The organism is Aliidiomarina shirensis (genome assembly GCF_003987345.1).
GTDB lineage: Bacteria > Pseudomonadota > Gammaproteobacteria > Enterobacterales > Alteromonadaceae > Aliidiomarina > Aliidiomarina shirensis.
In genome coordinates, this window is the sequence record NZ_PIPP01000003.1 from 115,343 (window position 1) to 173,013 (window position 57,671).

The following is a 57,671-nucleotide window of genomic DNA, read 5'->3' on the forward strand; positions in this document are numbered from 1 at the left end:
TGGCAGCTTTTCCGCCCAAAATGGCGCCTGCTCTTTTACATTTCGGTACAGCGCGCGCCAGCCCATTTGCTCGTGCATCCAGCGCTCAAGATAAGGTTTCGCTGTTTTCCACAAATCGAGTTGCGGGTACAACTGACGTCCAAGGCCTTCCACATACAGCAAGGTTTTCTGCAGCAATACTAGCTGCGGCTGCACTTCCATCTCAAAACGCCGCGCGGTATTAAATAAGTTCAATAACACATGGGCGAAAGAAATGTCGGCCAGCGGCTTTTCAAAAATCGGTTCGCAAACGGTACGAATTGCCGATTCAAATTCCTCCACATTTACATGGCTAGGCACCCAGCCAGAATCAATGTGTAACTCCGCAACCTTGCGATAATCTCGATTAAAAAAGGCGATGAAATTTGCTGCTAAGTAGCGCTTATCTTCTTTGTTCAGCGTACCCACGATGCCGAAATCAACAGCAAAGTAGCGTGGGGTTTCACCTGAATTAGGATCGACAAAAATATTCCCGGGATGCATATCGGCATGGAAGAAACTATCGCGAAATACCTGAGTGAAGAATACTTCTACGCCCCGCTCCGCCAACACTTTCAAATCGATACCTTGAGCTTCCAGCGTGGCTACATCATTCACGGGAATGCCGTAAATGCGTTCCATTACCATCACATTGGTGCGCGTGAAATCACTGAACACCTCAGGAATATAGAGTAAATCAGAATCGGTAAAGTTACGCCGCAGCTGGATAGCATTGGCCGCTTCGCGATCTAAGCTAAGCTCGTTGTACAACGTTTTTCGATATTCTTTAATGACTTCAACAGGCTTTAACCGCTTGCCATCCGGTAAATAACGAGCGGCAACACCCGCCACCGCTTCCATTAATTCCAAATCAGCATCAATGGTCCGGTTGATACCTGGGCGTAGCACCTTTACGACTACTTCTTGCGGCAAACCGTTATCCGGACGCATCAACGTAGCCGTGTGCACCTGCGCAATCGAAGCGGAAGCTAATGGCGTAACATCAAAATCGGCAAATATTTCCGTGATGGCCTCTATCTCGAGCGCCTTACAAATAAGCGCTTGGGCTTCTTCACCAGGAAAAGGAGGAACGCGATCTTGCAACATGGTTAATTGCAAAATCATATCAGGGTGCAATAGATCTTGCCGGGTTGAGAGCATTTGCCCGAGTTTCACATACACTGGGCCTAGGGCCTCGAGCGCCATTCGAAAACGAACAGCCAACGGTTTATCTTTGTGTTTGTTCCGTAACCAAAACGCACTATGGCGTAGCATCCGCAAATACCACGGCAGCCAACGGCGCGGAATCAATTCATCCACGCCATGTTGGAGCAAGGTACTTATAATCTTATAGAATCGTAATGCCCGCACGTTCGGTTATACCCCTATACTTTCAATGGTTCAGTTTTTGTTATTTAACGCTTCCGAATCCGAAACTCGTTTCTCTAGCCGCGTTAACCGCGCTTCGAGTGCCTTAATATCGTCAGTTAGTATTGCCATTTGCAGCGGGCTTGCCGCTGTATTGAATTCTTGCGTTAAAAACTCACTGGCGCGTTGTCGAATTGCTGCGGGCTCGGGTTTTATTGCGGCTAATTTAGCTACTAACTGGCTCGCCCAATAGCCCGGCACATCCCCAATATACCCCGAAAGCATTTCTTCCCAATCAATGTTCAATTGCTTGAAAACTTGCGCCGCTTGTTGCGCTAAAACCGGATCGCCTACAATTTGTACACGGCCGCTTTGCAACAATTGGGTTGCTTTACCGGCATCACTGAGTTCGGGTAAATCACTTAACGCAGCCGTTACCGCACAATCTATTATTTCGTAATGTGGCCCCATAAGGCTCACGCGATCTTCAAAGAACAGCAATGTAATCGGTTCCGGAAGGCCGTTAACGGTTAACCGAAAGCACTTCCCGGCAAGTGGGCGCATACGTTGTGGCGAGGCCGGATCGGCCGCCAAAGCAAAATTTAAACTGCGTTCAACCGCAGCACGAAACACTTGTAAAGCAGACACTAAAATTTGTACCCACGATGCAAAGCTACAATACCACCCGTAAGGTTGTGATATTCCACTTGTTCAAAGCCAGCTTCTTGCATCATGCCCTTTAAGGTTTCTTGATCAGGGTGCATGCGAATTGATTCAGCTAGGTACTGATAGCTATCTTTATCTTTGGCAATAAACTCACCCATCTTCGGCATAATATGAAATGAATACATATCGTACGCTTTTGAAAGCATTTCTACTTCGGGCTTCGAGAACTCCAATACAAGTAAACGGCCACCTGGCTTCAACACCCGCAACATAGAGCGCAGTGCGGCGTCTTTATCGGTTACGTTGCGCAAGCCAAACGCTATGGTAATCAGATCAAAGGTATTATCATCGAATGGAAGTTTTTCGGCATCGGCTTGCACGTAACTCACATTACCGACAATACCCATATCACGCAGCTTATCGCGGCCAACACGCAGCATAGAATCGTTGATATCAGCAAGCACCACTTCGCCCTCAGGGCCTACCATACGGGCAAATTTAGCGGCTAAATCGCCGGTACCACCGGCTAAATCTAGTACTTTCTGGCCACGGCGCGCACCGCTGCAATCAATGGTGTAGCGTTTCCATAAACGATGGATTCCAAACGACATCACATCGTTCATCAAATCATATTTCCCAGCTACCGAGTGAAATACGCCGGCTACCATATTGGCCTTTTCGCCCTTCGCTACGGTTTTAAAGCCAAAATGTGTGTTGTCGTCTTGGTTTTCCATGATGTTTTCCATGCTCTTGATTACTGCAAAATACTACTGCCGCATACTACTCAGACAATGAGTAGCCTAGTGTAAACGATGGCGGCGATTTGCCCAATGGTCTTTGCCCAATAATAGCGCGTAGATCAACCTAAACTTGAGCGTATCGATCTTTATCCGGAAGCCAGCGCAACATAAGTGCACTGCTTTGCTGCGGATATTCACTAAACAACTGCTGAGCTAACGTTCTAATTTGCGGAAGTAGATCACTATCGCGGGTTAAATCGGCAACTTTCATTTGTACCAACCCAGTTTGTTTCGCACCGAGTAATTCACCCGGACCGCGCAATTCTAAATCCCGTTCCGCTATCACAAAACCATCATTGCTCTCGCGCAATACCGATAAGCGCTCGTTTGCTTGCTTCGATAGTGGTGTTTTATAAAGTAACACGCAATGGCTCGCCACCGAACCTCGGCCCACTCTACCGCGTAATTGATGCAGCTGCGCTAAGCCCAAACGCTCTGGGTTTTCAATGATCATCAAGCTAGCGTTGGGAACATCCACCCCGACCTCAATAACGGTGGTAGCCACGAGTAAATCCAGCTCATGTGCTTTGAATTGCTGCATCACCGCTTCTTTCTCGGCGCTTTTCTGCCGCCCGTGTACCAGCCCCACACGCAAATCAGGCAGTTCTTGTTGCAAATACAGCGCCGTATCTTCCGCCGCTTGGCATTGCAACACATCTGATTCTTCAATTAACGTGCACACCCAATAGACCTGACGACCTTCATTCTTTACCGCATCGTGTAACCGTTGTACCACTTCTGGCCGACGGCTATCGGGAATCGCTACGGTTTGTACCGGTGTTCTCCCGGGTGGAAGTTCATCAATAATCGACGTAGACAAATCCGCATACGCGGTCATGGCCAGCGTGCGCGGAATCGGCGTAGCCGTCATTACTAATTGATGCGGGTGCAATCCTTGTTGCTCGCCTTTTTCGCGTAAGGCTAAGCGCTGATGTACGCCAAAACGATGCTGCTCATCGATAATAACCAGGGCTAAATTATGAAAGTGAACCGCCTCTTGAAAGAGTGCGTGGGTTCCTACCACGAAACGAATATCGCCTTGCGCGAGCGCCGTTAATGTAGTTTCGCGTGCTTTACCTTTCTGTTTGCCAGCAAGCCAGCCTACTTGGATACCCAAGGGCTCTAACCACATCGCAAAGCTCCGTGCGTGTTGTTCTGCGAGAAGCTCAGTGGGTGCCATTAACGCTACTTGGTAACCGGCTTCTAACGGCGAAAGTGCAGCCAACGCGGCTACCAACGTTTTACCTGAACCGACATCGCCTTGCACCAATCGCAGCATGGGCATCGGCGATTGCATATCGGTCTCAATTTCTGCCACTACGCGAGCTTGTGCTGCGGTAGGCGAGAAAGGTAACTGCGCCAGCAATGCTTGTTTCAATTTTTTCGGAGCCGGTAACCCAACTGCTTTCACGGCCTGCGCTTGCTGCCTTGCCTGTAACATACTGAGCTGATGCGCTAGTAGCTCTTCAAGCGCCAAACGCCGTTGAGCGGGGTGCAAGCCTTCCAGTAACTGTTGTTGGTCACTATCCGTAGGTGGTGCATGCAACACCCGAATTGCTTCCTGCAAGTTAGGTAAGCCTTGGCGCAACGATTCCGGTAGCAGCTCCGGCAAACTTTTGGAATTCAAATAGCTCAGTGCCTGCATAGCAAGATTGCGCAAGGTAAGTTGGTGCACGCCCTCGGTGGCCGGATATATCGGCGTAAGGCTTTCATCTACCTGAATTGGTTCGCCTGGCTGCAAGCTTTTATAATCCGGGTGCACCATTTCTGGCCCAGTAGGCCCGGGCCGAATTTCACCATAAAGCTGAACGGTAAGGCCTTTCTCTAACTGCTTTTGCTGGGCCGCGCTAAAACGAAAAAATCGCAGTGTAAGCGTGCCACTGCGATCGTTTACCCGTACTAACAATGCCCGGCGGCGGCCAAAATGCACCCGGTTATCCAACACCTCGGCTACTACAGTAGCGTACTCTCCGGTTCGTAGAGCCGCTATCGGGGTTACCCGCGTGCGATCTTGATAACGCGAAGGCAAATGAAACAGCACATCTTGCACCGTATTCAGGCCTAAGCGCTGCAATTTCTCACCCATTTTCGCCCCCACACCTTTCAGGGTGGTTATCGAAATTTCAGCCAGTGCCGAAAGGTTACTCATAGGCATCGCGCCGCCAATTGGAAGAGGCTTAGGGTTTTAATCCCACTTACGAACAACATCATATAAATCCGTACGGCGATCTTTTAAGTTCGTTACCGAGCCTTCATTATGCAAATACTTCAATTCATCTAAGTTCAAATCAGAGAACATCAACATTTCGGTATTCGGTGTGGTTTCCGACATCACCGCATCGTGTGGGAACGCAAAATCAGAAGGCGAAAATACCGATGATTGTGCATATTGCACATCTAGGCTTTCTACTTCTGGCAAGTTACCCACACTACCGCAAATTACCACATAACACTCGTTCTCTACCGCGCGGGCCTGAGCACAGTGGCGCACACGTAAATATGCGTTACGGGTATCGGTCCAGAACGGTACAAATAGAATCTCAAGGCCTTCATCGGCCATCAAACGGCCCAGCTCCGGAAATTCCACATCGTAACAAATCAAAATACCAACACGGCCGGCGTCGGTTTGGAATACCTGAACTTTATCACCGCCTTCAATAACCCAATCACGCTTTTCATGCGGGGTAATATGAATCTTCCTTTGTTCTTCTACCGAGCCATCGCGGCGGCACAAATAGGTTACGTTATACAGTGAATCGCCTTCACTCAACGGCATTGAACCGGTAACGATATTCACGTTATAGCTCACAGCCATTTGCGACATTTCTTTGCGGAAACGTTCGGTGAAGCCAGCAAGGAACCGGATAGCACTCATTTGCTGGCCTTCTTTTGAAAGCCCCATCAATGGTGCGTTGAAAAACTCAGGGAACAATACGAAATCACTTTTATAACTGGAAACCGCATCCACGAAGTATTCTACTTGTTGCAACAGTTCTTCTACGGATTTCACAGCCCGCATTTGCCATTGCACGGCGCCGATACGAACATTGCGCGAACGCGAATGAATAACGGTTTCCGAAGCCTCATACAGGAAGTTACTCCACTCTAACAACGTGGCGTATCCCTTCGAGCGCTTATCTTCTGGCAAATATTTATAAAGCAGGCGCTTTACTACAAAATCATTCGCAAGCTGAAAGCTCAAAATCGGATCGTATACCTCGCGGCGGCGCACTTTCTCTAGATATTGGCTTGCGGTTATTTCATCGGCGTACTTATGGAAGTTTACAATACGGCCACCGGCCAAAATTGCTTTCAAGTTTTGCTGAATACAGAGTTCTTTGCGGGCATCATACAAACGGCGGCCTAAACGATAGCCACGATAATCGGGGTGAATCAGTACATCAAGGCCATACAGAGCATCGCCTTCTGCTTCATTCAAGATTTTATCGCGCTTGCTCAACAAGTCGTCATATTGGTGCGGGTTGCTGAACTTATCGTAAATAACGCGTACAGTTAGTGCTACGCCAACAATAACGCCATTATCTTCTAGGCAAATTTGGCCTTCAGGGAAATCGCGAATGAGTGCATGAATCGTATGCTCTTCCCAAGCACCACCGATGTCATCGTAAACACGATCCATGAGTGCTTTAAGCTGCGGGTAATCTTCATCACGTAAGTTACGTAGCTGTAAATGTAGATCTTCTGGGCTCATTCGATTTCTCTCTGTTATTTCATTACTGCTGGGCACTACTTCAATTCGTTGTAGCTGTGCCTTCAGTGTACACCGATTCAAGGTTGCACGGAAAACATCTGTATGAATTCTTGCTTGCAAGCTCGGGTTAAGATGTTTATGCTTCTGGACGTCTAAAAATAAAAATTAGGATATTTATGTCATCAACGCCAACCACACCCATTAAACCTCGCGCCGTGGCCCTATTGCCACTTGGATTATTTCTCGCTCTCTTTCTAGGTACTGGAATTTATTTCCATTTCGATGGCGTTGATATGGCGTTCTATCAGCTGGCGAGCCCTGTTGCTATTATGCCAGCGATTATTCTTGCCATTATCTTAAGCAAACAACGCATTAACGATCGCATCGAAACCTTTGTGGCCGGTGTTGGCCACAATAATATCATTACCATGTGTTTGATTTATTTGCTGGCGGGTGCATTTTCTACAGTAGCGGCGGCCACCGGTGGTGTTGATGCGATGGTAGCGCTTGGGTTAAGTATTATCCCAGCATCGTTCATTTTACCCGGTATATTCTTAATAGCGGCGGTGGTTTCAACCGCGATGGGAACCTCCATGGGTACCTTAGCTGCATTAGCACCTGTTGCGCTTGGATTAAGCCAAGCTGCCGGCATTAACCCTGCACTCATGGCCGGTGTGTTGGTAAGTGGTGCTATGTTTGGTGATAACCTTTCATTCATTTCAGATACCACCATTGCCGCTACCCGTACCCAAGGCTGTGAAATGAAGGATAAGTTTAAAGCTAACCTACGCATCGCCGTGCCGGCCGCTATTCTAACTATTATAGTGCTTTCGTTTTTCGATACTGGCAGTGCTCCCATTGATGTGCCAGAAGCAAATTTCTGGTTGGCACTTCCTTACTTTTTCATAATTGCACTGGCAGTAAGCGGCTTAAACGTATTTGTAGTGCTAACACTGGGCATTATTTTAGCCGCTGTATTTGGCTTTGTTGCGGTAGATTATGAGCTCGTAGCCTTTAGCCAAGATGTGTATCTTGGCTTTACCAGCATGCAGGAAATCTTCTTACTATCATTGTTAATTGGTGGTTTATCAGCGTTAATTCGCCAACAAGGTGGTTTAAAGTTCTTATCGAACACAGTTGAGCGCATCACCAGCCGTTTGAGCAAACGCGCAGATCGTTCCGCCTCGTTCGGAATTGTGGGCTTAACCGCATTAACCGACCTTGCCGTAGCCAACAACACAGTTACCATATTGATCTCAGGGGAAGTAAGTAAGCGCCTTGCTAAAGAGGGAAACATTGCACCAAAACAAGCCGCGAGCTATCTCGATATTGCGGCTTGTGTTGTGCAGGGTGTGTTGCCATACGGGGCGCAAGCGCTTCTAATGGGTGCTACCTTTGGTATTTCACCATTAGCCGTAAGTTTAAATACCTTTTACTGCTTTATCTTAGGCGTTGTTGCTATCGCTGCAATCTTCATTATTGGCCCAATCAAAGCTGAGCCTGAAGCGGCGGCCGAACAAGAGCCCGCGGTGTAGTTTTGCCATGCTAATATAATATTTAGCCCACAAAAAACGCCCATCAGGGCGTTTTTTTGTAACGCTTCACATCTATTGTTTAGTTGGTAGTGGGTAATTCCATCACGCCATCAATTTCAATTTGCGAGCCTTTCGGCAAGCCAGATACTTCAATAGCGGCACGCGCCGGGTATGGTGTAGTGAAGTGGCTTGCCATTACCTCATTTACCACAGCGAAATTGCTTAAATCCGTTAGATAAATTTGTACTTTCACCATATCTTGTAACTCACCACCGGCCGCTGCACACACCGCGCTTAGGTTCTTAAATACTTGCTCAGCTTGGGCGCAGAAATCATCCGAAACCATTTCCATGGTTTCTGGAACCAACGGTATTTGGCCAGAAAGATATACCGTAGTGCCTATTTTAATGGCTTGTGAATATGTGCCGATAGCAGCTGGTGCTTTATCGGTAGCAATAATAACTTTCGACATATTATTTCCTTAAACGAGAAACTCGCTGTACATGCGGCATCTTGCGAATTTGCCGCATTACATCAGCAAGATGTTTGCGATCATTAATGGTTAATGCCACATCAATGTAATAAACACTGGAATCAATTTCTTCGGTTTTCAAACCGTGAATATTACAGCCAGTACGAGCAATTTGTTGAGTTAGCTGCGCCAATGCGCCTTGGTGATTTACCACTTCCACACGAATTTCAGAAACAAACTGGGAATCAGGCTTGTTATCCCATTGTACTGGGAAGTAGCGGCCCGGTTCTTCTTCGTGTCCGCGCACGTTCTTACACTCACGGCGGTGAATAACTAAGCCACGCCCCGGGCTTACGTGAGCAATGATATCATCGCCCGGAATTGGCCGGCAGCATTTCGCGAATGATAGCAATAAGCCATCAGCCCCTTTAATGGCTAAACTGCGGCCATGTTCATCATCGCCCGCAGCCGCTTTCAACCGTTGCTCATCACCAATTAGACGGCGAACTACGGCCACGCCCATCAAGTTTCCGAGGCCGATATCGCGCAACAAACTTTGTTTATCTTCACGCTTTAATTCTTGCGCAACACGAACAAACTCCGATTCTTTAATATCGTTCATATTCACGGTACCAAGCGATGCGCGAAGCAAGCGTTCGCCTAAAACCAACGCTTCATCAAATTCTTGGTTCTTCAAATACTGGCGGATCTTCAACCGCGCTTTTCCGGTAACTACAAAGTTCAACCAAGCAATGTTTGGCCGCGAGCCAGGTGCCGTTCGAATCTCAACGGTTTGCCCCGTTTCTAAGGGCTTGCTTAATGAATACGCTTTATGGTTAACGCGTGCGCCGATACAGGTGTTGCCAATATCCGTGTGAACCGCATACGCAAAATCTACCGCGGTGGCACCCTGTGGTAATTCGATAATGCGGCCATCAGGGGTGAATACATATATTTCATCAGGGAATAAATCTGATTTTACATTCTCAATAAATTCAAATGAGTTACCTGCGCTTTGCTGCAGCTCAATAAGGCTCTGCATCCATTTTTGCGCCCGCACTTGAGCGGTGGTGTTGTTATCTTCAATATCTTTATATAACCAATGCGCGGCCACGCCACGATCGGCCATTAAATCCATTTCTTCGGTGCGAATTTGAATTTCTACCGGCACCCCGTGCGGGCCTTTCAACGAGGTATGCAACGATTGATAGCCATTTGATTTTGGAATCGCAATGTAATCTTTGAAGCGGGTTTCAATGGGCTTATACAAATTATGAACCGCACCCAATACGCGATAACAGGTATCTACGGAATCAACGATTACACGGAATGCATAGATATCCATCACTTGCGTGAACTTCAACTCCTTGTTCAACATCTTTTTATAGATGCTGTATAGATGCTTCTCTCGGCCGTATACCCGTGCACGGATCCCCATTTCACCAAGGCGTGATAAAACTTCATCGTGAGTGCGTTCTAGCAACGCTTTGCGATTGCCGCGGGCTTTGCGAACTTGGCTATCGAGTAGGCGCGCGCGCCATGGGTAAAGCGCATGAAAGCCTAAGGTTTCAAGCTCATTTTTAATATTGTGGATACCCAAGCGGTGCGCCAACGGTGCATAAATCTCAAGTGTTTCGCGGCCGATTCGACGGCGCTTATCTGGCCGCAGCGAACCTATAGTGCGCATATTGTGCGTTCTATCCGCCAGCTTAATAAGAATCACACGAATATCTTGCACCATCGCCATAATCATCTTGCGATAGTTTTCGATTTGGTGCTCTTCTTTACTATTAAACTGCAGCTTATCCAGCTTCGATACGCCTTCAACGAGCTCAGCTACCGTAGCGCCGAATTGTTCGGCAAGATCTTCTTGGGTTACTGGGGTATCTTCTATCACATCGTGCAGTAACGCAGCCATAAGGGTTTCATGGTCAAGCCGCATCTCGGCAAGCATACATGCTACTGCAACTGGGTGGGTAATGTAGGGCTCACCGCTTTGGCGTTTTTGCTCACCGTGCGCATCAAAAGCCACAACAAAAGCCTGTTCAAGGCGTGTTACTTGATCAGCAGGTAAATAAGCTTCGGTTAATGTGCGCAAACCTTCAAAAAGATACACTTCAGCGCTCTCACTTCTCTATTTGATACTTTAAGTATTTTTACTTAAATATCCGCCCTTACAATCAGCAGCGATTATTTCTAAGTATTATTGCTAGGTATAACAGAGAGGATAAGGGTAAACAAACAATTTGCCAACGGGGGAAATGCCAACGGGAGCAGATTGCCCCCGTTGAGAAAATCGATTAATCGTTAGAATCACTCGATTTCAATGCAGCCATTGCTGCTACTTCTGCTTCATCTTGTGCGTATTGCGCGTCTTGGTCGTCTTGATCAAGGCGGCCAGCATCAATAAATCCAGCTTCAATTTCGCGAAGTGCAATGATAGTTGGTTTATCGTTCGTGGTTTGCACCATTGGCTCTTTGCCATAGTTAGCAATTTGACGCGCACGACGTGCTGCTACTAGAACCAAATCAAACCGGTTTCCAATGCGTTCTACTGCGTTTTCTACTGTTACCCGTGCCATCTTATTACTCCGCGAAACTCAAATTGATTCTTTGAAAGGGCAAATAGTGTACTGCAAAGTAACGGATCCGCCAAGATCTATTGCTCATTGCATTGTTTTAGTTGGGTTTTTATTCTTCAGCGAGCAGATTATGCAATATTTCACGATGCCGAATTTGCTGCTTCGAGCGGCGCAAACGTTGGCTCATTACAATGTGCTCTAAATTATCCACGGATGTGGCGAAATCGTTGTTCACAATTAAGTAGCTAAATTCAGCGTAATGCGACATTTCGTGCTGTGCTTTCGCCATGCGTTTCGCAATCACTTCATCGCTATCTTGCCCGCGTTCACGCAGGCGACGTTCAAGCTCTTCATTCGAGGGCGGAAGAATGAATATCGTATGTACGCCCGGATATGCTGCTTTTACCTGCCGAGTGCCCTGCCAATCGATATCTAAGAAGACATCAATCCCGCTCGCTAAAGTATCTTCAATTACTGTACGCGAGGTACCGTAATAGTTATCGAACACTTTCGCCCATTCATAAAACTCGTGCTTTTCTACCTGCTGCAGAAATTCAGCTTCGCTTACAAAATGATAGTGCACACCATTAATTTCACCTGGCCGTGGCGCCCGCGTTGTAGTGCTTACCGATACCTGCATAGAGCCTTTTTCATGCCGCTCTAATAAGGCTTTGATCATACTCGATTTTCCGGCACCACTTGGCGCAGCAATTACAAATAGGTTTCCACTAACGTTCGACATAAGCACGCTTTTAAGTGAGTTCAAAGGTGCAACATAAAGTACACCGAATGCCGTTAAAAAACCACTTTTACGTGAAATAGGTGATTGCTACATTTAGGCTTTCTTGATTCCATGCTATAACAAGTACTTCAATACCTTTGTGTATTTATTCTAAGAGGAAATTTGCCATGGAACTCACCCACTGGATTCTAATTGCGGTGCTGGTTATTGCTGTATTTTACGCGATCGGCATTTACAACAAACTCGTTACCCTAAAAAACCGATTTGAAAATGCCTTTGCGCAAATTGATGTGCAATTAAAGCGTCGTTACGATCTTATCCCTAACTTGGTTGAAGTTGCGAAATCTTACTTAAAGCATGAACGTGAAACGCTGGAAGCTGTTGTTCAAGCACGTAACCAAGCTGCTGCTGCATTAGAAGGCGCTTCTGCAAACCCTGGTGATGCGAAAGCGATGGGCAATTTGGCGGGTGCCGAGGGTGCACTTGGTAGCGCTATGGGCCGCCTGAATGTGGTAATGGAAGCTTATCCTGATTTAAAAGCCAACCAGAACATGGCGCAACTTAGCGAAGAACTTACCAGTACGGAAAATAAAGTAGCGTTTTCGCGCCAAGCTTTTAACGATTCGGTGATGGAATACAACACGTACCGCCAATCGTTCCCACCCGTAGTATTTGCTGGTTTAGTGGGGCACGGTGAAGATGCGAGCTTGTTGCAATTTGAAGATCGCGAAGCCATTCAAGAAGCACCGAAAGTTGAATTTTAACTACTGGGAAAATTAAATGTCGGTAATGAATTTCTTTGAGCACCAAGCTATTGCCCGGCGCAACACGCGGTTGCTGGTGATTCTATTCGGGGTGGCGGTTATTTCGTTATTGCTACTTACCGGGCTACTTGTTGCTGCCTTCACCGGTGGCATGAGTGCAATGGACGAAGAAAGTGCTGGTGGTGGAGAGTTCCTATTTCATTGGGATATTATCGTGGCCGTAATGGGCATGACACTCTCTGCCATTAGCCTTGCCGTATTATTTAAGTGGTATATGTTGAAGGGTGGCGGCAAAGTTGTGGCAGAAAGCCTTGGCGGCCGCCGTTTATCACCTGATAGTAACGATGCCACCGAGCGCAAAGTGCTCAACGTGGTTGAAGAAATGGCCATTGCGGCCAATATGCCCGTTCCTCCCGTATATTTAATGGAGCAAGAACAAGGTATCAATGCATTTGCTGCGGGTTATTCACCGCGTGACGCGGTAATCGGTGTTACCCGCGGATGTGTTGAAAACCTGACCCGAGATCAACTTCAGGGCGTTATCGCCCACGAAATTGCGCATATATTGAATGGTGATATGCGGATGAATATTCGTATTATTGCTATTTTGAACGGTATTTTGTTTATCTCCCACGCTGGTTACTTGTTGCTCCGTACTGGCATGTACAGCCGCCGCAACGAGAAAAATCCATTGCCATTTATTGGTATCGGGTTACTTGTTATCGGTGCCCTTGGCGTGTTTTTCGGTAATATTATTAAAGCTGCGGTTAGCCGCCAACGCGAATATTTAGCCGATGCTTCGGCAGTACAGTTTACTCGTAACCCGGATGGTATTGGCGGTGCTTTGGAGCAAATCGGAGCGCTTAGTGCCAACAAAGGCCATGGCAGTAAAGTAGAAAGTAAAAATGCCGATGAAGCTTCACATTTGTTTTTTGGCCAGGCTATTAGCAAAGCCGTTTCGCTATTTGCTACACATCCACCGTTAGCAACGCGTATCAAGCGCGTACGCCCGGATTGGGATGGTAAATTTCGGAGCAATCCCAAAGAACAACTCGCAGAAGAGCTCGCAAACGAAGCGAAGCTCAACGAGAAAGAACGCATGGCGCAGCGTATGGCCGTTTTGGGTTCTGCTTCTGGTGCGCTCGGCGGTGGATTAGCGGCAACATTACCGGAAGGTGCGATTACGGGCGATTACGCTCAGGGTGGGCAAGCGCTCACTGAAGGCATCGTAGCCGCTGCCATTATCGATGAAAGCATGCGTACCGAAGTTCGCCAGCAAGCCGGTGCACAAGCTTTAGTATTCGCAATGGCGTTGAGTGCTGATAACGAAGTTCGCAGCAAACAACTGAATATAATTGCTTCCGAACATGAAAACGAATTACGGCAGCGCACGGAAAACGATTACCAGAAAATTTCTGAGCTACCGCTTGAACAACGTTTGCCTCTTATCGAACTTTCAGTGCCGGCCCTGAAATCACTGGCAAAAGAAGAGGCGTACACAGTACTCGCAACCCTAGATAAGTTGGTAGCAGTGGATGCGCAAGTATCACTTTATGAATGGTGTTTAGTACAAATGCTGCAACGCTATGTGCGTGCCGAATTTGAACCAAATAAGCGCGTTGCCAAAGTTGGCATTCGCAAGCAATCAGATGCTGAGTTCACCCTATCAGTATTGGCATGGTATGGACATGAAAGCGATAGCGAAGCCGAATTAGCATTTGCGGCAGGAGCACGCGGTTTCTCGAAAAACCTGAAACCATTTCGCCAACAGCCTTTCAATTTTGCCGAACTTTCCGAATGTTTAGATCGCATTGATCAATGGTCGGTAAAAGAAAAAGAGCAAATTGTAAAAGCATGGTTAATCTGCGCTAAACACGACGGCGAGATTAATGTGGTTGAGCGAAAACTGCTAACTACGCTTTCAGCCTGTGTTGGTGAGCCACTACCGCCCGAATCTGAGCCGCAATAACTTCTGGATCTTCTTGCATAAAACAATGCCCACCCTCAATTTCACTAACGGATAGATTGGGGTGGGCTGCTTTCCAAGCCGCCATTGATTTGCTTAAGAACGGATAGGTATCTTTGCCAATCCAGACAAATGTAGGCACGGTTACGGCACCCAGATCTCGCCATAGTTTCGCCGCATAGGTGCTAAATATTTCAGCTTCTCGCTCCGGTAAACACTTTAATTTCTGCCCCTCGCTAGTTGTTTCCATAGCGTGCTGAACATAGGCGGATAACGCATCCTCTTGCCAGCCACGAAACATTCCTCGGCCGCGCAAGGCATCCATTGCCGCCTTTTCATCCGGCCAAAGCATGCGCCGGCGCCGCGCTTTCTTTGCTACCGGGTTTAAGCCAATACGGCCAAGAGGCATAGCCCAACGAATCATACTCGGTGGAAAAAGCATCGGGTCGAGTAATACCAATTGTTGAAATAAATTTTTGTCAGCGGAGCTCATCAAGCTGGTTAACGCCCCACCAAAACTATGGCCCATACCGATGTGCGGTACATTCGGATACTCGCTAGCATACTGGCGCCAAGTGAGTGCAGCTAGTTCGCCCGAACGGTTCCAACCTACAAACTTGCCGCCATGCTCACTATCACCGTGGCCCTGGGCATCATGTAAGAAAATATCAAAATGAGGCGCTAACTGTTGCCAAAGCGGCAAATAAGTAAGGCCAGAATAGCTATTGCCGTGAATAAAGTGCAGCACTGGCAAGCCGCGCGCAGGAGTACGGACGCCTTGCAGCAAAAAGCCTTCGGGAGCGTTAAACTGCCAACGCAACCATCCGATACCACCAATTTCAACGTCTTGTTCGTGCTGCATAATTTACCCTAATGACCATTAACCCTACAAAATGCTGGTTGAAAAAAATCGAAATCGGCGCAAGATAACCGTTCACCATACAATTACGCGATACACTTGGCTTTTAGTTCAAATACTAAGATTACAATATTCGCACTTAGAACAGCATATTTGAGGGCCCAGCATGGCGCAATGGATGACCGGTACGGTAGTTGAAAACAAACGTTGGCACGACGATTTGTTCAGCTTACGGGTAGAAATACCCACACCATTTTCATTTACCGCTGGCCAATTTGTTCGGCTCGGTTTACCCGGCACTGAAAAACGCATTCAGCGTGCTTACTCTTTGGTAAACAGCCCAAACGAACCCCTGCTCGATTTCCTTATTACTACGGTCCCCGACGGTGAATTATCGCCGCGGCTCGATTTACTCGGCGTGGGCGATACTTTAGAGGTAAGCGCTCCACCCTCCGGCTTTTTTATTCTTAGTGAGCTTCCCGAGGGCAAAACGCTGTGGTTAATCAGCACGGGCACGGGCATCGGGCCTTATCTTTCCATGTTACACACCGACGAACCGTGGCAGCGTTTTGAGCATGTAGTGCTTGTACATGGCGTTCGCTATGCGCGCGATCTTTGCTATCAAGAGCAAATACAACAATGGCAGCAGCAATACCCAAACCGTTTCCACTATCAGCCCGTGGTAACGCGTGAAACGGTTCCAAACGGTTTGCAACAACGAATACCCGTTCTCATTGCCAACGGTTTACTTGAAAAGGCTGTGGGCGTTACGCTCGATACGCAAGCACAAGTAATGATTTGCGGGAATCCAGCCATGATTGTTGATAGTAAAGCCGCGTTGTTGGAAAAAGGCTTAGATAAAAACCTTCGCCGCAAACCCGGCAATGTTACCGTGGAACAATATTGGAAGTAACGGACTCATCAAAGCCGCTACATCCACCGTTTATTATTGTTCGCCGTTAAGGCCAAGATATCCTGCTGCAAGCGTTCCGCTTGCTCTTTCGGCATGCACGGAATTGAAAGCGTTCCACCCGCCGTATCTATTTTCAACGCGCGCAAATTAAACAGCCGTGAAAATGGATTCGAGCTAATACGGATACGCTGCATTTTCGCCGCAGGTGCCCAACGCTCACTCACACCAATAACGCCGCTTTTAACCGCGATCCAGCCGCCCTGATAATGCCAAGCAAAATTGCGCCACCATAACCAACGCAACAATAAAATCGCTACCGCCACGCCAATTCCAGCCCACGGGTTAAGAATCCAGCCCGCCGCAACACTTGGAATTAACCAGTAACGCGGAATCAATATTTTATGCACGCGATTCCAATGCGCTGTAGGAAGTTGTAAATCGGCACTTACCAATTCACGATTATCACGATTTAGCACTGGTATCGTAAACCGGCCTTCGGCTTTATCATTGATGCCGCCAGCTTGCAAAATACGTAACTGCCAGCGTTGTAAGATACGGGCAATTAAGCCTTGGCGAAACTCGATTAATTGTAATTTTGGAATGCGAAAGCTGCGCGATAAACTGCCAATTAAGCCTGCTTTATAAGCAACCCGATCACCGTTCCGTTGTAAGTGATAGCCGTAATATTGATTGTAAAAAAACAGAACTGCGCCCAACAAAACCAGAATTAAAGCAACAACGCCGAATCCCACTAGGATAACAACGGCTTGCCAAAGCGATGCAAAGCCATCAACAAAACTCTCTAGCCAATCGATAACATACTCAGATACGAATTGGTTCGAGAACAACAACGCGGCCAATACACCCACAACCAGCAATGCATTTTGAATTAAGCCAACCCGAAGAATTTCAGCGCGCGGCAATATCAATTCAAAATCAGCTTGCGCATTCGGATCTAATTGAGCCGCTTCGGCATCGGTATCCGTGGCTTTTAGGGTATTTAGGATGTCTTTTTGTAACCGCTCGGCGAGATCATCATCTAAACCTGCTACTTCAACTTCGGAGCCTTTACTGCCTGCACTTTGCAACTGCAAAATAGCGAGTTTGAAAGGCTTAAACCAAATTGGCCGGCGAATATCCGCTTGCTGAATACGATCGTAATCTAAATTTAACTCTGAACGCTTAAACACCCCTTGGCGCACGCGAATACGCTCGGGCTCTAACACATAGGAAAAGCGCCGATAACGCAAGAAAGTAGCCACAAGCAGCACAACAAATATTACGCCCACCGCTACTGGCCACCAATGTAATAAGTTACGCAGGCCCACGAACACAGCCACTAAACCGGGCAGCGCGTTGTACAAATGTTTTACGGTTAATCGAACACTACTGATAAAGAAAAATATCAGTGAAACCAGTGGCAACCGTTGCCAATCGAGTGCATCTGATTTCATTCAGGCTTTGCCTTAGGTGAATCACTCGCCTGTTCGTTATCATTGGTATCAGAGGCCACTTTAGTTTCCGTTTGCTCAGCCGTTGCTTCGTTTTCGTTCACTTCGCTCTCTGCCGATTCACTCTCTGCAGCGTCTACCGAAGAGGTAATCGACGCATCTTCAAGCACTTCGTCACGAATCTTGGCGATTAAATTGTTGCGGATTTCCTCACTCACGGCCGGTGCCAACCCTGGAATCGTTAAATCAGAGCCCATTCCACCCGCGGTAAAAAGCTTCAAACGTGAAAGCCCAAGCATTCGCTCTACCGGCCCACGCTCGATTTCTAAATGCTGTAAACGATTATGGGTTACCGAGGTTTCTCGGTGCCAAAGTGCACCTAAGCGAAAACGAACAACATCTGTTTCCAGCGCATAACTGGTTACGCGGCAACGCGCCGGAGCCCAAAAAACAAAGAGAATAAACCAAAGAACGAAAATACCCGCCGCAATTGCAATCGGGATCCAAGTTGGCAGTTTATCTATCCAAATCGCAGCCGCGATAGCGGCGATAAAAAAGCAACCCAAAAACACGGTATTGCCGAAGCGCAGCTGGTTTTTATAGCTTGCTTCAACAGGTATCCATTGAATATCACTCATCTTTATTATTGTTCCTAATTATTATTGTTTCTAACCAGGGTAAGGTAGAATTCAGTATATATTACGGGGTTGATCCGGAAACACCAGTAGCCATTTACATTCTCATACAATTTCGTTGTTTGCATCCTGCGAATTTTCTCTAATACTAATCAACCTTCGCAACATTTAAGTTCTTTCACTTAGGAATGATATGTACCGGGTATTGCAAAACACGCTTTTTATAGCTTTACTGATTTGCTTCGCTTACACCCCGAGCCAGGCCGCGTCGGGAAGCTATGCAATGCAACCGAAATCAACTTCGGGAAACGCCACAAATGCCGAAACCCTTGAGTGGGTGATCAATACGGCGCCGCCGTTTCATATTGTATCTGGCCCCCTCAAAGGGCAAGGCATTTGTGATGTGCTCATTGATGTTGTTGATGAAGCCATACCTGAACTAAAAAGCAACCGAACTGTATTTCCGCAAACCCGTATCACTCAACAATTTGATCGCAACCACAACCAATGCTTTCCATGCATGATTCATCGGCCATCATCAAGTTCAGCAACCTATACTGAGCCAACCCATTTTTACTATCCCCACGGAATCATTACTACGCAAGAACATGCGGCATTGATAACAGAAAAATATGGCAATCCAGTGAAGTTAGAAAAGTTAGTGAGCGATAATAGCTTTCAGCTCGGTTATCCTGCTGGCCGCCGCTACCCATCATTGCAGCATATTATTGATGGCGTTTCCGGCACAGAAATCACCCGAGTGGTACATACCGGTGAAAACGCTACCGCAGCCATCTTAGCTATGATTAAATCTGGCCGCATCGATTACACTATTGAATACCAAATTCTACAGAACTTTGATGCCAGCACTTCAGGCACAACCCCGCTTACGTTTTTGCCCATTGCAGAAACCGAAGGTAATTTTGTACTCGGCGCGATTGGTTGCACGAACAATGAATGGGGCCGTAATATGGTAAACGCCATTAACCAGGTGTTACCAGAAGTTCGCGAGAGCCCAGAATTTTTAGAAATACTCGATTTATGGTTTCGAAATAACCCTGAGCCTGAGCCATATCGAGAGCTGCTACGTAGCCGTGTATGGCAAGATACCAATTAGCCCTATCGAAGCAGCTAGTCGAAACAGATAATCGAAAAATAACGAGGCAATTATGATTCAAGAAAACGAGAATATTCCTACCGGCAGCCTAACAAAGAAAGGCGTAATTGGAACTGAGCAATTCGATCCAGCACAAGCGTTCGCAAAAGGCACCCATGTTTTATTTGCGGTACCGGGTGCCTTCACACCCACCTGTTCGGAACAGCATTTACCAGGTTATGTGCGTTTAGCCGATGAATTCGCCAATAAAGGTGTAGATGGAATCTATTGCCTTGCGGCAAATGATGCCTTTGTAATGGCCGCTTGGGCAAAAGACCAGAATATTGGCGATAAAGTAACCATGCTTTCTGATGGTGATGCCAGTTGGGCGCAAAGTATTGGCCTCAGCATGGATACCGGTGCATTTGGCGGTGTTCGTACCCAACGTTTTGCCATGATTATCCGCGATGGCGTGCTAGTAAACCTGTTCGTTGAAGGCCCGAAGGCGTTTGAAGTAAGCTCGGCTGAGCACGTACTCAAACACTTATAAGCCACTACTACGGATAACTCGTTGCTGCACGGCATCTACAAATACCGAAGGCTTTGCCGCAACGAGTGTAAATTGCTTACTTGCTCGCGTAATTCCCGTGTAAACCAACTCGCGCGTTAACACAGGGTTCAATTCATCTGGCAACACCAAAACCGTGTGGGTAAATTCTGAGCCTTGAGATTTATGCACAGTTAGCGCAAATACGGTCTCCACATCACTTAAGCGGCTGGGTAATACCCACTTAATATTGCCATCGGCTTGTTCAAACACCACTCGTAACTTCCCGGTTTCCGGATCTGGCAAGGTAATGCCGATATCGCCATTCATTAAATTCAATGTGTAATTGTTTCGCTGCACCAGAACAGGCCGCCCGGCATACCAAGTTCTCGTTCCCGACACCGCACGAGCAATTAAGCCAGCACTTTGTAACCATTCACTTACCGTATCATTTAGGCCTTGAACGCCCCACATACCTTTCCGCAAGGCCACTAACAATTGAAAACTTCGATGCGTTTTTAATACTTCTTTTGCCCAATTATCCCGCGCACTTAATGTGTTATCGAGCTCCCCGCTTGCTTCTCCCTTGGCTACTACTTGCAAGTAGGTTTGATATCCAGCAATTACTAACTTGCGCAGTTCGGCAAATTCAGTTGGATAAATAGTTCCACTTTGCTCGGGCGCCAGCAAATTCAAATCATCGAACGCGGTAAAGATAGATTCTGCGGTATAAGCAGTATCGCTCCTCGGCGTTTTTGGCAGAGTTCGATATATTTCCCCGGCGTTTACGGCCCGCGCCAAGTTGCCAATACCCGATTCGGCACCAAACCGGTGGCTTTCGCGGAGCATTACCGTAGCCTGATTGTATACCTTCGAAACATCTGGCACGGAGGAATCAGCATAGGCAGATAAATCGTGTGCCGTATAAGTTTGCAGCATGCTTAGGGTTGCGGCGTTATAGTTGCCGGCTTCTGCACCTTTACATAGATCACCAAGTACAGAGCCGGCTTCCACCGACGCAAGCTGATCTTTATCGCCGAGCAGCACCAATTGCGCATGCTCAGGCAACGCATTCATTAGTGCCGCCATCATTTCTAAATCCACCATTGAGGCTTCATCAACCACCACAACATCGGCCGCTAAAGGATGTTGCGCAGAATGCTTAAACGAGCGGCGAAATGGGCGAACACCCAGCATTTTATGCAAGGTGGTAACGTCAGTTGGAATCCCTGTTTGCATAGATGCCGGCAAACGGTCAATCGCGCCAGCAATTGATTCGGTTAACCGCGCCGCAGCCTTGCCGGTAGGTGCCGCGAGCAAAATTCGTAAGTTATCACCGTGTTTTTGCCGCAAAATAGCCAATAACCGAACCACAGTGGTGGTTTTACCCGTTCCGGGGCCGCCCGTAATAATCGCAAATTTGCGTTGTGCGGCCATTGCGCAAGCCAAGGCTTGCCAATCAATACCCGTGGTGCTTTGCTCTCCAAACACCCGTTGAATTAACGCCGGTAAATCGGAATCTGCAGTACGCAACGAACTCGATGCCCCAATTCGTGTGTGTATTGCTTGTGCCACACTATGTTCAGCCTTCCACAAGCGCGCCAGGTAAAGTGCGCCAGAAAAATAAACAAGCGGCTTTTCGATCGGCGCTTCAGGCTGTTCAATACACTGCACCCAAGCACATTGCTGCAATGCGGTATGCAGATCCGTTTCCACCAATACAGCGCGTAGTTCGTTTGGTAGCGCAAAACCCAACACATACTCTGGTGCCTGCACCAGCTCCGATAGCCGCATACAACTGTGCCCACGGCCATATTGGTGGCTTACTAAAGCACACAATAGCCAACACAACGCATTTTCTTCCACCGCGAGCTTGTGTAGAACCCGAGGTAATTCAATATCTATCGGCCTTAATTCCTTGCGCGCCACCGCGCTTGTGAACCACGTTTGTACGCTATGCAAATTCATCATTCCACCGCCTCCGCACGAAACAAGGCATCCAGCTCATGCAGAAGCTGCACATCAGGTTGCAGAACACACTGGCCTAACTCTGGTTCTCGAATAAACCAATACATACCACCACCCAAATATTCCTCGATATTCTCAGCGTAATCTGGAATTCGGGCTTGTAGCAAGCGATGCAGCGCGAATAAATATAAGCTCGCTTGTACATCATAACGCTTCTCAAGCATAGCTTTGACCATGGCGCGTTCGGTATAGGCGGTGCTATCAGCGCCAAGCCAATTTGATTTGTAATCGCACACCCAATAGCGCCCAGCAGTATCTTGATACGTTAAATCGATAAACCCTTTCAGCATGCCGTTCACGTGCTCATCAAGCAGTGCTGGCCGTGCTCTACCCGGCCACAAATAGCGGCTAATTACTCTGTCTAAATCGGCGGCCTTAAGATCATTTACCTCGAGCCAGAACTCCATTTCGGCCACTATCGCAGGCAGCTCTTGCAAGCTTATACCGCTGGTAGCCAACGGCACCGCCGTGAGTTGTTGTAACCATGTTTGCAGTGTTTCGTACTCAGCTTCCCAGCCGCGTTGCATTAGCCTACGGCTTATCAACGCACTCATTTCAGCACTATCTGCATTCATAAATTTCTGGTCCGCGGCTACTTCTAAAATATTATGCAAGAATGTACCCGCGCTGGCCCCTCTTGGAAAACCATGCATGCCCTGTAAATTTTCAGCAACCAGCACAGTAGCCGGCTCGCCTATATCTTGCTCATCATCCTGATATTGCTCTTGTGTTGCCGTATCCGGTGCTTCCGGTACATAAACCGCACCAGTGCGCAGGGCTGAATAGCTTGCTATCCACCAGTGCTCGGTATGTACCGGACCTGGCAAGCGCAACGCAGGTAGGCGTTTACTTTGATGCTCCGGCTTATCGTAAGCCGTAAAATTTGGAACTTGTTCGTGTTGCCATGGTAGTTCTGCCAGCGCAGTTTTTAAATCAGCAGCCGTTGGTCTTACCGGTAAATTCAATAGTGAGCCGAGGCCGCTGCGATGAATTGCACTGTATTTTGCATTCCCTTCTCGATAAGCACCTAATCCAAGCCAGCATGCATACACAGGACGAGTAAGTGCTACATAGAGCAAGCGTATATCTTCTTGCAGGCGCTCATTATCCGCTCTAGCGATAGCTTCTTCATCAGGCTCAAGTTCCACAACGGTACGGCCCGAATTATTGCCTGCTGCGTGATAGCGTACTGAATGCTTGGCCGTTACCGCCTTATGACCACAGATAAATGGCAAAAACACTAAGCTGTATTGCAGGCCTTTGGATTTGTGAATGGTAACCACTTTTATACGATCGGCATCACTTTCTAAACGCTGCACCAGCTCTTCGTTCGGGTTGGCGTCATCTAATTGTTGTGCAAACCAACGCACTAAGCCGGTTTCACCATCGCGCTGGCTGCTCTCTTGTTGCAGCAACTCAGCTAAGTGCAACATATTGGTAAGAGTGCGTTCACCAGAATCATTCTGTAACCAAATCTGCGGCAAATTAAACGCATGCAACCAAGCACGAATCATCGGCAACACGCCTTGAAAACGCCAAATATCCCGAAACTCGCGAACTTGGTCGGTGATCTTTTCCCATGCTTGTTCATCTTCAAGCCATTGGCTTAAAGCGGTATCTTGTTGACCCGAAAGCCGTAACAGCAATGCCGCGCGCAAACGCGTTTCATTTTCCGGCGCGTAAACCGCCTGCAGCCAACTCAGCATAGTGGTGGCTTCTTCGGTGGCAAAGATCGAATCTTTGTCCGACATATAAACCGAGCGCAATGAGCGTGCGTTTAATGCATCACGAATAACTTTTGCTTCGTTTCTATCACGCACCAGTATTGCAATATCCGCTGGTGAAACAGCCGTAGGTTTCTCGTTCTCGCTGGCATCAACAAACTCAGCGGTATCGCTATTCAATAATGCAGCAACTCGATCCGCACATGCACTTGCCATGCGTTGCTGATATTCACCTTTGCGTAAATCTTCCACCGCTTCATCTATCAACCAATAATTCAATGCCGGTGTTTGCTCTCCGTTCTCGTGCAAAGCGCCTTTATTACCCGCGGCGGCAACAGCAAAAAATGGCAATGGATTAGTTCCTTCGTGAGCAAATCCAAACGCGCCTGCATCTTGATGTTCAGCGCGCACAAACAATGCATTTACTGAGGCCACCAAATTCTCGGTTGAACGATAATTTTTCGGAAGGTTGTAATGTTGGCCAGCGGTAAGCTCGCGCGCGTTCAAATACGTATATAAATCCGCACCGCGGAAACTATAAATAGCTTGTTTCGGATCGCCCACTAAAACTAAGCCGTAGTTATTGCTAGTTACTTCAGGATAGATCTTGCGGAAAATACCGAATTGCACTGCATCGGTATCCTGGAATTCATCCACCATTGCCATTGGAAACTGTACACGAATACGTTCGGCTAATGCTTCACCACCCTCACGATGCAAAGCATCATGCAAACGGGTGAGCAAATCATCGAAGCCGAGCTCTGCGCGCTGTTGTTTACGCTTTTTAAACTCTTCTACAAACCAACGCGCTGCATGATGCAATACACCTAAATGCAGTTGCGGACGCGAAGCAAAAAGCGCAGCTAAATCATTAAAGCCGTTAAATAAAGGATGGTTCGGTGGGGTAAATTTCGCTTTCGTACCCGTTGCTAAATTATCCGCTGAATATTTTTCGATAATCTTTTGCGCTTCAGAGTCCAACGCGTCAAAACGCTCGGGGTGCTGTATCCAATTTTCGAACTGCGGACGTTCATTCTCCAGCCATCCCTTTTCTCGAAATTTGTTTTTATTAATTGTGCTTTGATCGAAAGCCTCATCAAGCACCGCCAATGCTTCCGGCTGTATAAGCTCACGCACTATCGCCGCTTGCCGATCTACTTTTTGAAACCAGTTTTGTAACTGTTTAGCAGCCTTTATTGGTTCCAAAGCTGAGGGTAGCGCAACCCCCGCAGCACGAAATTCAAGGCTACCACTTTCAGCGCCCACCCAAGGACGAATAGCTTGGTAGAGAGCTTCCGGTGATTTAGCAATTTCGCCAAGGTGGTGCAATACGCGATTATCCGGCAGCGGATAAAGGAAATAGCGCCAGTAATCGCGTGCGATCTGTAAACTTAACTCGCGTAGATCTTTATTCATGGTTTGTGCGAAGGCAGTTCCGGCATCGAATGCGTGCTCACTCAGCATCCGCTGACACCAACCATGAATGGTAAAGATTGCGGCTTCATCCATCCACTCAGCAGCAAGCTGTAATTGCGCTGCACATTTTGCATAATCACTTGCTGAATAATCGCTTAAAATACTTGCAAGCACGTCGTCAGGTTCGATTTGCCCACGGAATGCTTGGGCCGCATCAACCAAGCGTTGGCGAATACGATCACGGAGTTCTTCTGTGGCTGCCTTGGTGAAAGTAACCACCAGAATCTTCGGCGGTAACAACGCATTACCATTCGCAGGTTCTGTTCCCGCAGTGCCATGACCAAGCACTAACCGCACGTATAGCGCGGCAAGCGTAAACGTTTTCCCAGTGCCCGCACTAGCTTCGATTAAGCGGGTTCCCTGCAATGGGAAGCTTTGTGGGCTCAATGCCGGTGCGGTATCGTTAGGCTGCATTTGGCTCATAACGAAACCTCCGTGCTTTGCGTAATAGGCCCATAAAGTGCTTCTGCCCAATATGGCAAACCGGCTGCTTCAAGCTCAGCAAACGTGGCAAAATAGCGCGCTAACTCAGGCGAGTTTTGTATTTCCCCAGTGATCTTAAATCCGCCCTCATAAACCTGCTCTGCATTTGCACCCTGCAGATACACAAAGGCAGTTTTTAATGCTACGGGTAACGGTTGCTGCAGCCCTTGTTGCCAGTAACTTACTAGGTTTTCTAATTCCTGCAATGCTTGCGCTTGTGGTTTCGCCGGCAACCCAACGCGGCTATCTAAACCATATTGCCATATCGCCAAGGAGTGCCCCGCCGCATTCGCAACGAGTTGTTGTAGCCATGCTTCCACCAGTTGGTGCCATTTAGGTTTGCCTTTATCACGAATGGCGGTAGGCCTTACCAATACTATGGCAAGCTCGCCGTGTTTATCGATAAAGAGCTTATCTAACTCAGCTTCTAAATTATGATTGGCAACAGTTATATGAAGGCGAATGGTTTCATCCGCAGGCCGCCAATCACGTTTGTCATCTTTTACGCGATTCATCACTACTTGTACTTCGCGCGCCAACGTAGCCTGCGTTTGCAAACCGAATGCCGCAAACGGTAATACCCCCTCGGCTTGAATTGCACGCAGTTCTGCTTGAATACTGCTATCGAGGTCATCGGCAACATGAGCTGCGTTTTGCTGCAACAAACGTTGCAGAATACGGCTCTTCAATACATACGATTGCAAACCATCAAGCTGAAACGGCTCATCGTCTTCGAGCACCAGATCATCTTGATAATCTCTAGCGCGAAAGCGTTCAGCAATAAAGTACCGCACTGGGTTACGCAAGAACTGTTGCAGGCCAAGCAAGGATAACGCTGGCAACTCAGGTAACGGTGCGAGCTTGGTATGTTCAGAATGCGAGGTTGTGCCCGTATAGGCGTGCTCCCACTCTTGCGCGTAAGTGCTGAAATCGCCATTAAAATAAGCGTTAGAAAACGGTTGTAGTGGATAATCATGGGTAAGGGCTGCGAGCACATTGCCGCTTTCAACAAGCCAGCCTTGCTCTAGCATATCGCGCAATTGATTGACCAAAACACTGGCGGGCTTTTCCGTGTTATCTCGATCGCTGCGGCCCACCCAGCTTAGATACAAAGCGCTGCGCGCGCTCAATAAAGCTTCGAGAAATAGGTAACGATCATCATCACGGCGTGAACGATCACCTGGTCGATAATTCAAACCCATTAAATCGAAATCATCAGGCCGACGGCTGCGAGGATATTCACCATCGTTTAAACCAAGAATGTAGATATGTTGAAACGGTATAGCACGCATCGGCAGCAACGTAGAAAACGTAATTTTTCCGGCCATAAACTTTTGGCTTAATCCGCTTTGTTCCGCTTCAGCCAGCCATGCATCACGCAGCACGGGTAGGCTCAGAGTACCATCGAATTCGCCAGCTAACACCGCATCACTCAGGCGTTCCAGTGCTTCGTTTAATTGCACATACAAGCGTTCATCGGTATCGTCTTGCACATCAAAGAAAGTGGTGAGCAGATTATCACTGCCGTTGAGTAAACTTTGCCACTCACTAAAGGTGCGTTCCGGCTGCGCTGCTAGTGTTTGCGTCCAATGCTTCAATTGCTGAATAAACTGTAAAATAGGCCCTAAATCAGCCGCGCTCAAACCACCGATTTCTGCATACGGCAAACGCCCCTGCCATTGTTCATGCTCTCCCATGGCATAACCCAACAGCATTCGCTCAACCGCAAAAGCCCAACTAAAGGCATCACCCATGGCTGCAAGATCAAACACTTGCCGATGCTCGCTATCAATCCCCCAACGCGCACCCGCCTCGGTGAGCCATAATCGTAATTGCGGGAGTACCTCTGGCTTCAACTGCAAACGCCGTTGAATCGCTGGCACATCGAGTAAATCAAACACTTCGTTTAAGGTTACACGCTGATCCGGCAATGAAAGCAAATACTCGAGTGCGATAAATAACGGCACACGGCCACGGTTCGCTTGGTCGGCTAAAGAGTAAGGCAAATAGCGTTCATCATCACGGCTGATGCGGCCAAATACCGCGTTTATGTGGGGTGCGTAATCGCCAATGTCCGGTGTCATTATAATCACATCACGCGCGCGCAAAGATGGATTAGCCGCAAACGCCGCTAACAAGTTATCTTGCAGCACTTCCACTTCCCGTTGACGGCTGTGGCAACGGTGAAAACTAATGCTCTGGTCATCTTTACTGAGTATTCTTGGGGCATTTGGAAGGGCGTTTAATTCCAGAATATCATGCTGGATTTGGTGTAGCAGCGGCCACTCTGGCGCGCTTTCAGCAGCGGGATCATCGGGCGTAACGAACGCTTGTGTCGCTGGATTAAAAAACACATCAATTCGATTGCCAAACCATTCTTGATATTGGTCCGGCTGATCAAACTCGTCAATTAAGCTTAGATAATCACGCGCTTGTTTGCCTAAGCTGGCCAACAATGGGGGGGCATGTAAATATAAATCTTCCGTATTTATTAAATCCGGCAGGCCAGATTTTCGCTGCTGCCGACGCTGTTGGCGGCGAACTTCATCACGCACTGTGGTGATATCGCCCCAAAAATGCCGACACGGATTCAGCACAGCAAGCACTACTTGCGTATGTTTACCAAGTGCTGCTAAGAGCTCAAGCGTTTGCTTTGGCAGCGAAGAAATACCAAATACAATTACCCGCTCTGGCATGGTAGTAGAATCGATTTCGCCCGTAAGCAACTTATTCAGTGCTTTGTTGTGCACATCGGCTCGGCTGGAAAATGCGGTAAGTTCTGAATGTTGCTGCAAATCTTCACGTAACAAACGCCACAGCGCAGGCTGCCAAAGCTGCTCTTCCGGAAGCGAGCTCTCAAGCCCCGCACTCGCCGCCGCCTCGGCCATTTCTTGGCTGAGATCAGCGCCATGCATATCAACATTTATGAGCACATCAGCGCCTTGGCTCCAACGTTGCAGCCAATCAGCTCGGTAAACTTGATATTGGTCATAGAGATCGGCGAGCCGCGCCGCCAAATGATAACGTTTACGGCCATCACTATCATCACGTAAATAACGCTCAAGAGGTGCAAACACTTCGCCGTTCAAGGTAGGCAACAAGCGCAAAATCCGCCATGTTAGATTGCCTTTATCGTAAGGCAGCGATGCCGGGATATCCTGCCCTAAAAGCAAGCGATACAAACGCCACACAAACTGATTTGGTAACTCAACGCGAACCCCAGCAGCAACGCCCGGATGACCATTGGCGGTGCCGGCAAGTGCCATCTTTAACCACTGCGCAATACCATTGCTTTGCACCAATACTTGCTCTTCACCGAGCGGTGAAATGGGGTGTTCAGCCATCCATTGCACGAGCACATCGCGCAAGTTTTCAAGCTGATTACCATGCAAGACCATGAAAGCCGGCGTTAAACTCATTGGTATTCCTTTCTATTGATAAGCTTCACTGCTTTTTTATTCGATGCAAGTTATTCATACTAGAGCGCTTACAGATTACCCGCATCATTATCCGATGCAATACCGGCTACGCCAGCAGCGATTGGCATGCGCTCAACTAAGAAATCAATTAAAACACGGACAGCGGGTAATAAGCCACGCCGATATGGGTACACTAAATGTAACTTACCTACTGGCAATTGCCACTGCGGTAGAACACGAACTAAGCGTCCCTCTTTTACATATTCGCGACATAAATATGTAGGAAGCGCAACAACCCCTTGCCCCTGATAAGCCGCCTCACGCAAAACCCATAAATCATCGGTGATAAGCCGCGCTTGATAGGAAAGCACTAAATTATCGCCGTTTTCATTGCTAAACGGCCACTGGTAACGGCCTGATGAATAATGCATTGAAAGCGCTGGCCAGCTCATTAAATCGGTGGGGTGTTGCGGTTCACCATATTCAGCTACTAATTCTGGGCTCGCATACAGCGCTTGTCCTGATGGCAAAAGTTCCCGGCCGATCAATGATGATTCCTCTAGGGTAGGTCTTACGCGAAGGGCTATATCTACCTGTTCTTCAATAAGGTTCACCGGTTTATTTGTCATCACTAGATCAATAGTGACATCGGGATAGCGCGCCATAAATTCCGGCAAAATTTGCACGAGTAATGATTGGCTAATCGCATAGGGGCTGCTCAGGCGAACCTTGCCGCGAGGCTTTTCCTGTACAAACTGAGTCACCTGTTCAGCGGCGCTCGCGGCAGCAACCACCGTTTGGCAATGCACTAAGAATTCGCGCCCAACATCCGTGAGGTACAACTTCCGGGTCGTTCGATTCAATAGCCGAACACCCAACTCGCCTTCAAGATCCGCAATACGCCTACTCAGCGTAGATTTCGGAATTCCTAAACTCCGAGCAGCAGAACTGAAGCTACCGTACTCAACCACATGAGCGAACCATGCAAGGTTAGTAATATCTTTCATTTTATTGTTCCATTTATGAAACAGTGGTTCTCATATTACCTATCTAGTAGTGAAAGTGGAACATCTTTATGATGGCACCATTCTTGAAGCAACCCGTTTTTATTGCTTCAAACTAATCAACAGGATTGCCGCAGCGCTACTGTTAATCACAAACGAGGTATGCACATGAATATTCTACACATCCAAGCTGGTATTTTTGGTGATCAATCCGTAAGCCGCCAATTAAGCGATAAAATTGTTGCGCGCTTAACCGCACAAAATAGCGATGCTCAAGTTACCGTCCGTGATTTAATCAACACGCCGATTAATCACCTAGATGCCGAAATTCTGCTCGCCGGTGGCAGTGCTGAGGCCGACCGCAGCGAACGTCAGAAATCTGAATTGGCACTTACTGAAACCTTGCTTGACGAATTGTTTGCAGCCGATGTCATTGTTATTAGCGCGCCTATGTATAACTTCTCGATTCCAACCCAGTTAAAAGCTTGGATCGACCGTATCGCGCAAGCAGGCCGCACCTTCCGTTACACCGAAAACGGCGCAGAAGGTCTAGTGCTTGGTAAAAAAGTGTACATCGCCTCGGCTCGCGGTGGTATCTATAGCGAAGGCCCAGCTGCAGCGATGGAGCATCAAGAGAGCTTTTTACAAGGTGTACTAGGATTTATCGGCATCACCGATGTAACCACAGTACGCGCTGAAGGCGTCAATTTAGGTGAAGAGCCACGTGCCGCGGCCATTGCTGCTGCTAGCAATGAAATCACTGAATTGAGCGCATTATAAAAGCGAGTTGATCAACGATATTACCTATAATTTTCACTTCGGAGGGTAGTATCTGCCGATTCGCTAAAGTATTCTGAGGCTACTATTATTCGTGCAGATTGCAATTTCGGCACAAGGTAAGATTTAGATTAGCTGTAACGGAATACGTAGAGGCGGCTTGAGTGTTTGTCTTGTTATTGCTTTTTCAGGCAAAACACTTCTCAATGTAGCCGCCTCGCAACGATTTATAAGGTAAGTTTGGAATGTTAACTAATGCACGCTCATTAAAGTGTTTTTCATTACTCGCCACGCTTGGTTTTTTCAGTGCTTTTATCAACGCCAACGCGCTCGCTAGTGATACCGAGAACACCGATACAAATCACAGCCCAAACTGGCGGCTGCTCGATATCAGCTATGCCACCGTGCGCGATCGGGATAGTGATGCAAAGGCCGATATGCTCAATCTCCGCGCTAGCCTGCCGGTAAAATCCTATGGCTTGGCGGCAATAGAATTAAGTTCTGGCGAAGTTACCAATGGGCAAAATGTTGGCGATATGAATGCCTATCAATTAAATATAATGGGCGGCTTGCGAATGGCAGCAAGCGAGCGTGCTGATTTATTTATTCTTGCTGGCGCCACTCGAGTTGAAATGGAAACCAATAGTTATAATGTCAGTGATGATGGTTTTATTTCGCAAGCCGGTATGCGTGGCAAGCTTACAGAAAACATAGATCTATCAAGCTATATTCAGTTCTCAAAAACGGGTGGCCTTAGCACGTCTAGCTGGCACGGGGATGTGCGTTATAACCTTTTGAATCGAATTGATTTATACGTGGCCGCTGGAATTTATAGCCGCTCGTGGAGTGGTAAAGTTGGGTTTTCATTTCACTTCTAGCTCGCGTGTTTAATTTAGAGTTTTCGATATATTGAAAAATAGCCTTTTGGGTAATTCCTTTTAGTTAACATGGCTGCTATGTTTACTAATGACGATTAAAAAGGCAATTTAGAATATATGTCTCCATGGAAAACCGCTGCTTCAAGAACAGCCATTTACATTATCATCGGCATTATCTGGATCTTATATTCAGATCGCTTTCTAGCGGGTATTATCCAAGATCCCGAGGCGCTCACTCAGCTGCAAACTTATAAAGGTTGGGCGTTCATTGTATTCACAGGGTTTATCTTATTTTTCTTATTACTAAGTGCTTTGCGTCGAGAGCGTTCGCTATCCGAGCGCGATAGCCTTACTCAACTCCTTAACCGACACATGTTTCGGCAAGACCTCGATTCAGAAATTGGCCTAAGCAACGATAGCAAGCGCATGTTAGCGCTTATCAGTTTCAATCTTGATGAATTCCGACAAGTAAATCACACCGCTGGGCAATTAGCGGGTGATCAACTATTGAAAGACGTTGCCGCATCCATGCGTGCATATTTTAGCGGTAAGCGCTGTATTTTTGGCCGCGTAGCCGGCGATGAATTTTGTATTTTACTTGCCGACGTTAAGGACTGCGAAGAAGCTATATGCCTAACGCAAGGCTTTCAACAGCAGATTCGGCGATTGCGAGTTCAAGGCCATGATCTTTTAACAGTATCAGCATGTGCCGGAATCGCTATTTACCCCAATGATGCAGATAACTCCCGTGATTTAACTACTGCAGCAAACTTAGCCTTGGAAGAAGCAAAAAACTTAGGTGCAGGTTATTTACGTGTATACGATCATTTTTTTGGCGAAAATGTACATTCTCGATTGCAGCTTACGGCGGACCTAAAAAAAGCTATAGAAACCGAAGCGTTAAGCGTTGCATACCAACCCCAGTTTGATGCTGCAACGCTGGAAATCACCGGCGTAGAAGCGTTGTTACGCTGGCAGCATCCTGAGCATGGCCCAATATCGCCTGATACCTTTATTGCACTAGCGGAACAACAAGGTTTAATTGGTAGTATCACCGATTTCGTTTGCCGCAAAGCGCTTGAAGAACTTAAGCAGACGGGGTTGCTCGGCAAGAAAATCCCGAGGCTATCCGTGAACGTTTCAGCTCATGACTTTGATGATGACGATAGCATTGATCGCTTCCGCTCAAGGTTTGAATTTGTTGATGATTGGTCGGTTCTGCAGCTCGAACTTACAGAAACAGCGGCTATCAATAATTTTGAGAATACCTTAGCGGTGCTGAGCTCGTTGCAAAAAGCAAAAATCAATATCTCCATAGATGATTTTGGAACTGGGTACTCTTCGCTAAGTGTGCTGCGAAAATTACCCATCGATGAAGTTAAGATCGATCGCTCGTTTATTCATGATATCCCTAGCAATGAAGACGACCGCACAATTGTTCGCACTATCCTTGCGATGGCTCATTCTCTGCAATTACGGGTAATTGGTGAAGGCGTTGAGTGTAAGGCGCAAGCTGAGTTTCTACGCAAACATGGCTGTCATGAACTGCAGGGCTATTTGTTGGCAAGCCCCATGCCGATTACTGAGCTCGATGATTTTTGTAATTCTGGGCAAACGCACCTAAAATCAATGTTGGCCACAAACTAACATGCTGCATCGCAAAAATCGTGCAGCAATAACAATGGCAGCGAACTTGAAGCTGCGCAGTAACCTTCTACAGTGAGTTTCAACATGAGTGTTATTCGGCTTGGTTCTTACATCTTTATGCTTATTGCTCTAGCCGGCTGCAAAATGAACGATACCGGTCAATCTAAAGCGCCGATATTTGTTAAGCCGCTTACGCTTGAGCAATATTGTGAAACAAACACCTGCCGCGAAGACGTAGATATTCTAGTAGCCACCGCCGAAGGTGAATACACCCTTACACAACTCCAGTATTGGCCTGTTGTATATAAGGACGATATTATTGTTTTGCCGGGCGAGCGCGTGTATATCGAAGCTGAAATTGATGCTGAAAATAACATCACTGAGCTTCGTTCCGTAGAAGAAAACGAGAATCCAGAGCGCACGTTCGAACTTTTTTTTGCGCAAATACGCGGAAGTTATGGCATGTTTTTCTCGGTTCGTAACCCGTTAGATAATCCCGTTCATTTTGATTTCAGCCTTACCGATGTCGAAGGAAACGAGTATCGTGTAGGAAGCTGCCCGGTTCGGAGTAATCGTTCATTTCTCGAACGCTGGCCTGAGCCTGCTCAACAAATTACCTTAAGCAACCCACGTATATTAGAAACTAACGCCGATATCATATGTTCAAGCTGAGTACTTTATTGGAGCTGCAATGACCCCCCATATCCACGCCGAACTTGGTGATTTCGCAACCACAGTATTAATGCCTGGCGATCCGTTGCGAGCTAAGTTTATCGCTGAAACGTATCTCGATGAGGTTCGCGAAGTCAGTAATGTTCGCAACATTCTGGCATATACCGGAAGCTATCAAGGTACTCGTGTAAGTGTAATGGCAAGTGGCATGGGTATGCCGAGTATTGGCATCTACTCTTGGGAGCTATTCACAGAGTTTGGGGTGGAGAACATTATTCGTGTGGGCTCTTGTGGCGCCTATACAGAAAAGCTCAAGCTTCACGATGTATTACTCGCCACGAAGGTTTGGTCGGAATCGTCATTTGCAAAAACGCAAAACGGCGAGACTTCGCCGTTTAATGAACCCAGTGCGAAGCTGAGCCAGTTCCTAAGCAATAGCGCTAAACGCTTAAATACACCAATACACAGCGGTATTGTGCATTCAAGCGATGTATTTTATCGCAAAGACCACATGAGCTTTCAGCGTATTCACCAAGAAGTTGGTGCCCTTGCGGTAGAAATGGAGGCCTTTGCGCTATTTCACAACGCACGCACGTTGAACAAAAACGCGGCGTGTTTGCTCACCGTATCAGATCACTTGGTTACCGAAGAAGCCACCACCAGCACCGAACGCGAAACTGGGTTTAAGCGGATGATTGAAATAGCTTTAGCGTCACTTCAAGATTGCGCGTAGATATTCACCTGAATGCGTAATTAAGTGCAACGCGCCATCTTCATTCACATCAAATAACACCACATCACCAAGTGCTTCCAACACTTCCGTTTCCGTATCCATTTGAGTACTCGGACAAGCCATCCGAGTGGATGCTAATTGATTGAGTTGGAAGTTCTCTCCGGTGTAGGAATAATGGCCAACAAAGCGATTACAACCACTGTTGCCGAACGCCTCGCCGTTAACGCCAAAGTTAATGGAAACATCCACGTTCGCGGCAATATCTTTGCCTTTCACGTGAGTTATTTGCCATTCACCGGGCGTTAATAGCTCGCTTGGATCACCGGCACAGCCGTGGTAGCTATCCTCACCAAGTTTAACAATCGCGGTTTTTGGATATGGCATTCCAGTCATTGAATCTCGGCACACTTTTTCCTCGAATGTAGCGGAGCCTACCGCTCCGCTTCCATGCGAAATAAAAAGTTGATAATGACCATCATCATTTTGTTGCCAAGCAAAACGTTGTTGCTCTTCACTTAAACGATTCAGCTCTACGCGGGTTTCAAATACCGTTAAATTCCAAAATGGCTCATTACCTCGAGCTTCAATGAGAACGTCACCGGCATCATCAACGCAACAATCAAGTGGTTCTGTAGGCGCAGAGCAAGCACTCAACGCAAGCCCCAAAGCAAGCAACGAAACTAGCTTAGAGGCAGTACAGAAATTCCGTTTGTGAACAACACAACATTTGCTTTACATATGCTATTTCTCTATTTTACGAGCCGTTTCTAAGTACAACCTTGCCGCTTCACGAACGCGATCATACGCGAGCTGCTCTGAGCCTAGATGCACTTCTTCCAAGGTTTCTGCAAGTTGTGCAAGCTCGATATTAATGCGCTCAAGTGCATTCTCAAGGGTGTATGTGAGTTGGTGTATTTCTGCCATATCTGCCGGCTCTAATTCACCATTTAAAACTACTTCAAGCTTCTCATTATACTCTGCAAAATTCGCTAGCGCTTCTTCCAACGAGGTTGATTGTTCGCCTTTGAAGTGATCAAACCGCTCTTGTGCTGGCGCGTCGAATGCCATTGCAGAATGCGTACCCACTGCGAATAAGATACAAGCTAAACCATATTTTACTATTTTCATCATTTCACCTTTTACTGTAGCGATTAATTATTACCAAAAGAAAAAATTTACTTAAAATTGATAGCTCAACGATACCCACAAACTGCGTGCACGTTCAGCAGTATTGTAATCTGGAGAGCACACATACTCCGTTTCGGTTTCAGCAAGGTAACAACTGCGGCTTGATAGATCGTTATCGAGCAGGTTGTTAACCCGTAAGTTCCCCCGCAATTGTTCATTAAACTGGTAGCTCGCGCTTAAGTGCACTAACTCATAAGCTTTATAGTAAAGCTTTTGGGTTTCCGGCCCTTGTGGGCCAGCAGCATTTGCGGTACCACGAAACCGCTTGCCGCGCGCTTCCAAATGAAGCGCTACACTTAACGGATCGCTAACTTGAAAACTTACGCTACCATTCATCATGTGCGTGGGTGTATTCACTAACGGTAGGCCTTGGTCGGCACCGCTTTTTACTTCACTATCAGTATACGTGTAGTTTCCTTTTAACTGCCAACGCTCGCTAATATCATAACCAAGCGCAATTTCTGCACCCATGGTTTGCGCTTCATCCACGTTCTGTGATTGGCTAAATCGCGTATAACCAAGTTCAGCCCAACCCTCACCGATATTCACACAACGTTCACCAGATACCACAATTTCACAGTTTGGCAGATCATCTTGGCGAATTATCTTATCTTTGAAATCGTTCACAAAGAGGGTTAAGTTACCGTTAAACCCAGCATCATTTTCATAGTACGCAGCAACCTCATAGTTCACGCTGGTTTCCGGTTGTAAATCAGGTGATCCCACAAATGGTGAAACACCTTGGCCACCGAATCCCACAATTCCTGAAAATAGTTGGTTTGGCTGCGGTGCTTTATAACCAGTACTTACCCCACCTTTAAATGTCCAATCGCTATGCGCACGCCAATTGAGGTATACCCGGGGGCTTACTTGACTGCCAAAAACCGAGTGATGATCGTAGCGAGCACCATAGGTAAAAATTAGAGTTGGGTTTAAATCCCAGTTATCTTCGGCAAATACAGCCCACTGCTGATGCTTCTGAATGGCTTGCGTTTCAGCACCCTCGCCCGACATGGCAAACACGCCATCTTCCATTTCCGCATCAAACCATTGCGCCCCAAGAATATAGGCGTGATCGTTGTATAGCCCTTCAAAACGCGTGTTCACAATGAGGCTATCGATCTCAAGCGTTCTTAGCGGTCGAGGTAAGAATAAGTTTTCGAGCTGTGCTGTAATGTCGTCAGTTAGCGTGGGTCGTGTGGTATCTTGATCAATAACCGCTTGATTCCAAATACCTTGTAGTTCGGCACGTTCTTCTAATCCTAATGGCAATGAACGTCCGAGGTTTGCACTGCTGGCTTGGGTAATATCGCTGCTCCATGTTCCGGCATCCATTTCCCAGCGATGCGCAAGAACATACTGCTCACGTTCCACTCGTTGGTAGGGCGTGTAACCAACTCGCGGTTGTACAATTCCATTTGGCGCACGCCATAAACTAACTGGACTATCGAGTGTTCCTACCTGCCCCATCTGGTTGTTGTAACGCTGTTGTGCCTTATCATATGCAAACGTTAAGCGTTGCTCGGGATGGAATTGCCAATCCACATTAGCACCCACATTCCAGTTTCGCGCCGCCACTACTTTACGATCACCAAAGCTTCCTGAATCTTCCCAAGTAGTGCCATCTGGTAGCGGTAGTGATTCTTGGTAAGTAGGCTCTGTAGTGCCTCGATTATAGAAGCCTCCGTACATGGCTACGCGCAGATTTTCACTTACCGGGCCAGTGAGGTACAGATCAAATTTACTATCATTACCATACTGATCATCTTCTTGCAGCGTTCCGCTAGCACTCACACTGCCGTGCCATTCTTCAAGGGAAGAACGCGTAATAATGTTAATTACCCCACCAATAGCATCGGCACCATACAAGGTTGACATCGGCCCGCGCACAATTTCAATTCGCTCAATCGCTTCAAGTGGCGGTATATACATAAACTGGCTGTTGCCGAAATTGTTAGGTCCGATATTACCGATATCACTTTGTCGGCGGCCATCTATCAAAATCAACGTGTAATCCGCCGGTAGCCCACGCATCGTAATGCTGATGTTACCGTTCTTATCTTGCCCCGAACCAACATCAATACCCTCAATATTTCGTAAGGCGTCGGCGATACCAGCATAAGGTTGGCTCTGCAGATCTTCACGAGTTACCACGGTAACACTCGCCGGAGCATCAACTAATTTTCTGGCAAATCCAGAGGCGGTAATAACAATTACATCTTCCACTTTCTCACTCGGCTCAGAAGCGGCAGGCGATGTTGATTGAGCCGTTTGCGCATTTGCTGATACAGCAAAACAACCAAGAATGAGCGAAGTAAGCAACGAAAGTTTAGCGCTGGGCATGATTCTCTCCAAAATCCATTAGTGATCAAAAAATTTACCGTTTGGGTTTGCCGTCCGATAAAATCTAGTTGCAAATGATAGTGATTCTCATTAATATTGTCGACATCTTTTTGCGAATAATTCTCATTTAGTTTAATCGGGGTTAAAAATGCGTATGGGCAGTATGGTGAAATGGCATTGGGTGAGCTCAGCACTTTGCCTAGCGGGGCTACTGCTATTTGCTATCACAGGGATAACGCTGAATCACGCGCAATCTATCGAGGCAAAACCGCGAACCGTTACCATTGAAAAGGTAATTCCCGAGGCACTTTTGGAACAACTCGCGGCAGTAGAAACAGAGCAACCACCTGAAATTCTACCGCGCGAAATGGTTAACTGGGCGCGCCAAGAGTTACGCTTAAATCTCGCCAACAAACAGGCAGAGTGGAGTGATTTTGATATCTACTTTAGCTTGCCAAAGCCCGGAGGCGACGCCTGGCTCAGTATCGATCGATATACCGGCGAAGTGATATACGAAGATACATCACGCGGCACTATTGCGTACCTCAATGATTTACATAAAGGCCGCCATACCGGGCTGGTATGGCAGTGGTTTCTCGATATATTCGCCGTGGCCTGCGTTATTTTTAGCGTTACCGGACTACTACTGCTGCATAAGTTTGCGCGCAATCGTTGGAGTACTTGGCCACTCGTTAGCTTAGGTGTGGTTCTACCTGCTGTTCTACTTCTACTTTTCACTCACGGATAAACATCGTATGCATTACCTGGAGCACCATTATGCGAAATAAATTTTTACCGCTAGTACTAATGAGCACCATCACGATCGGCAGTTTTCTCTTCAACACTGCCCGAGCTGAAGAGCCTGTTTCGCTCACTATCGATATCGAGATCCCACAAATTCAAGTGGCAGAATATCATCGCCCGTATGTTGCCATGTGGCTGGCAAACGAGAGGCAGCAGGCCGTTGCAGATTTAGGAGTTTGGTACGATATCGCGCTTGCAAACCAAGAAGGCGAAAAATGGCTAAAGGATATTCGCCAGTGGTGGCGCCGCAGTGGCCGCACTCTTTCCTTTCCCGTTGATGGTGTTAGTGGTGCCACCCGAGCGCCCGGAACCCATCAGGTTACCTTCCACGATATCGCAGCCGATGGCACAAAATTTTCGGAGCTTCCCGCCGGAAAATATTTTTTACACATCGAAGCCGCCCGTGAAGTTGGCGGCAGAGAAATGTTGAGCTTCCCGATTCAACTACCACTGCAAGAAACCCTTGTCGTTGAACAAACGGGCGAAACGGAGCTTGGTTTAGTAAGCGCCACATTTACTCGTATGTAGAACTAAAATCATTTAAAAATAAGGATTACACAATGAAAAAACGTATATTGCTCACGCTTCCGATTTTGCTACTCGCAGCTACACCCGAAGCAATGGCACACCGCGCTTGGTTGTTACCTTCCAGCACAGTGCTCGCCAGCGATCAACCATGGGTTACCATTGATGCGGCTATTTCGAATGAGATATTTCATCTTGATTATCGCCCCATGGGTACGAGTTCACTTCAGGTTGCGGGCCCGGAGGGCAGCAGCCCAGAGCTTACCAACACCTTTACCGGCAAGTTTCGCAGCCACCTTGATTTGCAATTAGCGGAAAGCGGCACTTACAAAGTATATACCGCAAGCCACGGCTTAAACGCGCGTTGGGTTGATGAAAATGGTGAGCGTGGAGGCTATCCGCAGCGCGGTCAACAAGGAACCACGGAAGGCTTGCAAGCGGCAATACCTGAGAACACACAAGAGCTTACCATCAGTGAATTTTCTCGGCGCATCGAAACCTTCATGACCTCGGGAGCGCCAGATGATCATGCATTAGAGCCAACCGGTAAAGGCCTAGAGCTAAATCCTATTACGCACCCAAACGATTTGTTTTCTGGTGAAACCGCAACCTTTCAGTTGTTGATTGATGGCGAACCTGCTGTGGGTGCCGAAATTGAAATCATTCCAGGAAATACGCGTTACCGCGATACCCAGGAACAAATAACCACCGTAACTGACGGCGAAGGCATGCTGAATGTAACTTGGCCACAAGCGGGAATGTATTGGTTTAACGCAACCTATACCGATAACCAAGCCGTTGCTCCAGCTACACAACGCCGTGGTAGCTACACCGCAACCCTTGAAGTACTTCCGGAGTAAGTTATGTTCTCAGCCAACGCAGATGTAACGAGCATCGGCCCGGATATGCTAAGTGGTTCCGTGCTATTTGCTCTTGCGTTATTCACCGGCTGGGCTTTCTTTAGTTGGTGGGCCTTTCGTGCCCATCAACGCAGCTCGGTTAAATTTAACCCTGTCGTTGATACCCAGCACGGCAATGCAGATGGCAAAATGTATTCCCAGAAAATCTCGCAGGCGCAAGTGCTTGTTGTGTATGCCAGTGCTACCGGACAATCGAGAAAACTAGCCACGGATTATGTTGCACACATTAATAATACCAAGTTTGTTTGCTGCGATTTTAATGATTTCTGTAACCTTTATAATCATGCCAATCATCCCACACTAAAATACGTTCTCTTTATTGCCAGCACCGCAGGTGATGGCGAAGCACCTGAAACAGTAGCTAAAAGTTGGCAGGCACTACAGCAATCAGGATTACAACTTCCCCGGCGAGTTTGTACAGCCACTCTTGCGCTTGGTGATCGCAACTACCCACAATATTGTGCGTTTGGATTAGCATTAGCGGTATGGCTAAGGCGAGAAGGTTTTACCGAACTCTTTCCACCCGTTACCGTAGATAAATTGCAACGTTTTGATATCGAACGCTGGTATGAACAATTGGCGCAAGTGCCCGAACTTAGCGTGGTTGAGAGTATTCCCACAGCGGATATTTGGCGTTTAACGCACCGCGAAGAATTAAACCCGGGTAGCAACGGTTCTCCGCTCTATCATCTTGCATTCAAACCCACCTTAGGCACCTTACCAACCTGGATGCCAGGCGATGTAGTTGATGTCCAGTTGCCCGATGGAAGTGCGCGTACGTATTCGATCGCATCGCTTCCGGAGGATGGCGCTATAGAACTTGTTGTACGCCAAGTACAACTTCCTAATCAGCAGTTAGGAGTGGGTTCTGGCTGGCTCACGGAAAGAATTGATGGCGGCAGCCAAATACAACTTGAGATTCGCAGTTACCCACAATTTCACCCACCGGAAGCAAGCCAGCCGTTGATACTGATTGGTGCTGGCAGCGGCTATGCTGGGTTACGTGCGCATTTAAAACATCGAGCGAAAACACCCGGCACGCGACAATGGCTAATTTATGGTGAACGCAACCGCATAAACGATGCCATTTTCATCAAAGAAACGCAGGCATTAAGAGAGCTTGGCACCTTATTAACGACAAATCGCGTTTACTCTCGTGATGGCATATCCAATGGCGACATTTCCTGCGATATTGGCAACGAACGCTATGTTCAAGATGTGATAAGAAACCAAAAAGCGCGTTTACAGCAGTGGCTAATGGCTGGCGCATGTATCTATATCTGCGGCAGCAAACAGATGGGCGATGAAGTGCTAAAAGCTGTTGCGGCAGTAACCGGTGAGAGTGTATTTCAACTCTTGCAAAGCCAAAATCGCATAAAGGCAGAGCTCTATTAAAGCTCTGCCTTTATAGCAATGAAATTTCGTTCTGTAGTTATTTTCTACGCACGAATAAAGCAACAACCGCCGCAGTAATAATGCCCATAATTGCGGCACCTACAAAGCTCTGCACCAAATAATTGGAGAGGCTAAAGTATACCGCAGCATCGGTGGCACTCATCTGCTCCATTTCCACCGCATGCGTGGCCGCGTTGGTAAAAAAGTGCGGAGTAATAACATAATGAATAATCAGCTGTGCTAGTGGATTTAAGATAACCACGACAATCGTGATGTAAATTCCGGTTATAAATCCCTGTGCCCAATTCATTTTGCCAGCAAAATCTCGATCACGCTTCTCTTGCAGGGCAAGCACGTAAACCGTAATTGCGATAATCGCGAAAATATTGGTGTAGATAGGGTGCACGGCGATGTGTGTACTGTGCAGCCCAACTAAACGTTCTATCAGCATCCATGCAAGCAGGGCGACAGTGAAAATCACACCCCATTTTATTTCAGTTCGGTATTGAGAGAACATGGCGTTGCCTTTTATTTTTATGTGCAGTTATAGTGAAGGTTCACGGGGTACTTAGCAGTGCACGCTAGTTGAGCCGTGCGCGCGAAAATACCGCTTCGAAATTAACTATACGCGAAGTTCACAAATCCGCAATTTCACCGTTACACATATTTTAAGGTGCCAGTTTTACAGCCGTTCCGAATACTAAAATCTCGGCAGCGCTGGTGGCAACTACCGACGTGGAAAAACGCACGCCCACAATGGCATCCGCGCCTAAAGCCCTCGCTTCATCAATCATTCTATCAATCGATTGTTCACGTGATTCCGCCATTAGTTTGGTGTAATCATGTAATTCGCCGCCCACAATATTGCGCAAACCCGCGAGAATATCGCGGCCAACATGCCGAGCCCGAATAGTGTTCCCGCGCACAATACCAAGAGTTTCCGAGATTTCTCTACCGGCAATAGTTTCCGTTGTAACAACTCGTATTGGTTTCATAAATTCACCTTTTTATATTTATCCGTTTTGCGTGCAACAATACGTTGCCGTAATACACTTAAGAACAATGCCGCCAAACCTAGATATAACCCCGCGATACCGAGGCGGAACCACCATGGCGTTGCCGTACCGATTAGAAGCTCGCTCGCGAGTTCCCAAGCGAAAAAAGCACCTACCAACAAAACACCTAAAGCAAATAAGCTCCAACCTATCCAGCCCAGCCAGCGCGCTGGTTGGTCGTGTAATATTGTTGGTAAATCACGCGTATCAATACTGCTAAGCACGGCATCTTTCACATCGGTGCGCATACTTTCTAATTCCTGCAACAACGTGCTGCATTCAGGGCATTGCTGCACATGCAGATAAATACGCTGCTGCTCCTGCTGAGTTAATTCGTCATCTAAGTACGCCGATAACTGTTCTTGAACAGCTTCACATGGATTCAGCTTACTCATATACACCTCCATTCTCTGCTTTGAGATCTTGCAGTGCTGCACGCAATGCCATACGCGAGCGGTGCAAACGAGACATCACAGTTCCGCTATTCATTTGCAAAACCTGGGCGATCTCGGCATAGCTCAAATCATTTACATCGCGTAATACAATTATTTCCCGTTGCTCAACGGTTAATGTCAGCAAGGCCGCACGAACCCAACGTTGTCTTTCTGAAGCTTCAACCTCGTCGATAACTTCGGCTGCACCTAACACCTCTTCCGGTACGGCCGAGCTATCAAATTTTTGCTGCTGACGTAAATAATCGAAACACCCGTTGCGTACTACTTTAAAGAACCAAACGCGTTGAGCCGCTTGGTCGTCCGGCATCCGCTTATTCGACAACGTTTTAGTTATCGCAGTTTGCAGCACATCTTGGGCCGTATCAGGGCAACCAAGTAGGTTTCGAGCAAGCGCTAAGCCACCCGAGTACCACTGCAAATATGGATTATTTAATGTATGCACCGCTTATTCTCGCAAGTAAAACTACTGTTAGAGTTATTTAATAAACGAACGGAGGGTTAGGTTTATTCCACAAATTGCGAATTAATTATCGAGCGTTGGAATGGGGCTTAAAATAAACAACAACGGCGGCACCAATCAGCAAGCAAACAATAGCCGCTACGCCTAAAGCAAGCATACCAACAATGCTAAAAGTTAGGGCGCCGAGCAAACCGCCGATAAAGAATGAAGATAGAATTGTGATCAATAAACCGAGCTTCCAAGATTTAACTTTTCGGTGCCGCAAACGATTCCCTATTAACGCACCTAAATCAGTAACAATGCCGGTTACATGTGTTGTGCGTATGGTTAAACCGCGATAACTTCCGGCCATCGCATTCTGCAAACCACATGCCATACTGGCTAGTGCAACTGCCCAAGATATTCCACTTAAAGCAAGCGCTGTAGCAGCTATCAATATTATCCCTTCCAGCAATAACGCAACGCCATACCTTCGGCTCATTCGCAAGGTTGTAGTTTCTACAATTAAGCCAGAAATGAATGCCCCGAGAAAAAAGCCACCGACGATTGAGCCGATCAGAACCAAATGCCGCCAATCATCAAACCACGCATCGATTCCTATTTGAGAAACAGCACCACTCATGTGACTAACGGGCACTTGGAAAAAGCCAAGCATTACTACATTAATATAACCCGCAATCAAAGCTAACAAAGCGGCGCCTGAAAACACCCAAACGCGGCTTTGCTGCATGAATAAATCGTGTTCTTCCTCAAGCTGCTGATGCAGCATTTTTATTCTCCTTTTGCGGGCCTACTCTTCTAAGTTCCATTCAACGACACCGTATGGCAGCGGTAAAACCGCTCCGCGTAGCGGCACATAAATATCGCGAAGGAACTCTACAACCGCCATGGCATCGGTGTTGCACGCTACGCCCGCGATATCGCACTGCAAAGCATCGGTTTCATAAATAACCTGCAAACGGCCATCGCTTGTGCGCTCAATACGATCAACAGCAAAAGCTGTAAGTTCGCCATCCACATAAGCTAAATCAACCCGATCGGAGCTTTCTTTTTGCGCTTCATAAAGTACATCCCAACCATCATTGCCGGTCGCGTTATAGCTATTCATCGCTACGTTATAGGTGGCGTCGGCTTTTACAGCGTGCCATTCCGGTTCCAATAAAGAACCGCGGTTGATCTCCACACTCACAATCTCGCCCGTTACACCTGGCTGCGTTTCATCAAAGCGATACCGCATATTACCGCCGTATGGGAACTTACCCGCATGCGCGCCGGATGGAACGGTTGCCGCTACGGTATCTTGCAAAAGCTGAGTAATTTGCGCACCCGTAAGCGGAACAATTGAAATAAAGTTAGCAAAGGGTAACAACTCGAGCGTTATATCGCCTTCACGCAAAAGCCCTTGGGCCAAGCTTTGCCGAACACCGCCGGCCCCCACTAAAGCAAAATCAACTTGTAAACCAGCTACGTTTGCTACCGCTTCAGTTGCTGCCCATTGGAATTGGCCAAGCGCTACCAGCGGCGCTACCTCTGAGCCTGTTGGGTAGGTTTCTGTTGGTGTTCGTACGTGGGTAATTTGTGCCGGCACCATACCCAATTCAGCACCATAAGCACTTTCCATAGCCGGGCGATATACTGAATCAATGTGCGCGCGCATGCTGGCTTCTTCTTCAACCACAGCGATTCTCGGGTTCACCGCAACAAAATCGAGCACTTCTGCCGATGCTTCGCTACCCAAATAGCTATCTTCCGTGCGTTCGCTATCGCGGTAAAACCTATCGTTGCTTAACAGCGTGTTACCACCCACGCAATCCAACACTCGCCCATCGTTCGTGAAATCAATTTCCACGCGGCCAATTGCTTGTGCATATTCACCAGCTTGCACCACGCAAGTGGCCGATTCGCCATCAGGATTAATAACCCACTCGGCATAAGTGCCTGCATAACCCATACCTAAATCAGAGAAATCGCCTAACAATGTGTGCGAATGGCCACCCACAATTACATCAATACCATTTACTTGGTTGGCAATTTCAACATCAATAGCCTTACCGATATGGGTGAGCGCCACCACTTTATCGATACCCATAGCGTGAAACTCGTCTACCATGCTTTGGGCTGTTTCGACCATGTTGGCGAATACTAAATCACCCGTGTTCGGCGCAATATTGGGCATATCATCGAGCGCTAGACCAAATACGGCTACCAGATGCTGCGCCTCTGGTAGCGGTTCGCCTGGGGTTAAGCGCTGCTTCTGGAAACCATCGAACGCAAACACCACGTAGGGCAGTAAATTGTTCTGTTCTTTTAAATCCTCATCGACGCTGGCATCAACATTTGCCGCCAGCATGGGAAAATTCACCGCGCTTAAAAACGCATTCAAATGTGCATTGGTTAAATCAAACTCGTGGTTACCAAGCGCCATTGCGTCAAGTTGCATGCGGCTCAGAATATCGGCATTCATGCGGCCTTCATTTAACTTGAAATACGCGCTGCCTTGCCAAGCATCGCCACCATGTAAGAACAACATCGATTGGTTTTCTGCTTCCGCCTGAGCACGATAATAATTCGCCTGCTCGAGAATACGCGGGTGGCCCCCGAATTCGTTATAAACCCGCATTTCGTTGGCAGTAAAACTACTCGCCACTGGGTCAAAGCTTGAGTGGGTATCGTTAATATGGGCGATGGTAAGCGAAAACGCAGCTTGCGTATCACGTTCAGCGATTTCCGCATCGCTGCAAGCTGCAAGGCTAAGGGCAGAAGCAATTAAAAGAAGAGGTTTCAAGTGTTTCATAATGCATCCAACAATTCGAAGATGCATAGAGTGTAGCGAATAACGTGGCGCAAATCATGCTCGCCACACTTCAGTTACACATAATGCGGCGAGCCCCGTAAACACTAGCCGTTTGGTTTAAACGCTGGCTTGTTTAAACACAGGCGTATTGGCGGCAATCTCAAAACTGCGCAAGCGCGCACTATGATCAAATGCATGGCAGGTAAGCATAACTTCATCCACCTCAGTAGCAGCAATAAAATCAGATAAGTAAGCATTCACTTCTTCCGATGTACCCACCGCCGTGTACTTTAATGCGTGGTTCGCGCCTGCAAGCGCCATAGCATCCACTTCTTTACTAATGTCAGCCACTGGCTCTGGCAGCGGCCCCGGATTCCCTTGCCGTAAAGCTACAAACTGTAGTTGCATAGAACTCATCAATGTTTTCGCTTTTTCGCTAGTATTGGCGGCAAATACATTCACTACCGCCATAGCGTAAGGCTTCTTCAAATATTGTGAGGGTTTAAAATTAGCGCGATATGCCTGCAACGCCATATGTAAGTAATCAGGCGCAAAATGCGAAGCAAACGCAAAAGGCAAGCCCAACGAAGCAGCAAGTTGAGCGCTATATAAACTAGAACCGAGCAGCCAAACCGGAATATGAGAGCCTTGCCCTGGCGTAGCTTGTATACGCTGGCTAGGCTGTGCTTCCCCCAAGTATCCCAACAGTTCTTGCACATCGCTAGGGAATTCTTCAGCACTATTTGGATCGCGGCGCAATGCGCGAACAGTTGCTTGATCGGTACCTGGTGCTCGGCCCAACCCCAAATCAACGCGATCACCATACAGCGCAGCAAGCGTGCCGAACTGCTCAGCAATAACTAACGGGGCATGGTTTGGCAACATAATGCCACCGGCACCAATTCGAATACTTTCGGTTTGGCTGCCAATATGCGCCAGCGCCACCGATGTAGCCGCACTAGCGATGCCTTTCATATTATGATGTTCAGCCATCCAGAATCGATGATAGCCCCACTTCTCCGCATGCTTGGCAATATCCCCCGAATTTCGCAGCGATTCTGCCACATTGTTTGCAGTCGTTACCGGAGCTAAATCTAGTACTGAAAATTTAATCATGGTTGAACCTTTTTTGCTGCCAAGTTCCTGGATTCGCCCAGTTCCTAGCTAATTAGCTGTATGCTTTTATTTACTGAATACCTTTTAGATGGGTGATCCGCCAGTATCTTTCAACTGATCATAGCGTACAGATTGAACGAAATACTTTTCATTCTTTTCCCGCACTGGTTAAATAGCGCCAATAAAAATAAAACTAGCATAAGAGAATACTCATGCCGTCAACACCAATGCAATCAGCGCTTCCAGAACCTTCGCCGTTATATCGCTGGCTTATTTTGCTATTCGTTAGTTTAGCCATGTTTGGCAACTACTACGTTTATGATTCTATGTGGCCGGTGCTCGATTTAATGCGCTCAGACCTTGATTTGAGCTACCAACAAATCGGCCTTTTATCTTCGGTATACAATGCAGCCGCGCTTCTCGTATTACTTGCCGGCGGTTATGCCATTGATCGCTGGGGCACCAAAAAGGCCATAACGGTATTTGCGCTTATTTGCTTATTTGCTGCCGTACTCACCGTGATCACGCCAAAATATGAAGTTATTTTGGCTGGTCGCTTTATGTTAGGTATTGGCGCTGAGCCACTAATTGTGGCTGCGGTAACCGTGCTCTCAAAGTGGTTTAAAGGAAAAGAGCTCAGCTTTGCCTTTGGTATAAATTTATCAATCTCGCGCTTAGGCTCTGCCTCTGCCGATTGGTCTACTTCATTTGCTAGCCCACTATATACCAACTGGCAAGATCCACTATGGCTAGCTACCGCTGTTGCGGGTATTTCAGTAACTGCCGCAATTTTATATTGGATTATGGAGCGCCGCGCCGAGGGCCGCTATCAAGTAGGCACGAGTTCAGCCGCAGAAAAGGTTGATTTCAAAAGCCTCTATAAATTTAGCGCTTCTTATTGGTACATCGTGGCGCTCTGTGTGGTGTTTTATGCCACGGTGTTTCCGTTCCGTACCTTCGCCATTGATTACTTCCAACAAGCGCACGGCATTAGCCGAGAAGCTGCCGGTTTGCTCAGCAGTTTGTTGCCAGTAGCGGCGATTATTCTCACGCCATTGTTTGGCATTTGGGTAGATCGTGTTGGCCGCCGTTCGCTCTTTATGGCCGCAGGTGCTCTGGTGATGCTGCCATTATTTTTGGCCGTCACTTATTTACCACCAGGCCCCGAAATTAATCTAATTATTCCGTTCATTGGCAGTGCCATGGTGCCGCTCACTCTGTTTATGGTTATTTTCTTACTCGGTGCCGTATTCTCGCTGATACCTGCAGTAATGTGGCCTTCAGTAGCTTATATTGTTGAAGAACAACGATTGGGAACCGCGTTCGCTATCATGACATTCTGTCAGCAAATTGGTTGGATGGTAGTGCCGCCCATCGTAGGGCTACTCAATGATATGAATAACGCCAGCCCTGATAACACAGCGGGCTATGCGCCCGGTATGTGGTTTTACACCGGGCTAGCAGCAACCGGACTCTACTTTGCGTTTAAACTTTGGCGCAGTGAAACCGGGCCCAACGCCCATGGGTTAGAGCATATAACTACGAAAACGGGAATGGCTGCTAATTTAGGAGAAGGTGCGCAAAAATAACATTATCGTTAAATAAATTGGAGGGAGTTCGTTGCCGCTGCGTAATCTATACATAGCGCCCTTCCCACGAAATAGACGACAAAAGTAGGTTGCATGTGTTGAAAGCTACATTGCATAGAAAACAAGCAAGCCACAAGCTTATCGAGCGGCTGCTTGCAGAACACGATATCGCGATCCGTCGGTTTGTGCGCATTAAGTTGGGCACAAATCAAGATTGCGATGATGTGATGCAAGAGGTGTATGTGCGATTAAGCCAAATCGATGATTTACCGCAACGTTTAGCTGATAGGCTTGATACTGCACGTAGCTATTTAATACAAATTGCGAATAACCTGCTTATTGATCGTGCTAGAAGAGCACAAGTAAGGTGCGCAAACATGCACAGGGGTGAATATGAAACCGCAACATCACTGCATGCACCGGAACGAATTTTAAGTGGAAAACGAAAGCTACAACAAATCGATAAAGCGTTGGCGAAATTGAAGCCGGAAAAACGGCAAGCGTTTTTGCTGCACCGAGTTGAGGGCCTGAGTTATCGAGAAATTGGCGACCAATTATCAGTTTCGGTAAGTACCGTAGAGAAATATATTTCCGCAGCATTACTAGCTATTCGCAAAACAGTTGCCACAACATCTTCCAATTCGCAGGGGTTCAGCAAACATGAGTAAGTATAAAATACGCGAAGAAGCCGCTCATTTTGTAACCCGCTTACATTCGGGAGAAATCACCGGGCGTGAAGAAGCCGAGCTGAATGCTTGGCGCCAGCGCAGTGAAGCGCATGAAAGTGAATTTCAAGCCATGCTCGCTACCTGGGATCTCACCGCGCAATTGTATCAAGAGCCGGAGCGCGCTGTTACGCCGAAGAAGCGATTGGTAAAAACATCTACATGGTTTGTTGGCGCCATTGCTGCAAGTATTTTGGCGGTAGTCGTTGTGCCGCTTGCGCTTGATTTTTTTAACACACCGCCGGGCAATCCAAAGTTAGTAGGTACCACACCAGAATCACCGCCTTCCACACCTGAGGTTATACGTGATGTTGTTACCTTTGATGATTTTCGAATAAGTGAGCACGAATATAGCGATGTTGATCGTGCAGAAATATTCACCTCAGCTGTTGGCGAGGTTCGCCACATAAAATTAGCCGATGGCTCTACTATTTCACTGAATACTGACACGACACTTACGGTTGAAGTACGCGCTAATCAACGACTCGTTACTTTAACTAAAGGCGAAGCATTTTTTGATGTGGCCCATGATGAGAACCGTCCGTTTGTTATTGATACAGGCGACCAAATCATTCGTGTGCTGGGCACGCAATTTAATGTTCGCAAACGCGACGATGAGGCTATACTGCAAGTAGCGGTAGTGCAAGGCCGGGTTTCTATTGCCAGAAATAAAGAGCGAACCACTGAGACGCAACAAACGGAACCGAAAGATAATCTTTTGGCCGCTGGTGATATTGGTGCTTTCGGGCCAGAAAGCGAATTAATTAGCCAAAATGATGTGGCTGAAGTAAATACAACGCAAAGCTGGCGCCATGGTGTATTTCGTTTTGAGAATGAATCGCTTGAACAAGTAGTGCGTGAGCTGAACCGTTACCGCAACCGCAAAATTCATATTGTTGGTGCCGAAGCGAACGCGTTGCGGATTAGCGGTGTTTTTCATCTTAAAAATGGTGAGAACATTTTGCTGGCTCTCGAAAGCTCGCTCCCGGTAAGAATTGTTCGTGAATCTGAGTATGTTTTTATTCATCAACAATAAAAGATGGAGGGATTTTATCTCGGCTGCGTATTAGCTATGTGACGACAAAAAAACAACAACAGGAAACACAACTATGACGCACAAGAGAAGACGACTAAGCTATTTAACTTGCTGCACGCTACTAGCCTTGGGCTCAAGCGTTGTATTGCCAACTGTTTCGCCAGCGTTTGCTCAAGAGAATCAAGCGGAACAACGCACTCATGAGTTACAAATACCAGCGCAGCGAACGAGCTTAGCGCTTCTTGAGCTCGCAGAAATACTCGGTATCCAAATTGTATTTTCTCCTGATCTTACCCGTGGCCAAACGTCAGAAGCCATTGATGGCAACTTCACCATTGAAGAAGCCATCACCGCAGTTTTACGCGGCACAGGGCTTACTTTCGAAGAACAAGGCAGCGCCACCTATGTGATTCGCCGTAGCAGCCAAAATTCAAGTAACCGCGTGCAAGGCAATTTTGCCGAGCAAGTATCGTCCGCTAGTGGCAGCAATAGCCGTGATAGCGTTGAGCGAATTCAGGTTATTGGTTCAAATATTCGAGGCGCACGCGCTGCGGGAAACTTGCCGGTAACTATTCTGAATGAAGAAGATATTCTCGATACAGGTGCCGCTACGGGCGACGAGCTGATGCGCTCGATTCCGCAAATAGGTGATATCAGCTTCAACAATGAACGTACTATTGGCGGTGTAAACGATGCGCGCGGTGATGTTGCCTCAATAAACTTACGCGGTATCGGTACAGGCAACACGCTTACGTTACTGAATGGCCGTCGATTAGTACTTCACCCTGGCACCCAAACAGAAAACTTTGTTCCGGTAACCACGGTTAACTCCAATACCCTTCCCGTAGCAGGCTTGCGCCGATTAGAAGTGCTGCGCGATGGTGCTGCTGCCCTGTATGGCACCGATGCGATTGCCGGGGTTATCAACTATGTTCTCAAAGATGATGTGGATTCGAGTAATATTAATCTAACCTATGGGCATTCAGAGGGCACATCACTCGATCAATTGAGTATTAACGGCTCTACGGGTTTTAGTTTTAATGACGGCAAAAGCCATCTTTCGCTCTCAGCAGCCTACTACGACCGCTCGGCGATGCCCGCTTCCGATCGCTGGTATGCATCGAATCAAGATCGTCGCTTTGCCGATGGTATTCCAGAAGAATACCAAGGTAGTACAGCGCTCGATAACCGTTCACTATCGAGTATTTGGGGCATTTTCAATTCGCCATCACAAGGCACATTTCATATTCGCCCCGAAAGCATGGGTGATTGCACACAAGTATTAGCTGATGGCGTATGCGCTGCGAGTGGTTCGTTGCCTCGCGATATGCGTTACGACCCAGCGATCGCTGACCAAACCATGAGTTCAGGTGTAGAAAGAATTAACTTATACGCCTACTACACGCAAGATTTAACCAGCACCACCGAGCTATTCGCTGAGGCTTTGTATTACGATGCGGAATCACGCCGCATGCGCGAGCAAAACGCAAATCTAACCGCACAGCGATTCATTATCAACGCCGATGCCGCAGTAAACCCTTTCGGTGAAGACGTAGAACTCAGAAATTTCCGTGCCGTTGATACCGGCCAACGGAACATTGTGGTTGATGATACCAGCTATCGTTTGCTAACTGGTTTGCGGGGTTTCAAAGATCTTTGGGATTGGGAAACCGCCGTGCTTTACTCGCGTGCCGATACGCGTGATATGGCGTATAACCGCATCGATATCAATGCATTCTATGAAGCGGTAAACCAAACCGATATATCACTGGCTTACAATCCGTTTATCGGTGGTAACCTGAATAACCTAAATAGTGGTTTTGGTGCGCGTAATAATCAATCGGTTATCGATGCCATCACTACCAATGTAAGCCGCGAAAGCATGAGCGAACTCGCACTTTGGGATTTCAAAGTTTCTAATCCGGCCATCCTCGAATGGTATGCAGGTGATATCGGGGTAGCTGCAGGCGTTGAATATCGTTACGAAGGCTATGCTGATGATCGCGATCCGCTACTCGATGGTTCGCGGCCGTTCATCGATCCTGAAACGGGCGATCTTATCTCTGATTCTTCGGTAATGGGCAGCAGTGCCACGCCAGATGCCAGCGGTAGTCGAAATGTAGTGTCTGCTTATGCCGAATTTCTCGTTCCGCTCCACCACACCGTAGATTTACAGCTGGCTATGCGCCACGAAAATTTCTCCGATGTTGGCAGTGTAACCAAACCAAAAGTGGCATTTAGTTGGGTCCCTGCAGATTGGGTTCAGTTACGCGCTTCATACGCTGAAGGGTTCCGTGCGCCTAACCTGCCGCAAGTGGTTGAACAGGGTGTTACCCGCTCAAATACGCGTACCGATCCGGTTACCGATTCACGTTATAGCGTTTCTGAAGTTCGCGGCGGTAATGCCACGTTAGAGCCTGAAGATTCAAAAACCTTCAGTTATGGCTTAGCACTTGCGCCAATAGATAATTTACTCATCACGGCTGATTGGTGGAACATCGAACAAACGGGTGTGATTGGCATTCTCAACAGCCAAACACATTTGCTTTATGATTCGTTGCTACGTTCGCAAGGTTCGCGCAATGAAGCCGTGGTTCGGAACGACGAGCTAGAAGTTATTTATGTTGAAAACCAATATAACAACCTCGATGTTCGAGAAATTGGTGGTTTCGATGTAAGCGTTAGCTATCGTTGGGATACCCGCATCGGGCGCTTTGATTGGAAAATAAATGCCGCGCACCTAAGTAAGTTCGAGCAAACCCCTGATCCTATCAGTGCTATTGTGCTGGCTGAGCAAGCGGCTGGAAACCCAGCCGTTCCAGTGGATATTTCTGTTGTGGGTGCTGGTGATTTACTTCGCATGAACGGAAATCCCAAGTTACGTGGCTTTACCTCCCTGAATTGGCGCAAAGAGAATATTAGTGCCGGCATTCGTGCAAACTACGTAAGTGATTTTTACGAAACCAGCGTAAATGTGGGTGGTGAACCCATGGGTATTCCGAGCTGGAGTACTGTAGATCTGTTTGCTGATTATCGATTTACCGAAGGTACTTTTGATGGTACTCGCTTACGCTTAGGTGTGAGAAATATTGGGAATGAAGATCCACCCATTGCCGATGAAAGTTTCGGCTATTTCTCAAACGTCCACTCGAATCGCGGACGCTACTGGTACGTTAACTGGTCACTGACATTCTAAGGCGGTTGTCATGAAAGCACGTATGTATTACTCGTTTGCGATTCTTTTCGCGAGTATTGCTAGTTCATGGGTGCATGCAGATCAGGAGGTGAGCGCTGGCTCACCTCCTATATCCTGTGAATTCGAATTTATTTCATTCAATACTGAATTCCCTACTGGGCGCATTGATGGATGTGAGCAAACCGGGCAGAACAGCTATACCCTCTATCTTCAACCCGAGAATGAACCTATCAACCCGAGCCCGTGGTATGCGTTTCAAATCGTGAATGCCAGCACTCAAGCGGCCGAAATCGACATAACACTGTTGGCGCAAAATGGTCCCGCGCGTTATTCACCGAAATCAAGTACTGATAAACAACAGTGGGCTGCTGTACCGCACACCACCGGCGAGGAAACCATTAACTTTACCATCGCTGTTGACCCTGAAGTGCCGTTGTATATCGCTGGCCAAGAGATTATTGATAACCGTAGTTATCTACGATGGTTAGCCGATTTAGCGAAAACGCCAGCACAAGAAATATTTACCTTGGGCTACAGTTCGGAAGGCCGCCCTTTACCGGCAATGGTTAGCTATGCTGAAGGCAGTGATGATTGGTTAGTATTAATTGGCCGACAACACCCGCCCGAGATTACTGGCGCACTCGCCATGCTGCACTTTGGTAATGCACTCTTTAGCACAGATACCAATTTTTCGGCGTTCAGAAAGGAATTCAATATTCTCGTTGTTCCTAATATGAATCCTGATGGCGTTCACCTTGGTAACTGGCGTCATTCAAGCTTAGGCTTGGATATGAATCGAGATTGGAAAAACTTTTCTCACCCAGAAACTCAGGCACTGAATGCGTTTTTACAAAACATTCGTGCTGAGGGTGGGAATATTCAATTTGCACTCGATTTTCATTCAACGTACCGAAATATCTACTACACAATGCCGGCAGATTATGTGAATAGCAAAAATATGCCGTTACGAAATGCAACATTGGTAGATAATTGGCTAGATGCGCTAGCAACTGAAATCAGCTGGGACGTAATTAATCGGCCTGGGCATAACTCAGATAGTGGTGTATTCAAGCAATACATGGCCGATGAATTCGCGGTGCATGCGGTTACTTATGAAGTAGGTGACAACACTGACCGAGCAGAAATAAAGGCTACCGCAGAGATAGCCGCTGAATTATTGATCAAATTCCTTGATGACGATTGATAACGATTCGCATTTGTGTTTAAATAACCCTGCATTGACAACAAGGCAGGGTTTTATTTTATGTACGTATGCTTATGCAAAGGCATTACCGATAAACAAATTGTTCAGGCTGTAGAAAACGGCGCAGCTTCTGTGCGCGAGCTTCGGAAACAATTTGGTTTGGGTAACCAGTGCGGCAAATGTACCTGCATGGCTCGTGGCGTTCTAAATGAAGCGCTACAAAGTACCGCTAGTTGTCAAAAATCATCGGGCAAGCCGGAAATATTTATTCCCAGCAGCACGCCATCTGTATCCCCAAGTTATTTTACTCTTCCCTCAAATTAAACTAGGCTTAAAGCTTCCGAAGTGTTTTTCGAGGAGTATCGGCCATGCGGGGCAATTCCACCGTTATATCAGCGTTAAATAAAGTACTAACGCGCAAACTAACTACTGTGAACCAGTTCTTTTTGCATGCGCGCATGCACAAAAACTGGGGATTCGAGCAATTAAATAGCAAAATTTACAAAGCATCGATCGATGAGATGAAACACGCTGATAAAATTATTGAGCGTATTTTATTACTCGATGGCCTTCCTAATCTGCAAGAGCTTGGCAAACTTTACATTGGCGAAGAACCTAGTGAGATGCTCAAGCTAGATGATAAATTGCAAACTGAAGATATTCGCCATATCCGCGATGCCATTGCTATTTGTGAAGATGAGCAAGATTTTGTGAGCCGGAAAATGCTCGCGGATATTCTTGTACAACAAGAAGAGCACCAAGATTGGCTGGATACACAATGTAGCTTAATCGATACCATTGGTGTGGAAAATTATCTGCAGCAGCAGTTATAGGAGCCAAAATGACTAACGTAGTAAACGCCTTAAACGGCCTGTTAGCGTGGGAACTCACTTCTATTGATCAATATACTGCGCACTCTGAACAATATGAAGATTGGGGCTTTAATAAGCTATTCGAACGTATCTCGCACGAAGCTGACGATGAACGTGGCCACGCCAAACTGCTTATCGAACGTATCCTCTATCTAGGTGGCAAACCAGACTTAGAAACGCGTCATGCATTGCCTGATGCCGATAACGTAGCGGAAATGCTCGCAGCCGATCTCGATTTGGAGCGGCAAAACGCTACTGCGCTTAAATCAGCAATAGAACTGTGTGAGCAGCAACGGGATTTCGTAAGCCGCGATATGCTGGTTGGCATTTTGAAAGATACCGAAGAAGATCATGCTTATTGGCTGCGCCAGCAGCTCGGCTTAATTCACCGTCTCGGGCTCGAGAAATACTTACAGGCCATGATGTAAAAATAGCATTTGCAATGGTAGCGCGCATTTTTAGCAAAAACTCGGCCTAAAATGCGTGGCTGCCAAGGCCTTAAACTATTCCCTTTCCGCTTCTCTTCCCTTATTTTCTTTGCTATTCGCGCTCTAGGTGAAAGTATATTTCCAATTGCGAAATCTTTAAGCCGACTTCGCACGTAATATCCGCACACTTCATAAACTTCAAGGCGTCATCATGTTCGGACTCTTCAAATCCAATCCAACGGCGAAGCTACGTAAAAAAATGCAGCAAGTTCAAGAAAAATCAATGCAAGCGCAACGTCGAGGCGATATCCGCAGCCATTCAATGCTCTCTGCAGAAGCCGATGAATTGTGGAAAGAAATACAACGGTTAGAAGCAGATGAAAAGAAGTAAGTAACAACGATTGAGAACTTTGTTTTTGTAGTCTATAACTGTGTAAAGAATAAAAAAAAAGAGTAGTAACCAATGGCAAAGATTAATTTGATATCGCTACAGAACCCTCGCATTTGGTTACCTACAGTTGTTATCTGCGGTAGTTTATTCTTCAGTGCAGGCGCTCATTTCGAGCCTACGTCCGTTGAAGCCAATGGCGCTAGCTCGG

51 protein-coding genes (2 of these 51 running past the window's edge) are annotated in these 57,671 nt (G+C 47.2%); 25 read left to right on the forward strand and 26 right to left on the reverse strand.

Features of this window, described 5'->3' with window-relative positions; all coding sequences use genetic code 11:
- The 5 genes from ubiB to CWE13_RS07985 form a co-directional block, all read right to left on the reverse strand.
- Positions 1-1,389: the 5' portion of a ubiquinone biosynthesis regulatory protein kinase UbiB gene (ubiB, locus tag CWE13_RS07965; protein ID WP_126807549.1), read on the reverse strand. Its footprint begins 252 nt before the window's first position; only the first 1,389 of its 1,641 coding nucleotides appear in the window; the start codon lies at positions 1,387-1,389; its stop codon lies off the left edge, out of view.
- A gap of 30 nt (positions 1,390-1,419) precedes the next feature.
- Positions 1,420-2,034, reverse strand: coding sequence for a ubiquinone biosynthesis accessory factor UbiJ (locus CWE13_RS07970; protein WP_126807551.1), 615 nt, complete (start codon positions 2,032-2,034; stop codon positions 1,420-1,422).
- The gene (gene ubiE, locus CWE13_RS07975) at positions 2,034-2,786 is read right to left on the reverse strand and encodes a bifunctional demethylmenaquinone methyltransferase/2-methoxy-6-polyprenyl-1,4-benzoquinol methylase UbiE (protein ID WP_338024806.1); all 753 of its coding nucleotides are present in this window, start codon (positions 2,784-2,786) and stop codon (positions 2,034-2,036) included. Before ubiE ends, CWE13_RS07970 begins: the two co-directional genes overlap by 1 nt.
- A gap of 130 nt (positions 2,787-2,916) precedes the next feature.
- Positions 2,917-5,001, reverse strand: coding sequence for an ATP-dependent DNA helicase RecG (recG, locus tag CWE13_RS07980; RefSeq protein ID WP_126807553.1), 2,085 nt, complete (start codon positions 4,999-5,001; stop codon positions 2,917-2,919).
- 36 nt (positions 5,002-5,037) lie between these two features.
- A complete protein-coding gene (locus tag CWE13_RS07985; protein ID WP_126807555.1) occupies positions 5,038-6,564 on the reverse strand; it encodes a carbon-nitrogen hydrolase family protein in 1,527 nt (508 codons plus the stop codon).
- A gap of 176 nt (positions 6,565-6,740) precedes the next feature.
- On the opposite strand from CWE13_RS07985, the gene CWE13_RS07990 reads away from it, so the two are divergent.
- A complete protein-coding gene (locus CWE13_RS07990; protein WP_126807557.1) occupies positions 6,741-8,099 on the forward strand; it encodes a Na+/H+ antiporter NhaC family protein in 1,359 nt (452 codons plus the stop codon).
- Between the two features lie 79 nt (positions 8,100-8,178).
- Here CWE13_RS07990 and CWE13_RS07995 read toward each other — a convergent pair whose 3' ends face one another.
- From CWE13_RS07995 to gmk, 4 genes are all read right to left on the reverse strand, one after another.
- Entirely contained in the window at positions 8,179-8,571 is a 393-nt protein-coding gene (locus tag CWE13_RS07995; RefSeq protein ID WP_126807558.1) for a RidA family protein, read from the reverse strand.
- Between the two features lies 1 nt (position 8,572).
- On the reverse strand, positions 8,573-10,687 hold the full coding sequence (gene spoT / locus CWE13_RS08000; RefSeq protein ID WP_126807560.1) for a bifunctional GTP diphosphokinase/guanosine-3',5'-bis pyrophosphate 3'-pyrophosphohydrolase: 2,115 nt from the start codon (positions 10,685-10,687) through the stop codon (positions 8,573-8,575).
- Between the two features lie 184 nt (positions 10,688-10,871).
- Positions 10,872-11,153 carry a DNA-directed RNA polymerase subunit omega gene (gene rpoZ, locus CWE13_RS08005; RefSeq protein ID WP_126807562.1) on the reverse strand — a complete coding sequence of 94 codons (282 nt, stop codon included), beginning with the start codon at positions 11,151-11,153 and terminating at the stop codon, positions 10,872-10,874.
- Between the two features lie 109 nt (positions 11,154-11,262).
- On the reverse strand, positions 11,263-11,901 hold the full coding sequence (gene gmk, locus CWE13_RS08010) for a guanylate kinase (protein WP_420837039.1): 639 nt from the start codon (positions 11,899-11,901) through the stop codon (positions 11,263-11,265).
- A 161-nt stretch (positions 11,902-12,062) separates the two neighbouring features.
- On the opposite strand from gmk, the gene CWE13_RS08015 reads away from it, so the two are divergent.
- Both CWE13_RS08015 and CWE13_RS08020 read left to right on the forward strand, forming a co-directional pair.
- Positions 12,063-12,659, forward strand: a complete 597-nt coding sequence (locus CWE13_RS08015) for a LemA family protein (protein WP_126767006.1) — start codon at positions 12,063-12,065, stop codon at positions 12,657-12,659.
- Between the two features lie 16 nt (positions 12,660-12,675).
- Positions 12,676-14,628 carry a M48 family metallopeptidase gene (locus CWE13_RS08020; RefSeq protein ID WP_126807566.1) on the forward strand — a complete coding sequence of 651 codons (1,953 nt, stop codon included), beginning with the start codon at positions 12,676-12,678 and terminating at the stop codon, positions 14,626-14,628.
- On the opposite strand, the gene CWE13_RS08025 is transcribed toward CWE13_RS08020, so the two are convergent.
- Positions 14,573-15,487 carry an alpha/beta fold hydrolase gene (locus CWE13_RS08025; protein ID WP_126807568.1) on the reverse strand — a complete coding sequence of 305 codons (915 nt, stop codon included), beginning with the start codon at positions 15,485-15,487 and terminating at the stop codon, positions 14,573-14,575. The two genes, CWE13_RS08020 and CWE13_RS08025, sit on opposite strands and share 56 nt — an antisense overlap.
- A gap of 163 nt (positions 15,488-15,650) precedes the next feature.
- Here CWE13_RS08025 and CWE13_RS08030 point away from each other — a divergent pair, with 163 nt between their 5' ends.
- Complete coding sequence (locus CWE13_RS08030) at positions 15,651-16,397, forward strand: ferredoxin--NADP reductase (protein ID WP_126807569.1); 747 nt, start codon at positions 15,651-15,653, stop codon at positions 16,395-16,397.
- Positions 16,398-16,414: 17 nt separating this feature from the next.
- Here CWE13_RS08030 and CWE13_RS08035 read toward each other — a convergent pair whose 3' ends face one another.
- Both CWE13_RS08035 and CWE13_RS08040 read right to left on the reverse strand, forming a co-directional pair.
- Positions 16,415-17,851: a PH domain-containing protein gene (locus tag CWE13_RS08035; protein WP_126807571.1), complete on the reverse strand. Its 1,437-nt coding sequence runs from the start codon at positions 17,849-17,851 to the stop codon at positions 16,415-16,417.
- Complete coding sequence (locus CWE13_RS08040; RefSeq protein WP_126807573.1) at positions 17,848-18,486, reverse strand: PH domain-containing protein; 639 nt, start codon at positions 18,484-18,486, stop codon at positions 17,848-17,850. Before CWE13_RS08040 ends, CWE13_RS08035 begins: the two co-directional genes overlap by 4 nt.
- A 280-nt stretch (positions 18,487-18,766) precedes the next feature.
- On the opposite strand from CWE13_RS08040, the gene CWE13_RS08045 reads away from it, so the two are divergent.
- Complete coding sequence (locus CWE13_RS08045; protein ID WP_126807575.1) at positions 18,767-19,600, forward strand: ABC transporter substrate-binding protein; 834 nt, start codon at positions 18,767-18,769, stop codon at positions 19,598-19,600.
- Positions 19,601-19,652: 52 nt separating this feature from the next.
- The gene (locus CWE13_RS08050) at positions 19,653-20,129 is read left to right on the forward strand and encodes a peroxiredoxin (RefSeq protein ID WP_126807576.1); all 477 of its coding nucleotides are present in this window, start codon (positions 19,653-19,655) and stop codon (positions 20,127-20,129) included.
- On the opposite strand, the gene recD is transcribed toward CWE13_RS08050, so the two are convergent.
- The 4 genes from recD to CWE13_RS08070 form a co-directional block, all read right to left on the reverse strand.
- Positions 20,124-22,097, reverse strand: coding sequence for an exodeoxyribonuclease V subunit alpha (gene recD / locus CWE13_RS08055; protein WP_241973659.1), 1,974 nt, complete (start codon positions 22,095-22,097; stop codon positions 20,124-20,126). The genes CWE13_RS08050 and recD overlap by 6 nt on opposite strands.
- Positions 22,094-25,777, reverse strand: coding sequence for an exodeoxyribonuclease V subunit beta (recB, locus tag CWE13_RS08060; RefSeq protein WP_126807578.1), 3,684 nt, complete (start codon positions 25,775-25,777; stop codon positions 22,094-22,096). The genes recD and recB overlap by 4 nt, the downstream gene beginning before the upstream one ends.
- On the reverse strand, positions 25,774-29,256 hold the full coding sequence (gene recC, locus CWE13_RS08065) for an exodeoxyribonuclease V subunit gamma (protein WP_126807580.1): 3,483 nt from the start codon (positions 29,254-29,256) through the stop codon (positions 25,774-25,776). The genes recB and recC overlap by 4 nt, the downstream gene beginning before the upstream one ends.
- A 68-nt stretch (positions 29,257-29,324) precedes the next feature.
- Positions 29,325-30,263, reverse strand: coding sequence for a LysR substrate-binding domain-containing protein (locus CWE13_RS08070; RefSeq protein WP_126807582.1), 939 nt, complete (start codon positions 30,261-30,263; stop codon positions 29,325-29,327).
- Positions 30,264-30,428: 165 nt separating this feature from the next.
- Between CWE13_RS08070 and CWE13_RS08075 the strand changes: the two genes are divergently transcribed.
- From CWE13_RS08075 to deoD, 5 genes are all read left to right on the forward strand, one after another.
- Positions 30,429-31,040, forward strand: a complete 612-nt coding sequence (locus tag CWE13_RS08075) for an FMN-dependent NADH-azoreductase (RefSeq protein ID WP_126807584.1) — start codon at positions 30,429-30,431, stop codon at positions 31,038-31,040.
- Between the two features lie 242 nt (positions 31,041-31,282).
- A complete protein-coding gene (locus CWE13_RS08080; RefSeq protein ID WP_126807586.1) occupies positions 31,283-31,915 on the forward strand; it encodes a hypothetical protein in 633 nt (210 codons plus the stop codon).
- A gap of 117 nt (positions 31,916-32,032) precedes the next feature.
- Positions 32,033-33,562, forward strand: a complete 1,530-nt coding sequence (locus CWE13_RS08085) for a putative bifunctional diguanylate cyclase/phosphodiesterase (protein ID WP_126807588.1) — start codon at positions 32,033-32,035, stop codon at positions 33,560-33,562.
- An 84-nt stretch (positions 33,563-33,646) separates the two neighbouring features.
- A complete protein-coding gene (locus tag CWE13_RS08090) occupies positions 33,647-34,234 on the forward strand; it encodes a hypothetical protein (protein ID WP_126807590.1) in 588 nt (195 codons plus the stop codon).
- Between the two features lie 19 nt (positions 34,235-34,253).
- On the forward strand, positions 34,254-34,967 hold the full coding sequence (deoD, locus tag CWE13_RS08095) for a purine-nucleoside phosphorylase (protein WP_126807591.1): 714 nt from the start codon (positions 34,254-34,256) through the stop codon (positions 34,965-34,967).
- On the opposite strand, the gene CWE13_RS08100 is transcribed toward deoD, so the two are convergent.
- From CWE13_RS08100 to CWE13_RS08110, 3 genes are all read right to left on the reverse strand, one after another.
- Complete coding sequence (locus CWE13_RS08100; protein WP_126807593.1) at positions 34,947-35,621, reverse strand: META domain-containing protein; 675 nt, start codon at positions 35,619-35,621, stop codon at positions 34,947-34,949. The genes deoD and CWE13_RS08100 overlap by 21 nt on opposite strands.
- Before the next feature lie 87 nt (positions 35,622-35,708).
- On the reverse strand, positions 35,709-36,095 hold the full coding sequence (locus CWE13_RS08105) for a DUF6746 family protein (RefSeq protein ID WP_198677924.1): 387 nt from the start codon (positions 36,093-36,095) through the stop codon (positions 35,709-35,711).
- A gap of 51 nt (positions 36,096-36,146) precedes the next feature.
- Complete coding sequence (locus CWE13_RS08110) at positions 36,147-38,498, reverse strand: TonB-dependent receptor domain-containing protein (RefSeq protein ID WP_126807595.1); 2,352 nt, start codon at positions 38,496-38,498, stop codon at positions 36,147-36,149.
- Positions 38,499-38,646: 148 nt separating this feature from the next.
- Here CWE13_RS08110 and CWE13_RS08115 point away from each other — a divergent pair, with 148 nt between their 5' ends.
- From CWE13_RS08115 to CWE13_RS08130, 4 genes are read left to right on the forward strand one after another with little or no spacing between them, the layout of a single operon-like run.
- Complete coding sequence (locus CWE13_RS08115) at positions 38,647-39,246, forward strand: PepSY-associated TM helix domain-containing protein (protein ID WP_198677925.1); 600 nt, start codon at positions 38,647-38,649, stop codon at positions 39,244-39,246.
- A gap of 29 nt (positions 39,247-39,275) precedes the next feature.
- Positions 39,276-39,830 (forward strand): DUF2271 domain-containing protein, encoded by a 555-nt coding sequence (locus CWE13_RS08120; protein WP_126807597.1) that lies wholly within the window; start codon positions 39,276-39,278, stop codon positions 39,828-39,830.
- A gap of 32 nt (positions 39,831-39,862) precedes the next feature.
- Positions 39,863-40,687 carry a DUF4198 domain-containing protein gene (locus CWE13_RS08125; protein WP_126807599.1) on the forward strand — a complete coding sequence of 275 codons (825 nt, stop codon included), beginning with the start codon at positions 39,863-39,865 and terminating at the stop codon, positions 40,685-40,687.
- 3 nt (positions 40,688-40,690) lie between these two features.
- Positions 40,691-42,142, forward strand: a complete 1,452-nt coding sequence (locus CWE13_RS08130) for an NADPH cytochrome P450 oxidoreductase family protein (protein ID WP_126807600.1) — start codon at positions 40,691-40,693, stop codon at positions 42,140-42,142.
- A 37-nt stretch (positions 42,143-42,179) separates the two neighbouring features.
- Here the strand turns inward: CWE13_RS08130 and CWE13_RS08135 are convergent, their stop codons facing one another.
- From CWE13_RS08135 to CWE13_RS08165, 7 genes are all read right to left on the reverse strand, one after another.
- A complete protein-coding gene (locus CWE13_RS08135) occupies positions 42,180-42,659 on the reverse strand; it encodes a DUF4199 domain-containing protein (RefSeq protein WP_126807602.1) in 480 nt (159 codons plus the stop codon).
- A gap of 151 nt (positions 42,660-42,810) precedes the next feature.
- On the reverse strand, positions 42,811-43,137 hold the full coding sequence (locus CWE13_RS08140; protein WP_126807604.1) for a YbjQ family protein: 327 nt from the start codon (positions 43,135-43,137) through the stop codon (positions 42,811-42,813).
- Positions 43,134-43,592, reverse strand: coding sequence for a zf-HC2 domain-containing protein (locus CWE13_RS08145; protein WP_157980948.1), 459 nt, complete (start codon positions 43,590-43,592; stop codon positions 43,134-43,136). The genes CWE13_RS08140 and CWE13_RS08145 overlap by 4 nt, the downstream gene beginning before the upstream one ends.
- Positions 43,585-44,094, reverse strand: coding sequence for an RNA polymerase sigma factor (locus tag CWE13_RS08150; RefSeq protein WP_126807608.1), 510 nt, complete (start codon positions 44,092-44,094; stop codon positions 43,585-43,587). Before CWE13_RS08150 ends, CWE13_RS08145 begins: the two co-directional genes overlap by 8 nt.
- An 85-nt stretch (positions 44,095-44,179) precedes the next feature.
- Positions 44,180-44,881 (reverse strand): YoaK family protein, encoded by a 702-nt coding sequence (locus CWE13_RS08155; protein ID WP_126807609.1) that lies wholly within the window; start codon positions 44,879-44,881, stop codon positions 44,180-44,182.
- A gap of 21 nt (positions 44,882-44,902) precedes the next feature.
- Positions 44,903-46,906, reverse strand: a complete 2,004-nt coding sequence (locus CWE13_RS08160; RefSeq protein WP_126807611.1) for a bifunctional metallophosphatase/5'-nucleotidase — start codon at positions 46,904-46,906, stop codon at positions 44,903-44,905.
- 117 nt (positions 46,907-47,023) lie between these two features.
- Entirely contained in the window at positions 47,024-48,022 is a 999-nt protein-coding gene (locus tag CWE13_RS08165; RefSeq protein ID WP_126807613.1) for an LLM class flavin-dependent oxidoreductase, read from the reverse strand.
- 212 nt (positions 48,023-48,234) lie between these two features.
- Between CWE13_RS08165 and CWE13_RS08170 the strand changes: the two genes are divergently transcribed.
- The 10 genes from CWE13_RS08170 to CWE13_RS08215 all read left to right on the forward strand — a co-directional run.
- Positions 48,235-49,611 (forward strand): MFS transporter, encoded by a 1,377-nt coding sequence (locus tag CWE13_RS08170; protein WP_126807614.1) that lies wholly within the window; start codon positions 48,235-48,237, stop codon positions 49,609-49,611.
- A gap of 95 nt (positions 49,612-49,706) precedes the next feature.
- Positions 49,707-50,279: an RNA polymerase sigma factor gene (locus tag CWE13_RS08175; protein WP_241973660.1), complete on the forward strand. Its 573-nt coding sequence runs from the start codon at positions 49,707-49,709 to the stop codon at positions 50,277-50,279.
- On the forward strand, positions 50,272-51,372 hold the full coding sequence (locus tag CWE13_RS08180) for a FecR family protein (RefSeq protein ID WP_126807618.1): 1,101 nt from the start codon (positions 50,272-50,274) through the stop codon (positions 51,370-51,372). Before CWE13_RS08175 ends, CWE13_RS08180 begins: the two co-directional genes overlap by 8 nt.
- A 73-nt stretch (positions 51,373-51,445) precedes the next feature.
- A complete protein-coding gene (locus CWE13_RS08185; RefSeq protein ID WP_126807620.1) occupies positions 51,446-54,568 on the forward strand; it encodes a TonB-dependent receptor in 3,123 nt (1,040 codons plus the stop codon).
- Positions 54,569-54,578: 10 nt separating this feature from the next.
- A complete protein-coding gene (locus tag CWE13_RS08190; RefSeq protein WP_126807622.1) occupies positions 54,579-55,772 on the forward strand; it encodes a M14 family metallopeptidase in 1,194 nt (397 codons plus the stop codon).
- 60 nt (positions 55,773-55,832) lie between these two features.
- Positions 55,833-56,096 (forward strand): bacterioferritin-associated ferredoxin, encoded by a 264-nt coding sequence (locus CWE13_RS08195; RefSeq protein ID WP_126807624.1) that lies wholly within the window; start codon positions 55,833-55,835, stop codon positions 56,094-56,096.
- 44 nt (positions 56,097-56,140) lie between these two features.
- The gene (bfr, locus tag CWE13_RS08200) at positions 56,141-56,605 is read left to right on the forward strand and encodes a bacterioferritin (protein WP_126807626.1); all 465 of its coding nucleotides are present in this window, start codon (positions 56,141-56,143) and stop codon (positions 56,603-56,605) included.
- Positions 56,606-56,613: 8 nt separating this feature from the next.
- The gene (bfr, locus tag CWE13_RS08205) at positions 56,614-57,072 is read left to right on the forward strand and encodes a bacterioferritin (RefSeq protein WP_126807628.1); all 459 of its coding nucleotides are present in this window, start codon (positions 56,614-56,616) and stop codon (positions 57,070-57,072) included.
- Positions 57,073-57,283: 211 nt separating this feature from the next.
- Positions 57,284-57,463 carry a DUF6435 family protein gene (locus tag CWE13_RS08210; RefSeq protein ID WP_126807630.1) on the forward strand — a complete coding sequence of 60 codons (180 nt, stop codon included), beginning with the start codon at positions 57,284-57,286 and terminating at the stop codon, positions 57,461-57,463.
- A 72-nt stretch (positions 57,464-57,535) separates the two neighbouring features.
- Positions 57,536-57,671: the beginning of a GGDEF domain-containing protein gene (locus CWE13_RS08215; protein ID WP_126807631.1), read on the forward strand. The gene runs 1,883 nt beyond the window's last position; the window shows 136 of its 2,019 coding nt (coding positions 1-136); it begins with the start codon at positions 57,536-57,538; the stop codon falls past the right edge of the window.

Coding starts and splice junctions, on each gene's coding strand:
- ubiE (WP_338024806.1), bottom strand. CDS start 2,786: ATGGAAAACCAAGACGACAACACACATTTTGGCTTTAAAACCGTAGCG.
- recG (WP_126807553.1), bottom strand. CDS start 5,001: ATGAGTAACCTTTCGGCACTGGCTGAAATTTCGATAACCACCCTGAAA.
- CWE13_RS07985 (WP_126807555.1), bottom strand. CDS start 6,564: ATGAGCCCAGAAGATCTACATTTACAGCTACGTAACTTACGTGATGAA.
- CWE13_RS07990 (WP_126807557.1), top strand. CDS start 6,741: ATGTCATCAACGCCAACCACACCCATTAAACCTCGCGCCGTGGCCCTA.
- CWE13_RS07995 (WP_126807558.1), bottom strand. CDS start 8,571: ATGTCGAAAGTTATTATTGCTACCGATAAAGCACCAGCTGCTATCGGC.
- rpoZ (WP_126807562.1), bottom strand. CDS start 11,153: ATGGCACGGGTAACAGTAGAAAACGCAGTAGAACGCATTGGAAACCGG.
- CWE13_RS08015 (WP_126767006.1), top strand. CDS start 12,063: ATGGAACTCACCCACTGGATTCTAATTGCGGTGCTGGTTATTGCTGTA.
- CWE13_RS08020 (WP_126807566.1), top strand. CDS start 12,676: ATGTCGGTAATGAATTTCTTTGAGCACCAAGCTATTGCCCGGCGCAAC.
- CWE13_RS08025 (WP_126807568.1), bottom strand. CDS start 15,487: ATGCAGCACGAACAAGACGTTGAAATTGGTGGTATCGGATGGTTGCGT.
- CWE13_RS08030 (WP_126807569.1), top strand. CDS start 15,651: ATGGCGCAATGGATGACCGGTACGGTAGTTGAAAACAAACGTTGGCAC.
- CWE13_RS08035 (WP_126807571.1), bottom strand. CDS start 17,851: ATGAAATCAGATGCACTCGATTGGCAACGGTTGCCACTGGTTTCACTG.
- CWE13_RS08040 (WP_126807573.1), bottom strand. CDS start 18,486: ATGAGTGATATTCAATGGATACCTGTTGAAGCAAGCTATAAAAACCAG.
- CWE13_RS08045 (WP_126807575.1), top strand. CDS start 18,767: ATGCAACCGAAATCAACTTCGGGAAACGCCACAAATGCCGAAACCCTT.
- CWE13_RS08050 (WP_126807576.1), top strand. CDS start 19,653: ATGATTCAAGAAAACGAGAATATTCCTACCGGCAGCCTAACAAAGAAA.
- recD (WP_241973659.1), bottom strand. CDS start 22,097: ATGATGAATTTGCATAGCGTACAAACGTGGTTCACAAGCGCGGTGGCG.
- recB (WP_126807578.1), bottom strand. CDS start 25,777: ATGAGCCAAATGCAGCCTAACGATACCGCACCGGCATTGAGCCCACAA.
- recC (WP_126807580.1), bottom strand. CDS start 29,256: ATGAGTTTAACGCCGGCTTTCATGGTCTTGCATGGTAATCAGCTTGAA.
- CWE13_RS08070 (WP_126807582.1), bottom strand. CDS start 30,263: ATGAAAGATATTACTAACCTTGCATGGTTCGCTCATGTGGTTGAGTAC.
- CWE13_RS08075 (WP_126807584.1), top strand. CDS start 30,429: ATGAATATTCTACACATCCAAGCTGGTATTTTTGGTGATCAATCCGTA.
- CWE13_RS08080 (WP_126807586.1), top strand. CDS start 31,283: ATGTTAACTAATGCACGCTCATTAAAGTGTTTTTCATTACTCGCCACG.
- CWE13_RS08085 (WP_126807588.1), top strand. CDS start 32,033: ATGTCTCCATGGAAAACCGCTGCTTCAAGAACAGCCATTTACATTATC.
- CWE13_RS08090 (WP_126807590.1), top strand. CDS start 33,647: ATGAGTGTTATTCGGCTTGGTTCTTACATCTTTATGCTTATTGCTCTA.
- deoD (WP_126807591.1), top strand. CDS start 34,254: ATGACCCCCCATATCCACGCCGAACTTGGTGATTTCGCAACCACAGTA.
- CWE13_RS08105 (WP_198677924.1), bottom strand. CDS start 36,095: ATGAAAATAGTAAAATATGGTTTAGCTTGTATCTTATTCGCAGTGGGT.
- CWE13_RS08110 (WP_126807595.1), bottom strand. CDS start 38,498: ATGCCCAGCGCTAAACTTTCGTTGCTTACTTCGCTCATTCTTGGTTGT.
- CWE13_RS08115 (WP_198677925.1), top strand. CDS start 38,647: ATGCGTATGGGCAGTATGGTGAAATGGCATTGGGTGAGCTCAGCACTT.
- CWE13_RS08120 (WP_126807597.1), top strand. CDS start 39,276: ATGCGAAATAAATTTTTACCGCTAGTACTAATGAGCACCATCACGATC.
- CWE13_RS08125 (WP_126807599.1), top strand. CDS start 39,863: ATGAAAAAACGTATATTGCTCACGCTTCCGATTTTGCTACTCGCAGCT.
- CWE13_RS08130 (WP_126807600.1), top strand. CDS start 40,691: ATGTTCTCAGCCAACGCAGATGTAACGAGCATCGGCCCGGATATGCTA.
- CWE13_RS08135 (WP_126807602.1), bottom strand. CDS start 42,659: ATGTTCTCTCAATACCGAACTGAAATAAAATGGGGTGTGATTTTCACT.
- CWE13_RS08140 (WP_126807604.1), bottom strand. CDS start 43,137: ATGAAACCAATACGAGTTGTTACAACGGAAACTATTGCCGGTAGAGAA.
- CWE13_RS08145 (WP_157980948.1), bottom strand. CDS start 43,592: ATGAGTAAGCTGAATCCATGTGAAGCTGTTCAAGAACAGTTATCGGCG.
- CWE13_RS08155 (WP_126807609.1), bottom strand. CDS start 44,881: ATGCTGCATCAGCAGCTTGAGGAAGAACACGATTTATTCATGCAGCAA.
- CWE13_RS08160 (WP_126807611.1), bottom strand. CDS start 46,906: ATGAAACACTTGAAACCTCTTCTTTTAATTGCTTCTGCCCTTAGCCTT.
- CWE13_RS08165 (WP_126807613.1), bottom strand. CDS start 48,022: ATGATTAAATTTTCAGTACTAGATTTAGCTCCGGTAACGACTGCAAAC.
- CWE13_RS08170 (WP_126807614.1), top strand. CDS start 48,235: ATGCCGTCAACACCAATGCAATCAGCGCTTCCAGAACCTTCGCCGTTA.
- CWE13_RS08180 (WP_126807618.1), top strand. CDS start 50,272: ATGAGTAAGTATAAAATACGCGAAGAAGCCGCTCATTTTGTAACCCGC.
- CWE13_RS08185 (WP_126807620.1), top strand. CDS start 51,446: ATGACGCACAAGAGAAGACGACTAAGCTATTTAACTTGCTGCACGCTA.
- CWE13_RS08190 (WP_126807622.1), top strand. CDS start 54,579: ATGAAAGCACGTATGTATTACTCGTTTGCGATTCTTTTCGCGAGTATT.
- CWE13_RS08195 (WP_126807624.1), top strand. CDS start 55,833: ATGTACGTATGCTTATGCAAAGGCATTACCGATAAACAAATTGTTCAG.
- bfr (WP_126807626.1), top strand. CDS start 56,141: ATGCGGGGCAATTCCACCGTTATATCAGCGTTAAATAAAGTACTAACG.
- bfr (WP_126807628.1), top strand. CDS start 56,614: ATGACTAACGTAGTAAACGCCTTAAACGGCCTGTTAGCGTGGGAACTC.
- CWE13_RS08210 (WP_126807630.1), top strand. CDS start 57,284: ATGTTCGGACTCTTCAAATCCAATCCAACGGCGAAGCTACGTAAAAAA.